Source organism: Klebsiella sp. G-Nf4, from assembly GCF_002810615.1.
GTDB lineage: Bacteria > Pseudomonadota > Gammaproteobacteria > Enterobacterales > Enterobacteriaceae > Klebsiella > Klebsiella variicola.
In genome coordinates, this window is record NZ_PION01000008.1 from 1 (window position 1) to 55,773 (window position 55,773).

The window sequence follows — 55,773 nt, forward strand, 5'->3', positions numbered from 1 at the left end:
TGATCAACATCGTGACCATCTTCCTCGGGCTGTCGGTGGGGGCCAAGCTGGTGGCGGACAAGTTCCTGCAGCCGCAGACGCTGGGCATTCTGCTGCTGGGGGTGATCGCCTTCTGCGTGGGGACCGCGGCCGGGGTGCTGATGGCGAAGCTGATGAACGTGTTCAGTAAACACAAAATCAACCCGCTGATTGGTTCCGCCGGGGTGTCGGCGGTGCCGATGGCGGCCAGGGTGTCGAACAAGGTGGGTCTGGAAGCGGACGGGCAGAACTTCCTGCTGATGCACGCCATGGGCCCGAACGTGGCGGGGGTGATCGGCTCGGCGATCGCCGCCGGGGTGATGCTCAAGTACGTGCTGGCGATGTAGGCCAGCCAGTTCCCGCGGCTGGCATACCGGCCGCGGAGATTTCTCATAAGGAGACGGTGATGAATGAAGCCATAGCATGCTGTCCGGAAAACCGGACATCAACACGGGAGGCGGTGGTTGACGCCATGCTGGCGTCAGGCGATGAACTTGCACAACTGCAGCCGGCGCTGAACCTGCTTTCGCCCCCGCTGAACGCCACGCCTGGTGAAGCGCTGCTGGCCAGCTGTTATGAGGCCGGAGCTGACCACAACGCTGACAAGGCGACACGGGCGGTGACTGCCTTACCGGCGGCGGTCGTGCGCTCTGCGACGCCCTCGCTGCAGCGCAGCGGTCTGCTGTGCATGGCGGCCGGGGCGCTCAGCGCCCGGCATCTTCCGCTGACGCACAACCGGCTGTGCGACGTGGCGGGGCAGTTCGCCCGCGCAATCCCTGAAGGCGATGAAGAGGCGGGCAGTGGATTTTATACCGTGCGCAGCGTGTCCCTGCCCGTCTACCGGCGGCTGCGGCGGGATAACCATTCTCACAGCGTCTGTCTGCAGCAGGCGCTGCTGCATTTGCTGGCCTGGAAGAGTGAGTCGCCCTGGGCGCGACAGCAGGCGCAGCGCCTGCTCTGGCAGGGTGGCGTGCTGGGTGAGAAGGGGGAGTTTGCGCTACTGACGCTGGATGATGAGCTTCGCGAGCGACAGATAGTCTGGCCCGCGCTGAGATCGCTGCTGGCGGTGACCGGGTTTCTGGTCAGATACCCGGCCGGTCCGGTATTTAGCGATTAACGAGACTCCCCAAACGGGGAGCCGTTTAGTTGGTGGCCGGGTATTCCTGGACGGCGATATGGAGCGTAATTTTCTTATCATCACGCATGATGACTACCGGAATTTCCGATCCCGGGCGGATCTCGGCCACCTGATCCATCGTCTCCAGTGCAGAGACCGCAGGTTTGTCATTCACGGAGATGATCACGTCGTTGGCGCGGATCCCGGCTTGTGCTGCGGGGCCATCAGGCGCCACATCGTTAACCACGATCCCCTGGATCTGATCGATCCCGCCACCCTGCGCGTGCAGCGGGGCGATCTCCCGGCCGCTAATGCCGATATAGCCGCGGATCACCCGGCCATCCCGGATCAGCTTATCCATAATTTTGGTCGCTAACTGGAACGGGATCGCAAAGCCAATGCCTTCCGGTGTTTCGCCGTCATTGCTTTTGTCAAAGGAGAGGGTGTTAATCCCCATCAGCTCGCCGAGAGAGTTCACCAGCGCCCCACCCGAGTTACCGTGGTTAATCGAGGCGTCAGTCTGCAGGAAGTTCTGGCGGCCGGTGGGGTTGAGGCCAATGCGCCCTGTGGCGCTGATGATCCCCTGAGTGATGGTCTGCCCCAGGTTATAGGGGTTGCCAATCGCCAGGACGACATCGCCAATATGCGGCGTGCGTTTCGGGTTGATCGGGATCACCGGCAGCCCGCCGGTGGCGTTGATCTTCAGCACGGCGAGGTCAGTCAGGGTGTCGGAGCCGACCAGCAGCGCTTCGAAGACGCGGCCGTCCTGCAGCGCGACAATGATCTGATCGGCATCGTTGATAACGTGCTTGTTGGTCAGGATATAGCCGCGCTGGTCCATGATCACCCCGGAGCCAAGCGTCAGCTGATTATGGCTGGTGCTGTTCAGAGCGCGGTTATAGACGTTCACCACGGCGGGCGCCGCGCGGCGTACGGCGGCGTTATAGCTCACAGGGGAGTCGTCTGCCGTATCGTTCTGGGTGGTCGGCGTCAGCTGCCACTGGCGCAGCGATGGCATCAGGGCCAGCAGCAGGCCCCCGACAATCAAACCGATGAGTATCGAACGTAATAACTTTCCAGGCATGATGCAAATATCGTTAATGAATGGTCAGACGCAGCATAGCATGAGTTGTCCGGACATCGCACATGGCGGCGATGTCCGGGAAGACAATCAGCGCAGCAGCAGATAAATGCTTTCGTTGCCGCGGATCACGTTCAGGGCGATGACCGGCGGTTTGCCTTCAAGCACTTTGCGCAGTTCGGCAATCGAGTGAATACGTTCCCGGTTAAGGCCAATGACAATGTCGTCTTTATGCAGGCCGACCTGGGCAGCGGCGCTGCCTTTATCGACATTGTCGATTACCACCCCTTTGGTTCCGTCCTTCATCTGACCATCGCTGAGCGAGGCTCCCTGCAGGGCAGGGATAATCAGCTCGGCGCTGGCGGTGGAGGAAGTGCTCTTATCCAGCGTCACTTCGACATCGACCGGTTTTCCGTCGCGCAGCAGGCCAAGTTTGACCTTGGTGCCCGGTTCGGTGGTGGCGATACGCGAGCGCAGTTCGGCAAAACTGTTCAGCGGCTTGCCGTTCAGACTGACGATGACGTCGCCGGATTTGATCCCCGCTTTGGCGGAACCGGAGTTTGGCAGCACTTCACTGACGAAGGCGCCGCGCTGAACGTCGAGATTCATCGCCTTGGCGATATCGGCGCTCATTTCCATGCCTTTAATGCCCAGCAGGCCGCGTTTGATTTCGCCAAACTGAATGAGCTGGTCGGCGAGGGTTTTCGCCATGTTGCTTGGAATGGCAAAGCCGATGCCGATGCTGCCGCCGCCCGGCGCCAGGATCGCGGTGTTGATCCCGATAAGCTCGCCATTGAGGTTCAGCAGCGCGCCGCCGGAGTTGCCGCGGTTAATCGAGGCATCGGTCTGGATGAAATTCTCCAGCCCTTCAAGATTCAGGCCGCTGCGGCCAAGGGCAGAGATAATGCCGGAGGTGGCAGTCTGGCCAAGGCCGAACGGGTTGCCGACGGCGACGGCGAAGTCGCCGACGCGGAGTTTATCGGAGTCAGCAATGGCGATTTGCGTCAGGTTCGCCGGCTTAACCAGCTGCAGCAGCGCAATGTCGCTCTGTTCATCGCTGCCGACCAGTTTGGCATCAAACTCACGGCCATCGTTCAGCTGGACGCTGATCTTCTGCGCCTGATTGATGACGTGGCTATTGGTCAAGACGTAGCCCTTCGCCGCGTCGATGATGACGCCGGAGCCGAGCCCTTCAAACGGCTGCGCCTGCTCTTGCGGGGCGTTATCGCCAAAATATTTTTTCAGCTCTTCCGGCATATTTTGCGTCGGCGAAGCGGTACCTTCCACCTGCACGCTAACCACCGCTGGCAGGACCTTTTCCAGCATCGGCGCCAGGCTTGGTAACGCGCCCTGGCCGGGCACCTGAGTCGGTAAGGATGCTGCTGCCGGAGGCAGGGCCGACAACGATAACCCAATGCTTAACGCTAACGCACTCAACAGCAAAGTCTGTTTCTTCATTAGATGCTGGCTCTCGTAACCTGAGGTGAATGGAAGAACGTCCTGAATAACCTGATGTTATTGAATTTTTGCACAGGTAACAATGTGGGTACTGGTTTAAATTGTAGCCGGGAAGTGGGGGAAGGAGCGGGCGCGGTGGGTGCGCCCGGAGATATTTTATCAGACGCGATCAATTAATCGCGTTTTGCGCCACCGCGCAGTAAACCGGATGCGCCTTCAGAGTAGTCGCGCGGCATCTGGACAGGGGCCTGATCGTTGCTGGCTTCTGACTCTTCCAGGCGGTTGCGGAACGGGTTGGCGTCTGCCATAGAGTCCGGCAGCAGGTTGTTAGAGCTTTTCGCCATATGCTGATACAGCTGACGATAGTCGTGCGCCATGTTATCCAGCAGTTCGGCGCTGCGCGCGAAGTGGCTGACCAGCTCTTCACGGTATTCTTCAAGCTCGGCTTTATTTTTTTCCAGTTCGAACTGCAGCGCCTGCTGCTGGCGCAGTTTGCGGTTGCCGAAACGCATGGCGACGGCACCAATAATGATACCGACGACTAATCCAATTAGCGCGTATTCCCAGGTCATGAACATCTCCCGTTGTTTTGTGGTTCCGTAGGGTGGCTGTTAGGCTCTCCGCCTGCGCCCGATAGTGCCACTATAACCGCTAATTCCACAGAAGTGGAATCCTGGCGTATCATCGCGTAGTGTAGAACGGCCTTTTTTTCGTCAATCGTGAGCTTCGGCATTACGGTTTTCAAGGAATAACAATTAGATCATGCAAAGCCTGTCTCCAACATCGCGTTACCTTTTAGCCCTGAAAGAGGGCAGCCATCAACCCGACGACGTCCAGCAAGAAGCGGTGAGCCGCCTTGATACCATTTACCAGGAACTGCAGACTCAGCCCGCGCCCGTCGTGTCAGGCGGCGGTTTGCGCGCGAAATTCGGCAAACTGCTGGGTAAGCGCGAACCGGCTGCCGAGGCGGCACCTGTCCGCGGCCTGTATATGTGGGGCGGCGTGGGGCGGGGGAAAACCTGGCTGATGGACCTGTTTTACCAGAGTCTGCCGGGCGAGCGTAAGCAGCGCCTGCATTTTCATCGCTTTATGCTGCGCGTGCACGAAGAGCTGACCACCCTGCAGGGACATAGCGACCCGCTGGAGATTGTCGCCGACCGTTTCAAGGCGGAAACGGATGTGCTCTGTTTCGACGAGTTTTTCGTCTCCGATATTACCGATGCCATGCTGTTGGGCGGGTTGATGAAAGCCCTGTTTGCCCGCGGCATCACCCTGGTCGCCACCTCCAATATTCCGCCGGATGAGCTCTATCGCAATGGCCTGCAGCGCGCTCGTTTTCTGCCTGCTATCGACGCCATCAAGCAGCATTGCGATATTATGAACGTCGATGCCGGCATCGATTATCGTCTGCGTACGCTGACGCAGGCGCACCTGTGGCTGTCGCCGCTGAACAGTGAAACTCGCGAACAGATGGATAAACTGTGGCTGGCGCTAGCCGGGGCGCCGCGCGCGGCTGTCGGCCCGACGCTGGAGATTAACCACCGCGAGCTGCCCACGCTTGGCGTCGAAAACCAGACGCTGGCGGCGTCGTTCGCCACGCTGTGTGTGGATGCCCGTAGCCAGCATGACTATATTGCTCTCTCCCGTCTGTTCCACACCGTGATGCTGCTCGACGTGCCGGTGATGACCGCGCAGCTGGAGAGCGAAGCGCGGCGCTTTATCGCTCTGGTGGATGAGTTCTATGAGCGCCACGTGAAGCTGGTGGTCAGCGCCGCGGTGCCGCTGTACGACATTTATCAGGGTGAGCGGCTGAAGTTTGAGTTTCAGCGCTGTCTGTCGCGTCTGCAGGAAATGCAGAGCGAAGAGTACCTCAAGCGCCCGCACATGCCCTGACAGGGCACTTTTTCCCGGCAGATTCCGGGCCGGAAGGCTGCCCCGGGACCTGCCTGAAAAATCTCATAAAGGGGTCGATCTTTGACCCCGACTTCTCTATAATCTTGCGACCCCACGTTACGAGAAGGTTTTTTTCCCGAAACTTTCTATGTGCCGGCATAGGCTATTCGAAGGGGTAGGTTTGCTGGACAATGTCGTGTGAACCTCAACTGACTAAACGTTTGGGTGTTCACCAACGTGTAACTTATTATTTGGGTAAGCTTTTAATGAAAACTTTTACAGCTAAACCAGAAACCGTAAAACGCGACTGGTATGTTGTTGACGCGACCGGTAAAACTCTGGGCCGTCTGGCTACTGAACTGGCTCGTCGCCTGCGCGGTAAGCATAAAGCGGAATACACTCCGCACGTTGATACCGGTGATTACATCATCGTTCTGAACGCAGAAAAAGTTGCTGTAACCGGCAACAAGCGCGAAGACAAAATGTACTACCACCACACCGGCCACATCGGTGGTATCAAAGAAGCGACCTTTGAAGAGATGATTGCCCGCCGTCCTGAGCGTGTGATTGAAATCGCGGTTAAAGGCATGCTGCCAAAAGGCCCGCTGGGTCGTGCTATGTACCGTAAACTGAAAGTTTACGCGGGTAACGAGCACAACCACGCGGCACAGCAACCGCAAGTTCTTGACATCTAATCGGGATTATAGGCAATGGCTGAAAATCAATACTACGGCACTGGTCGCCGCAAAAGTTCCGCAGCTCGCGTTTTCATCAAACCGGGCAACGGTAAAATCGTTATCAACCAGCGTTCTCTGGAACAGTACTTCGGTCGCGAAACTGCCCGCATGGTAGTTCGCCAGCCGCTGGAACTGGTCGACATGGTTGAGAAACTGGATCTGTACATCACTGTTAAAGGTGGTGGTATCTCTGGTCAGGCTGGTGCGATCCGTCACGGTATCACCCGCGCTCTGATGGAGTACGATGAGTCTCTGCGTGGCGAACTGCGTAAAGCAGGCTTCGTTACTCGTGATGCTCGTCAGGTTGAACGTAAGAAAGTCGGCCTGCGTAAAGCACGTCGTCGTCCGCAGTTCTCCAAACGTTAATTGTTTTCTGCTCACGCAGAACAATTTGCGAAAAAACCCGCTCCGGCGGGTTTTTTTATGGATAAAACGGCTGTTATCCACAATCATGTCGCCGCTTTTCGCCACTTTTTCAGCATTTCCAGAATCCCCTCACCACAACGTCTTCAAAATCTGGTAAACTATCATCCAATTTTCTGCCCAAATGCTGGTGATTGTTCATTTTTTGTTTTATTCGTGAACGAAGGTGACATCGCGCTACTGGGGTTTTTACATCTGGCCGGTCATGAGTGACTGGCAGCAGTACAAAATTCTGAATATACCTGGAGGTTTTCATGGCTGTCGCTGCCAACAAACGTTCGGTAATGACGCTGTTTTCTGGTCCTACTGACATCTATAGCCATCAGGTCCGCATTGTGCTGGCTGAGAAGGGTGTCAGTTTTGAGATAGAGCACGTGGAGAAGGACAACCCACCTCAGGATCTGATTGACCTCAACCCGAATCAAAGCGTACCGACGCTGGTGGATCGTGAGCTCACTCTGTGGGAATCTCGCATCATTATGGAGTATCTGGATGAGCGTTTCCCGCATCCGCCGTTAATGCCGGTTTATCCGGTGGCGCGTGGAGAAAGCCGCCTGTATATGCAACGTATCGAGAAGGACTGGTATTCGCTGATGAATACCATCCAGAGCGGTACCGCAGCACAAGCTGATGCTGCGCGTAAGCAGCTGCGTGAAGAACTGCTGGCTATCGCGCCGGTCTTCACCCAGAAACCTTACTTCCTGAGCGACGAGTTCAGCCTGGTAGATTGCTACCTGGCGCCGCTGCTGTGGCGTTTGCCGGTTCTGGGTGTGGAACTGGTTGGCGCAGGCGCGAAAGAGCTCAAAGGCTACATGACTCGCGTATTTGAGCGTGATTCCTTCCTCGCTTCTTTAACTGAAGCCGAGCGTGAAATGCGCCTCGGTCGGGGCTAAATAATGGATGTATCACAGCTGACGCCGCGTCGCCCGTATCTGTTACGGGCGTTTTATGAGTGGCTGCTGGATAACCAGCTGACGCCGCACCTGGTAGTGGATGTCACTCTGCCGGGCGTGCTCGTACCGATGGAGTATGCGCGCGACGGTCAAATCGTTCTCAATATTGCCCCGCGTGCGGTCGGCAATCTGGAGCTGGCGAATGACGAGGTGCGTTTTAACGCGCGCTTTGGCGGCGTTCCGCGCAACGTTTCCGTCCCGCTGGCTGCGGTACTCGCCATCTATGCCCGTGAGAACGGCGCTGGCACGATGTTCGAACCTGAGGCGGCCTATGACGAAGATGTCAGCAGCCTCAACGATGATGACGTCGCGCCTGAGAGCGAAAGCGAAACGGTGATGTCGGTGATTGATGGCGATAAGCCGGATAATCACGACGACGATCCTGACGACACGCCGCCGCCGCGCGGTGGTCGCCCGGCGCTCCGCGTTGTGAAGTAACGCCTGACAGGCCCTCCGGGGCCTGTTTTTTTTTGCCTGCCTGCTTTGTTAACCCCGCCACACATCACGCGTCCTGCGGCTGATACTGTTATTGCCACACTTATCTTTCAGGGAGCAGTTATGTCTTTACTTGCACAACTGGATCGGCGTATTCGCCATGACGGCGGGTTAATTGTCTCCTGTCAGCCGGTACCGGGCAGCCCGCTGGATAACCCCGCCATCGTCGCGGCGATGGCGCTGGCGGCAGAGCAGGCGGGGGCGGTGGCGCTGCGCATAGAAGGTCTGGCCAACCTGCATGCCGTTCGTCCGTTAGTGACGGTGCCCATTATCGCGCTGATTAAGCGCGATCTGCATGATAGCCCGGTGCGTATTACGCCGTGGCTTGAGGATGTGAATGCCCTGGCGCAGGCGGGGGCCGATATCATTGCGGTTGACGGCACGCGGCGTCAGCGTCCGGCCTCTGTCGCATCGTTGTTGGCGGCAATTCACCGCCAGGGGAAAAACGCGATGGCAGATTGTTCCTCTCTCGACGATGCCCTTGAATGCTGGCAATTGGGTTTCGATATGGTTGGCACCACCCTCTCAGGCTATACCGCAGAGGAGACACCGGACGAACCGGACCTGGCGCTGGTGAAAAGCCTGAGCGCCGCGGGCTGCAGAGTCATCGCCGAGGGGCGCTACAATACGCCTGCGCAGGCGGCTGAGGCGATGCGTTGCGGTGCGTGGGCGGTAACCGTCGGATCGGCGATCACCCGTTTAGAGCATATCTGCGGCTGGTATAATTCGGCGCTGAAAGCGGCGGTTTGCCCGGCGAATGAGCAATAAAAAAGCCCGATGGCGTTAACCATCGGGCTTTTATGCGCTGAGGCTCAGAGCCTAGTCAGACTTCAAGGTAGTTCAGGATCCCGTCCGCCGCTTTACGGCCTTCGGCAATCGCAGTGACCACCAGGTCGGAACCGCGAACGATATCGCCACCGGCGAAGATTTTCGGGTTGCTGGTCTGGAACGCGTTGTCGCTGCCTTCCGGCGCGATGATGCGGCCCTGAGAGTCCAGCTCGACGCTGTGCTTCGCCAGCCACTCCATGCTGTGCGGACGGAAGCCAAAGGCCATTACCACCGCATCAGCCGGCACCACGTGTTCAGAACCGGCGACGATCTCCGCGCGACGGCGGCCTTTCGCGTCCGGCTGGCCCATCTCGGTGCGCGCCATCTTCACGCCGCACACTTTGCCATTGGCATTCACTTCCACACCCAGCGGCTGGACGTTGAACTGGAACTCAACGCCTTCTTCACGCGCGTTTTTCACTTCGCGTTTTGAACCCGGCATGTTCTCTTCGTCACGACGATAGGCACAGATCACGTGCGCCGCATTCTGACGAATGGAGGTCCGCACGCAGTCCATCGCGGTGTCGCCACCGCCGAGCACGACCACGCGTTTGCCTTCCATGCTGACGTAGGGCTCATCAGCGGTTTCACCGAAGCCCATGATCTGCTTGGTGTTAGCGATCAGGAACGGCAGCGCGTCGTAGACGCCCGGGGCGTCTTCGTTGTCCAGTCCGCCGCGCATCGACTGATAGGTCCCGACGCCGAGGAACACGGCATCGTACTCCTTCAGCAGGTCGTCGAGCTGCACGTCGCGGCCCACTTCGATATTGAGTTTGAACTCAATACCCATGCCGGTGAAGATTTCACGGCGGCGGGTCATCACCTCTTTTTCCAGCTTGAACGCCGGGATACCGAACGTCAGCAGGCCACCGATTTCCGGATGGCGGTCAAACACCACCGCTTTGACGCCGTTGCGGGTCAGCACGTCGGCACAGGCGAGGCCCGCCGGGCCAGCACCGATGATAGCGACGGTTTTACCGGTCGGCTTCACGCCGGAGAGATCCGGGCGCCAGCCCATTTCAAACGCTTTGTCATTGATATAGCGTTCGATGTTGCCGATGGTCACCGCGCCGAACTCATCGTTCAGCGTACAGGAGCCTTCACACAGGCGGTCCTGTGGGCAAACGCGCCCGCAGACTTCCGGCAGGGTGTTGGTCTGATGCGACAGCTCAGCCGCCTCAAAAATACGCCCCTCGTTGGCCAGCTTCAGCCAGTTCGGGATGTAGTTATGCACCGGGCATTTCCATTCGCAGTACGGGTTGCCGCAGGAGAGGCAGCGATCTGCCTGCGCCTTGGCCTGGCCTTCTGAAAACGGCTCGTAAATTTCCACAAACTCAATTTTACGGATCTTCAGCGGTTTCTTTGGCGGATCAACGCGCTGCAGGTCGATAAATTGATAAACGTTCTGACTCATCTTAACCCCTTACTGCGCCTGCACCCGCAGCTCAGCTGCGGAACGACTACGGTGACCCAACAGTGCTTTAACATCGCTGGACTTCGGTTTAACCAGCGCAAACTTCGCGGAGAAGGCCGGCCAGTTGGCGAGGATCTCTTCGCCACGTTGCGAACCGGTAAGCTGCACGTGTTCGGTGATTAAACCGCGCAGGTGCTCTTCATGAATAGCCAGAGAATCAACGTCCAGCACTTCCACCAGTTCCGGGTTCACGCGTTTACGGAAGTCGCCATCTTCATCCAGGACATAAGCAAAGCCGCCGGTCATCCCTGCGCCAAAGTTGACGCCGGTTTTACCGAGCACGCAGACGATGCCGCCGGTCATATATTCACAGCCGTTGTCACCGATGCCTTCCACCACGGTAATGGCGCCGGAGTTACGCACGGCGAAACGCTCACCTGCGCGGCCTGCGGCGTACAGACGACCACCGGTCGCGCCGTACAGGCAGGTGTTGCCGATAATGCTGGCTTCGTGGCTGCGGAACGCAGAGCCGACCGGAGGACGAATGGCCAGCAGACCGCCCGCCATGCCTTTACCGACATAGTCGTTGGCATCGCCGGTCAGATGCAGCTCTACGCCACCGGCGTTCCACACGCCGAAGCTCTGGCCCGCGGTGCCGCTAAAGTGGGCGACGATCGGATCCCCGGCCAGTCCCTGGTCACCATGGGTCTGGGCAATATACCCGGACAGCGAGGCCCCCACGGAGCGGTCGGTATTGCGGATATCGAACCAGAACGTTTTGCTCTGCTTTTCATCCACGTACGGTTTCGCCTGCTGCAGCAGCTGCGCGTTGAGTACACCGTTATCGAACGGTGGGTTGTTCTCGGTGCAGTACAGCGCTTTGCCCGGATGCGGCTCTGCGGTCTCCAGCAGTTTACCCAGATCCAGTTTCTGCTGTTTGGCAGTAAACCCATCCAGCTCTTTGAGCAGATCGGTGCGGCCAATCAGATCCACCAGACGCTTGACGCCCAGCTGGGCCATCAGCTCGCGGGTCTCACGGGCGATAAATTCAAAGTAGTTGGTCACTTTGAACGGCAGACCGTGATAGTGGTTCTTACGCAGTTTGTCATCCTGAGTCGCCACGCCGGTCGCGCAGTTGTTCAGGTGGCAAATACGCAGGTATTTACAGCCCAGCGCGACCATCGGGCCGGTACCGAAACCGAAGCTCTCTGCGCCGAGGATCGCCGCTTTGATGATATCGAGGCCGGTTTTCAGGCCGCCGTCCACCTGCAGACGGATCTTATGACGCAGACCGTTAGCGACCAGCGCCTGCTGGGTTTCCACCAGGCCAAGCTCCCACGGACAGCCGGCATATTTCACCGATGAGAGCGGGCTCGCCCCGGTACCGCCGTCGTAGCCGGCGATGGTGATCAGATCGGCATAGGCTTTGGCCACGCCGGTGGCGATGGTGCCAACGCCCGGTTCAGAAACCAGTTTGACCGAAATCATCGCTTTCGGGTTGACCTGCTTGAGGTCGAAAATCAGCTGCGCCAAATCCTCGATAGAGTAGATATCGTGGTGCGGCGGCGGGGAAATCAGCGTCACGCCCGGTACGGAATAGCGCAGTTTGGCGATATACGGGGTGACTTTATCACCCGGCAACTGACCGCCTTCACCCGGTTTCGCCCCCTGGGCGACTTTGATCTGGATGACGTCGGCATTGACCAGATAGGCTGGCGTGACGCCGAAGCGGCCGGACGCGACCTGCTTGATGCGCGACACTTTATTGGTGCCGTAGCGCGCCGGGTCTTCACCGCCTTCACCGGAGTTAGAGAAACCGCCGATGCTGTTCATCGCTTCCGCCAGCGATTCGTGTGCTTCAGGGCTCAGCGCGCCGATCGACATCGCCGCGGTATCGAAGCGTTTGAACAGCTCTTTCGCCGGTTCTACGTCGTCGATACTGATAGCGTCTTCGCCTGGATTGAGCGCCAGCAGATCGCGCAGCGTGGCCGCCGGACGTTCGTTAACCAGTTTCGCGTATTGTTGATAGTCGCTGTATTCGCCGCTCTGCACGGCCTTCTGCAGGGTCTGAACCACGTCCGGGTTGTAGGCGTGATATTCACCGCCGTGCACGAACTTCAGCAGGCCGCCCTGAGCCAGTGGCTTACGTGCCAGCCAGGCGCGTTTCGACAGATTCAGCAGATCCTGCTGGAAATCGTCGAAGCCGGCGCCGCCGATGCGGCTGACCACGCCCTGGAAGCAGAGATCGGAAACCTCGCGATGCAGACCGACGGCTTCGAACAGCTTCGAGCAGCGGTAGGACGCGATGGTGGAGATCCCCATCTTCGACATGATTTTGTACAGACCTTTGTTGATACCGTTGCGATAGTTCAGCATCACCGCACGGTAGGCTTTATCGATAGCTTTGCTGTCGACCAGCTTCGCCAGCGTTTCATAGGCGAGGTACGGATAGATAGCGGTCGCGCCGAAGCCGAGCAGGACCGCAAAGTGATGCGGATCGCGGGCGCTGGCGGTTTCAACGATGATGTTGGCATCGCAGCGCAGACTTTTATCGACCAGACGGGTCTGGATCGCGCCAACGGCCATCGGCGCCGGTACCGGCAGACGGTCTTTGGCGATGTTGCGGTCGGACAGCACCAGCAGCACGGTACCCTCGCGCACCATTTGCTCTGCTTTGTCACACAGGGCTTTCACCGTCTCGCTGAGCGAGGCCTCTGCCGGGTTAAACGTGATGTCGAGGACGTCGGCACGATAGTGCTCTTCTTCCATCGTCGTCAGCTGTTTGAAATCGGAGTACAGCAGGATCGGCGATTTGAAGCTCAGGCGATGGGCCTGGCCTTCCGCTTCGCAGAAGACGTTCATTTCGCGACCGATGCTGGTGGCCAGCGACATGACGTGCGCTTCACGCAGCGGATCGATAGGCGGGTTAGTCACCTGGGCGAACTGTTGACGGAAGTAATCGTAGATAATGCGCGGCTGGCTGGAGAGCACGGCGAAAGGTGTGTCATCGCCCATCGAACCGACTGCTTCCTGGCCATTTTCGCCGAGCACGCGCAGGACGGAGTCCAGCTCTTCCGCGCTGTAGTTAAACTGTTTCTGGTAGCTGGCGAGCGTGTCGTCATCCAGTTGGCGGCTGCCGACTTCTTCTTCCGGCAGATCTTCGAACGGCACCAGGCGACGAACGTTTTTCTCCATCCACTCTTTGTACGGGTGGCGGCTCTTCAGATCGTCATCGGTTTCCGCCGAGTGCAGAATGCGTCCGGCGCGGGTATCGATAACCATCAGCTCGCCTGGGCCCACGCGGCCTTTCTCGACCACTTCGTCCGGCTGGTAGTCCCAGATACCGACTTCAGAGGCGCAGGTGATGAGCTTATCTTTGGTAATGACGTAGCGCGCCGGGCGCAGGCCATTACGATCGAGGTTACAGGCAGCGTAGCGGCCATCGGACATGACGATGCCCGCCGGGCCGTCCCACGGCTCCATATGCATGGAGTTAAAGTCGAAGAACGAACGCAGCTCCGGATCCATATCCGGGTTGTTCTGCCAGGCTGGCGGCACCAGCAGGCGCATGGCGCGCACGATATCCATCCCGCCGGCCAGCAGCAGCTCCAGCATGTTGTCCATTGAACTGGAGTCAGAGCCGGTTTCGTTAACGAACGGCGCGGCGTCGTGCAGATCCGGGATCAGCGGGGTCTGGAACTTATAGGTACGGGCGCGGGCCCACTGGCGGTTGCCGGTGATGGTGTTGATTTCACCGTTGTGCGCCAGGTAACGGAACGGCTGCGCCAGCGGCCAGCGCGGCACGGTGTTGGTGGAGAAGCGCTGGTGGAACAGGCAGATAGCCGACTCCAGGCGCAGGTCCGCGAGGTCCAGGTAGAAGCGCGGCAAATCCGCCGGCATACACAGACCTTTATAGATGTTGACCAGGTTGGACAGGCTACAAACGTAGAAATCTTTGTCTTCCTGCAGGCGTTTTTCAATGCGACGACGCGCAATAAACAGACGGCGCTCCATATCGCGCGGGCGCCAGCCAGCCGGGGCGTTCACAAAGATTTGCTCAATACGGGGCAGCGAGGAGAGGGCGATTTCACCGAGGACGCCTTCGTTGGTCGGCACATCGCGCCAGCCGACAATCGACAGGGTCTCAAGCTGAAGTTCTTCTTCAACGATGCGGCGCGCCGCTTTAGCCAGCTCAGGATCTTTATTCAGGAACAGCATCCCAACGGCGTAGTTTTTGGCTAAACGCCAGCCGCGCTCTTCAGCAACGATGCGGAAGAAACGATCGGGTTTTTGCAGCAGCAGACCGCAACCGTCGCCGGTTTTACCATCGGCAAGGATTGCGCCACGGTGCTGCATGCGGGCCAGTGCGTGTATCGCGGTTCGCACTACCTTGTGGCTAGGTTCGCCTTCTATGTGGGCGATCAGGCCGAAACCACAGTTATCCCTCTCAAGGGATTTGTCGTACAACATATCAGTGAACCTCCCCAGGCTCTGCGGACACCCTCCGATACCGATTGCGCACAGGCACAGAAAGAGTATGGCGACGGGGTTTGCACCTCGCATTCGCCCTCTTTAAATCCTTTTCGCATCGGTACACAAGTTTGAGGACTTGCTGTTAAGAGGGAATCTCAATTACTGCATAAATATGATGAGCAGAGTGCTCATCCAGAAAGCTTCCAGCGGATTCCCAACTTATCGGGAATCCACACTTACGTCAAATGGCAATCTTATTAATACAAAAATGTGCTATACAGGTGTTAACTTGTTGTTTTAAAAATAAATAGTGCCATTTTTCGTGCTATGAATACGCCTCAGGAAGGTCAGGCTAGTGTGATCTGTCTCACTGTGCACGCGGCTTTGCATTACCGTTATGCGCTGAAATGCATGTCATCATTAGCATATTTGACTGCCATATATTTTCTCAATGGATATTAATACTGTTTTTTACCGTGAAGAAGATTAGGGCTATCCGCAGGTGAAATATAAGGAAAACTCATCACCACAGAGGTGAATGAAATTGCAGTAATCATGATTGTTTATGCAATGAGGGTGGCCGCCGCGCTGACGATTGATCCAGGTCATCGCCGTCGGTGACAAAAAGTGGCAGGCTTGGCCCCCTTTGTTGAGGCCGGTCTATCAGATTATGCAGTTACAGAAATTAGTCAATATGTTTGGTGGGGATCTTATGCGCCGCTATGGCGAAAAGGTCCATAAGCTGACGCTGCACGGCGGTTTTAGCTGCCCGAACCGCGACGGCACGCTGGGCCGCGGCGGTTGCACTTTCTGTAATGTGGCTTCCTTTGCCGATGAGGCGCAGCAGCATCGCTCCATCGCCGAACAGCTCGCTCATCAGGCGCAGCTCGTCAACCGGGCAAAGCGCTATCTGGCCTATTTCCAGGCCTATACCAGCACCTTCGCTGAAGTGCAGGTGCTCCGCTCGATGTATCGTCAGGCCATCAGCCAGGCGAATATTGTCGGCCTCTGCGTCGGCACCCGCCCGGACTGCGTGCCGGAGGCAGTCCTCGATCTGCTGAGTGAATATCATGAGCAAGGATATGAGGTATGGCTGGAGCTGGGACTGCAAACCGCGCACGATAAAACCCTGCATCGGATTAACCGCGGGCATGATTTCGCTTGCTACCAGCGTACTGCGCGTCTGGCGCGAGCGCGAGGGCTGAAGGTCTGCGCACATCTGATCGTCGGCCTGCCCGGAGAGACCCAGGGCCATTGCCTGGAGACGCTGGAGCGGGTGGTGGCGACCGGCGTGGACGGCATCAAGCTGCACCCGCTGCACATTGTCAAAGGCAGTATTATGGCCAAAGCGTGGCAGGCCGGGCGTCTCAATGGCATTGAGCTGGAGGCGTATACCGTGACCGCCGGGGAGATGATTCGCCATACGCCGCCGGAGGTGATCTATCACCGGATATCGGCCAGCGCCCGTCGACCCACGCTATTGGCGCCGCTGTGGTGCGAAAATCGCTGGACCGGAATGGTTGAACTGGATCGCTATCTGAATGAGCAGGGCGCTCAGGGCTCGGCGCTAGGCCGCAGCTGGGCTGTGCCCCTGGCGGAGAAGTAGAAGCAGACGATGTCCGGGCCAAGGCCGGACATCGCTCTTCAGCCATTTATGCCTGACTGGCTTTCATCGTCATCCGTGGGGTTTTAATCACCAGCAGCACCAGCACGGCGCCAAGCGCGGCGATAGTGCCGGCGAGAATAAAGGCGCTGTCGAATTTGCCGGTGGACTGCACGATATAGCCCGTGACAATCGGCCCCACGATGCCGGAGACGCTGCCGATAAGATGGATAAAGCCGCTGGCGCCGCCGACGCGGGATTTATGCACCACGTCCTGAATAATCGCCCAGTAGATCGCCCCGGTCACATAGAGGAAAAAGATGGAGACCGACATCAGCAGAACGGCAGGAACGACACTGCTAACGGTACCGGCGAGCCCCACGCAGAGCGCGGCCATTAGCAGGCATACCACCAGCACGATTTTGCGCGACAGCAGCAGCCTTCCGGTAAGGTTAAATATTTTATCGGATATATAACCCCCCAGCGCCAGACCGACAAAACCGACGATCCACGGGATCATGGTGGTGAGACTCATCTGTTTAATATCCAGATGGTGCTGCTGGACCAGATAGGATGGGAACCAGCTGAGAAAGAAAAACAGAATATAGTTGTAGCAGAAGAACGCAAATGCCGTCACCAGAATAATAGGCTGCTTGAGATAATAACCCAATGAGTGAGCCGTTTGATTTTCTACGGTTTCGAGGGCGTCCTCCTCTTGCTTCATTTTATTAATGAGCATGAGCTCTTCCTGACTGACATGCTTATGTTTGTCAGGTGAGTTAGCCGCAATAAAAAACCACACGACCATCCACACAATACCGATGGCGAAAATAATCATAAACGCGGGACGCCAGCCGAAAGCCAAGGCCAGATAACCGACGATGGGACCGGCGACCGCGCCGCCCAGCGGAGAGCCGGCGCTGAGGAACCCCACTGCGGTTGCCGCTTGCTTTTTAGGAAACCAGCCGTTAATCATCTTGTTTGCTGAGGCGCAAATCGGGCCCTCTGCCATCCCGAAGAGCACCCGCAGCACCAGCATGGAATAAAAGCCGGTGGCAACCGCGGTTAAGCCGCAAAACAGCGACCATAACCCAACCGCCAGGCCCATCACTAATGTGGCGCCAAATTTATCGACGGCGAGGCCGCCAATAAAATTAAAGACCGCGTAGCCGAAGAAAAAACTGCCGAAAATCATACCAAATTGTTCAGCGTTAAGTGCAAGGTCCTTTTCAATCATCGGCACCGTAATGGATAACGCCACCCGGTCCAGATAATTTATCATATATACTAAAAATAATAACAGGACGATAATCCAGCGAATATTTTTTCCCATGATAACACCATGCTCATTATATGATTTATATCAGGCGCGGCGGATCTACAGATATCCGTCGGCCGTTATTTAAAAATGATGTCGGCTTAGCCTAGCTGCAGCAGCACTTTGCAGCAGGTCTTCCGATCGTTGGCGAAAATCTCCATGGCCTCTTTCACCTGCTCCAGCGGCATACAGTGGGTGATTAACGCCTCAGGATGAATAAGGCCTTTCTCCATCCAGTCGATGACCAGCGGAAAGCGCCCGCTGTTCAGCCGGGAGGAGAAAATGGAGATCTCTTTACTGGTGATGCTTTGCTGGGTCAGCGTGGACGCCTCGCCGGAGAAACCGAGTATGCCGATACGGGCGGCAGGGGAGGCGAGGAGGATTGCCTCCTGCAGAATGGCTGGGTGGCAGGCGGCATCAATGACCAGCGTGGGGGCTAGCTGCCGCTGCGCCAGCTGATCCGCCAGCGGCTGATGGGTGTTATCGAGCGTCAGATCGGCGCAGTTGTCCCGCGCCATCTGTAGACGCTCGGCAATGCGGTCCACGACGATCACCTGCTTAACGCCATACACCCCCTTCAGCGCCTGGATGATCGTCAGACCCATCGGGCCAGCGCCGTAGACCAGGGCGATATCCTGCGGCGTGGGCTGCAGCTGGGCGGTAATGTTTGCCGCAATAGTAAAAGGCTCAACCATTGTCGCCTGACGATCGCTGATGGCCTCCGGAATGCGCCAGGCATTTTTGGCCGGCACGCAGGCATAGTCGCTGAATCCCCCATCGCGGTGCACCCCGATGACCTGGAGCTGCGCGCAAACATTCGGCCGACCTACCGAGCAGGGATAACAATGGCCGCAGCTGACTACGGGGTCGACCGCGACGCGTTCGCCGATACGCGACGGAGAGACCTGCTCGCCGACGGCATCGATAGTGCCGAAGAATTCATGACCAATAACGCGGGGATATTTCGCGAAGGGGTTGTGGCCCTGATAGATGTGCACATCGGAACCGCAGATCCCGGCAAAGGCGATTTTCACCCGTACTTCATGGCTGCCCGGAACGGGAACCGGACGTGATTCAATGTTCAGCTGGCCTGGCTCTTTGACGACGACGCTTCTCATTTCTGTTCCTTCCATTGTCTGTTTTGCGAACGAATTTCGCCTGTTTTATTACCATACAAGTATGCATTTGATCATAAATAGCTCTGGATCACATTTGGAAGAGGTCGTCAGAAAAAGCCAGACTATTATTAATCTATTGAAATAAATTGAAAAAAAATATGAATACGCCGGGATGGGCTTGCCCGGTGCAGGAATGTGATCGTTATCACGACAGTGAAGGACAATTCGATTATGATTACTGGTATGGTAGTAGGGTAAAAATTCAAATTATGAAGCAGGTGATAACGATGCAGATGACAATGCGCTGGTTTGGGCCAGAGGAAGACAAGGTTTCATTAGAGCATATACGACAGGTGCCCGGCGTGGAGGGGGTCGTCGGCGCGCTCTATGACGTCGCGGTGGGTGAGGTATGGCCAGTCGATAAAATTGAGCGTCTGGTCAGCCAGGCCCATGCCGCGGGCCTGAAAATGGAGGTGATAGAGAGCGTCAACATTCATGATGACATTAAAATCGGCCTTCCTTCCCGTGACCGCTATATTGCCAACTATCAGCAGACCATTCGCCACCTTGCCCGCTTCGGCGTCAAAGTTATCTGTTATAACTTCATGCCGGTTTTCGACTGGATGAAAACGGATATGAACTACGTCCTGCCGGATGGCTCGCTGACGATGGCTTTTGAGAAGAAAGATATCGATAAGCGGCTGGAAGACGTGGTGAAAGAGGTACTGGAGAACTCAAACGGCTTCGCCTTGCCGGGCTGGGAGCCTGAACGGCTGGCGGAGGTGCAGACCCTGTTTGCCAAATATAGCGCGGTGGATGACCACAAGCTGCGGGAGAACCTGGTCTATTTTCTGCGGGCGGTGATCCCGGTCTGTGAAGAGGTCGGGGTGAAAATGGCGATCCATCCGGACGATCCGCCGTACTCGATTTTTGGCCTGCCGCGGGTGGTCAAAAACCGCGACGATCTGGACTGGATCTGCCGGGCCGTCGACTCGCCCGCCAACGGCATCACGCTCTGCACCGGCTCGATTGCCGAAGATCCGGATAACGATGTGTACGCTATCCTGGCAGAGTTTACCCGGCGCAAGCGGATCCATTTCGCCCACGTCCGCAATATTAAGCTGATGCAGGATAAAGACTTTTACGAGTGCGCGCATCCATCAGAGTACGGTTCGCTGGATATGTATAAGGTGATGCAAGCGCTGTATGACAACGGGTTCGACGGCTATATTCGCCCGGATCATGGCCGCTTTATCTGGGGAGAGACCGGACGGCCGGGCTATGGCTTGTACGACCGCGCCCTCGGCGTGACCTACCTGAAGGGGCTCTGGGAGGCGTTAAGCAAGCGCTAACCACTCTCCTGACCCTGCCTCTTTTTAGCGGCTGGTTCGCCTTGGCGACCAGCCGTCATATCAGCTCCTTCCCGCATTTTTTGCACAACTTACAGCGCATTGCTCAGAATTGAGTATTATTGTGCGGAGTTGTCGTGAAGGAATCCCCTATGAAGCAAATTCGTATGCTGGCGCAGTATTATGTCGACCTGATGATGAAGCTGGGTCTGGTCCGCTTTTCGATGCTGTTGGCTCTTGCGCTGGTGGTGCTGGCCATTGTGGTACAGATGGCGGTCACCATGGTGCTGCATGGCCAGGTTGAAAGTATCGACGTTATCCGCTCTATCTTCTTCGGTCTGCTGATCACCCCCTGGGCGGTCTACTTTCTCTCGGTGGTGGTGGAGCAGCTCGAAGAGTCCCGCCAGCGTCTTTCGCGGTTGGTGGACAAGCTGGAGGAGATGCGAGAGCGCGATCTGAAGCTGAACGTGCAGCTGAAAGATAACATCGCGCAGTTGAATCAGGAGATTGGCGAACGTGAAAAGGCGGAAGCCGAGCGCGAGACCACTCTCGAGCAGTTGAAGATCGAGATGAAAGAGCGTGAAGAGACGCAGATCCAGCTCGAACAGCAATCCTCCTTTCTGCGCTCTTTCCTCGACGCTTCGCCAGATCTGGTTTTCTACCGCAATGAGGATAAGGAGTTTTCAGGCTGTAACCGGGCGATGGAGCTGTTGACCGGCAAAAGTGAGAAACAGCTGATCCACCTCAAACCGCAGGACGTCTATAGCGAAGAGGCCGCGGAAAAAGTGCTGGAAACCGACGAGAAGGTGTTCCGCCACAATGTATCGCTGACCTATGAGCAGTGGCTGGACTATCCCGATGGCCGCAAAGCGTGCTTCGAAATCCGCAAGGTCCCGTACTACGATCGCGTCGGTAAGCGTCGCGGCTTGATGGGCTTCGGGCGTGATATCACCGAACGAAAACGCTATCAGGACGCCCTCGAGCGCGCCAGCCGGGATAAAACTACCTTTATTTCGACCATCAGCCATGAGCTGCGTACCCCGCTGAATGGGATCGTCGGGCTGAGCCGTATTTTGCTGGATACCGAACTGACCAGCGAGCAGGAGAAATACCTGAAGACCATCCATGTCTCGGCGGTGACGCTGGGGAATATCTTCAATGATATTATCGACATGGATAAAATGGAGCGCCGTAAGGTTCAGCTCGATAACCAGCCGGTAGACTTCACCAGCTTCCTTGCCGACCTTGAAAACCTTTCGGGTCTGCAGGCCCAGCAGAAAGGCCTGCGCTTTGTATTGGATCCCTCGCTACCGCTACCGCATAAAGTGATCACCGACGGTACGCGTCTGCGCCAGATCCTGTGGAACCTTATCAGCAACGCCGTGAAGTTTACCCCCCAGGGCGGCGGGGTGAATGTCCGCGTGCGCTATGACGAAGGCGATATCCTGCACTTCGAAGTGGAAGACTCCGGTATCGGTATTCCTGAGGCGGAACAAGACAAAATCTTCGCCATGTATTACCAGGTCAAAGACAGCCACGGCGGCAAACCAGCCACCGGCACCGGGATTGGCCTCGCCGTATCGCGTCGCCTGGCGCGCAATATGGGCGGCGATATCAGCGTAACCAGCCAGCCGGGTAAAGGGGCGACCTTTACGCTCACCGTCCATGCGCCTGCCATTGCGGAAGAAGTGGAAGATACGTTGGCGGAAGACGACATGCCATTACCCGCGCTTAACGTGCTGCTGGTGGAAGACATCGAGCTCAACGTCATTGTGGCCCGTTCGGTGCTGGAAAAGCTGGGCAACAGCGTGGATGTCGCCATGACCGGGAAAGCCGCGCTGGAGATGTTCGAGCCTGGCGAGTACGACCTGGTGCTATTGGATATTCAATTGCCGGATATGACGGGGCTGGATATCTCTCGCCAGCTAAAACAGAATTTTGCCGCTGATGAGCTGCCGCCGCTGGTCGCCCTGACCGCCAACGTGCTGAAGAATAAGAAAGAGTATCTTGATGCCGGGATGGACGATGTGCTGAGCAAGCCGTTGTCGGTGCCAGCGCTCACCGCCATGATCAAGAAATTCTGGGATGCGCCGGAAGAGGAAGCGCAGGAAGCGCCGGCGGCCGATGTGCATAAAGCCGACGCGGTGCTGGATACCGATATGCTGGAGCAATATATCGAACTGGTGGGACCGAAGCTTATCAACGATGGACTCGCGGTGTTTGAGAAGATGATGCCGGGCTATATGTCTGTCCTCGAGTCCAATCTCACCGCCCGCGATCAAAAAGGGATCGTCGAGGAGGGGCATAAGATCAAAGGGGCGGCCGGTTCTATTGGTCTGCGCCACATCCAGCAGTTGGGACAGCAGATCCAGACCCCGGATCTGCCTGCCTGGTCTGATAATGTCGCTGAATGGGTTGAAGAGATGAAATCTGAGTGGCAAAACGACGTGGCGGTACTGAAGGCGTGGGTGGCGAAGGCCGGGAAAAAATGACCCCGGACAGACCGGGGTGCGCGAATACTGCGCCAACACCAGGGAACTGGTGGTTGAGCCAGTGTTATTTGAGTGATGTTGTTACGTGGCGCAACCTGAGAAGTGGATTGCTCGCTCATTAAGATAGCAAAGCTTAACTAATTTGTTACATGAATCAGTAAAATATGTGAAGCATAGCGAGTAAATCGACATTTTTGACTGGTTTCAGCGAGTTGCATGGAGGAGCGAAAGCGATGAAAAAAATTGGTGTGGTACTGAGCGGCTGCGGCGTGTACGACGGCAGTGAAATTCATGAAGCGGTGATTACCCTGCTGGCGATCGCGCGCAACGGCGCGCAGGCGGTGTGCTTTGCACCCGATAAACCGCAGCGCGACGTCATCAACCATCTGACGGGTGAACCGCTGACGGAGCAACGCAACGTGCTGGTGGAAGCGGCGCGAATTGCCCGCGGCGACATCTTACCGCTGACGCAGGCGCGTGCGGAGACGCTGGACGCGCTGATCGTCCCCGGCGGCTTCGGCGCGGCTAAAAATTTAAGCAGCTTCGCCGCCGAAGGCAGCGAATGTCAGGTGGACCGCGATCTGCAGGCCCTGGCGCTGGCGATGCATCAGGCCGGCAAACCGCTGGGTTTCATGTGCATTGCCCCGGCGCTGCTGCCGAAGATCTTTGCGTTTCCGCTGCGGATAACCATCGGGACCGATCTCGATACTGCCGATGTGGTCGAAGAGATGGGGGCGGAGCACGTGCCTTGCCCGGTCGACGACATCGTGGTGGATGAAGACAACAAAGTGGTCACCACCCCGGCGTATATGCTGGCAGAGAATATTGCGCAAGCCGCCACCGGGATCGAAAAGCTGGTCGCCCGCGTGCTGGCGCTGAGCGCATGAGACTCCGCGTAGCGCCCTTTGCGCTGCTAAAACGACTGGCGCTGCGTCTGCTGCTGATCGCCGCCGTCTTCTGGGGCGGGGGGATCGCGCTGTTTAGCGTGCTGCCGGTGCCGTTTTCGGCGGTGATGCTCGAACGGCAGGTGAGCGCCTGGCTGTCCGGAGATGTCCACTATCTGGCGCACTCTGATTGGGTCGGCATGGATGAGATCTCTCCGTGGATGGGGCTGGCGGTGATTGCCGCCGAAGATCAGAAGTTCCCGGAACACTGGGGGTTCGACGTATCGGCGATAGAAAAAGCGCTGGCGCACAATGAGCGTCATGATACCCGCATCCGCGGCGCGTCAACGCTGTCGCAGCAGACGGCGAAAAACCTGTTTTTATGGGATGGCCGCAGCTGGTTGCGTAAGGGGCTGGAAGCCGGGCTGACGGTCGGTATAGAAACCGTCTGGAGTAAAAAGCGGATCCTGACCGTCTACCTGAATATTGCCGAGTTTGGCGATGGGATATTTGGTGTGGAAGCGGCCGCGCAGCGCTATTTTCATAAGCCTGCCAGCCAGCTGACGCCGGGGGAAGCGGCTCTGCTGGCCGCGGTACTGCCAAATCCGATCCGCTATCGCGCTGACGCGCCTTCGGGCTATGTGCGCAGCCGCCAGGCTTGGATCTTACGCCAGATGCGACAGCTGGGCGGGGAAGGGTTTATGCGCGAGCATAAGCTGTATTAGCGCGTTAATCCGGCGCCGGGGCTGGCACTGTCGCCAGTCGGCCGTCGCCGGGAAGCGTAACGCTTAGTCTTCATCAAATCCGGCATTAAACAGGGCTATCACCGCGGCGAGCGCCTCAACTTCCTGCGGACCGCTGGCTTCCACCTCTATCTGCCGCCCTTTCGCCGAGTCCAGCATCAGCAGGGCAATCACGCTGTTTGCTTCCGCCTCCGTGCCTTCATCGTTGCGCAGCAGTACTTCGGCATCGAAATTCTGCATCAGCTCAAACAGCTTCATCGCCGGGCGGGCGTGCATGCCCAGCTTATTGGTGATTTCAACGGTCTGCTTTACGGTCATGATTTACGTTTTTCCAGCGTCCGATGACGAGACTGTACGTTCTTGCCGCGCGAGCGGAAGTAGTCAGCCAGTTGTTCAGCAATATAAACCGAACGATGTTTACCGCCGGTGCAGCCAATGGCCACCGTCAGATAGCTGCGGTTGTTGGTCTCCAGCATCGGTAACCATAGCTCAAGATAGCTCCGGGTCTGGTAAATAAAGTTGTGCACTTCGGTGTGCCGGTCAAGGAAGGCGGCCACCGGTTTATCCAGACCGGTCATTGGACGCAGCTTCGGATCCCAGTGCGGGTTTGGCAGAAAGCGCACGTCAAAGACGTAATCGGCATCGATCGGAATACCGTGTTTGAAGCCGAAGGATTCGAAGACCATCGTCAGTTCGCGCTCGCGTTTACCTAACAGGCGAGTACGCAGCATCTCGGCCAGTTCATGCACCGACATTTCGGACGTATCGACGATCAGATCCGCACGGGAGCGCAGCGGCTCCAGTAGATCGCTCTCTTCGTCGATAGCGCTTTCGAGCGACAGATTCTTGCTGGAGAGCGGGTGTAAGCGACGCGTATCGCTGTAACGGCGGATCAGGGTATTACGGTCGGCATCAAGGAACAGCAGTTGCGGAGAAAAGCATTCCGGCAGGTTCTGCATCGCCTGTTCAAAGATTTCCGGTGATTCTGGCATGTTACGCACGTCGATGCTGACGGCCGCGGAGATATTGCGGTCAGCCAGCGACCGCGCCAGATCGGGCAGCAGCACGACCGGCAGGTTATCCACGCAGTAAAAGCCCATATCTTCCAGCGCTCGCAGAGCGACGGATTTCCCCGAGCCCGAGCGGCCGCTGACGATCATCAGTACCATGTACCGTTTCTCCTCAGTACGATAAAGGATAAGGTGCGACTGCCATTATGCGTCATCGCTGCTTCCTGCTTCGGTGATGATCTCATACAACTCTTCATCGCTCTGCGCCGCGCGCAGGCGACGGCAAATCGCTTTGTCCGCCAGCCGTTTGGCCACCAGGGAGAGCGTATGCAGGTGAGTCTTTGTCTGGTCGGCTGGCACCAGCAGCGCGAATAGCAGGTCGACAGGCTGATTGTCGATCGCGTCGAAGGCGATGGGGGTTTCCAGCTGGACAAAAACGCCGACAGCACGCAGCGTATCCTCTTCCAGTTTACCGTGAGGAATGGCGATACCATTGCCAATCCCGGTACTGCCCATTTTTTCGCGGGTGAGGATCGCTTCGAACACCACCTGCGGCGGCAAACTTAACTGTTTGGCGGCCAGTTCGCTAATGATTTCCAGAGCACGCTTCTTGCTCTGGCAGTGAACCTGGCTACGGGTACATTCCTGGTTCAGGACGTTGCTCAGTTGTAGAGCCGAATCGTTGTTCATCATAATTTCACCTGAGCGCCCCCACGCCCGCCGCCGATGTTAAACCACGACGGACGCAGAGGGGCCCGGACAATTAGTGTTGTTTTAGTTTATCTTTGTGCTTCGTTAACTGCCTTGCCAGCTTGTCGATAAGACCATCGACAGCTGCATACATATCCTGCCCTTCCGCACTGGCATGGATTTCGCCACCGTTGACATGCAGATTCGCGTCCGCAATTTGCGTCACTTTCTCTACTTTTAACACAATATAGACCTGATTGATCCGGTCGAAAAATTGCTCCAGTTTGCTGAACTTCGCCGTGACGAAGTCGCGCATCGCGGGGGTGATCTCGACGTTGTGTCCTGTAATGTTGAGCTGCATAGTGTCTTCCTTATCGGTTGTGTCAGACCAGTTGTTTACGCTGGTTTGACGGCGGAATGGATAAAGACTCTCTGTACTTCGCGACAGTGCGGCGCGCGACCATGATACCCTGCTCGGACAGCATGGAGGTGAGCTTACTGTCGCTCAACGGCTTCGCGGGGTTTTCCGCGGCGATTAACTTCTTCACCAGCGCACGAATGGCCGTCGACGAGGCTTCGCCGCCGCCTTCGGTATTCACATGGCTGGAGAAGAAATACTTCAGTTCAAAAATACCGCGCGGACTGTGCAGATATTTTTGCGTGGTGACACGGGAAATGGTGGATTCATGCATCTCGACAGCCTGGGCGATATCGGCCAGCACCATCGGCTTCATATACTCTTCACCCTGTTCGAAAAAAGCCTGCTGTTGTTCAACGATGCAGCGGCTGACGCGCAGTAGCGTATCGTTGCGGCTTTCCAGACTTTTAATCAGCCAGCGGGCTTCCTGCAGATTGCTGCGAATGAACTGGCCGTCGGCGTCATTACGGGTGCTGTTACCCATCGCCGCATACTGCTGATTAATTTTCAGCCGGGGAATGCTGTCGGCGTTGAGCTCCACGGTCCAGCGGCCGCTGACCTTGCGGACCAGTACGTCCGGAATGACATATTCTGGTTCACTGGTATGAATGGACTGCCCTGGGCGGGGATCCAGTGACTGGATCAGATTCACCGCCTCTTTCAGCACCTCTTCTTTCAGGCGCGTGACTCGCATCAGGGTACGGAAATCATGATTAGCCAGCAGATCGAGATGATCGCTGATAATCAACCGGGCCTCTTCCAGCCACGGCGTCTCTTTGGCGAATTGCGACAGCTGGATCAGCAGACAGTCGCGCAGATCTTTCGCCGCGACGCCAACCGGATCAAAGCGCTGGATGCGCTTCAGGACGGCTTCCACCTCTTCCAGGCCGATCTCGTCATCGCCGATGCTCTCAACGATGTCTTCAATCTGAATGGTGAGATAGCCCGTATCGTCGACGGCGTCGACGATAGAGGTGGCAATGGCGCGGTCGGTATCGGTGAAGGGCGTCAGCTCGACCTGCCACATCAGGTAATCCTGAAGCGTCTGGGTGGTCTCACCTTGATAGACGGGCAGCTCGTCGTCCTGATAGTCCACGCCGTTGCCTGAAGGCGTACCGGCGGTATAGATTTCATCCCAGCTGGCATCGAGAGGGAGCTCGTCCGGCATCTCTTTTTGCTCAAGCGCATCGACGGTATCGAGGGACTCGCGGTCCTCCACTTCTTTCGCTTCTACCTCTTCGTGAAGATCGGTTTGCTCAAGCAATGGGTTACTTTCCAGCGCTTGCTGGAGCTCTTGCTGGAGTTCTAACGTGGACAACTGCAGCAAACGAATCGCCTGCTGCAGCTGCGGCGTCATGGCAAGCTGTTGGCTAAGCCTTAATTGCAAACCTTGCTTCATGTTCAGGGTAAATATCTCCGGCTAAAACGTCTGTAACCTCTACCCTATCAGAGTCTGAAGTCTTCCCCAAGATACACGCGCTTAACCTGCTCATCTTCGAGGATCTGCTGCGGTGTGCCATGAGCAATAAGGTGTCCCTGACTGACAATATACGCGCGTTCGCAGACGGCGAGGGTCTCTCTGACGTTATGGTCGGTGATCAGTACGCCGAGGCCGCTGTCGCGCAGGTGCTCAATAATGCGTTTGATATCGATAACGGAGATCGGGTCAACACCGGCAAACGGTTCATCCAGAAGGATAAATTTTGGGTTCGCCGCCAGCGCGCGAGCGATTTCGACACGGCGGCGTTCACCACCGGAGAGCGCCTGACCGAGGCTGTCGCGCAGGTGCTCAATATGAAACTCTTCCATCAGCTCTTTGGCGCGATCTTCACGCTGTTCGCTGGTTAAATCGTCACGGATCTGCAGGACCGCCATCAGGTTGTCATAGACGCTCAGACGACGAAAAATAGAGGCTTCCTGCGGCAGATAGCCGATGCCCCGGCGCGCGCGCGCGTGCAGCGGCAGCAGGCTGATGTCTTCGTCATCGATAATAATATTGCCCGCATCGCGCGGCACAATGCCGACCACCATGTAGAAGGTGGTGGTTTTACCGGCGCCGTTAGGGCCGAGCAAGCCGACAATCTCTCCGGAGTTAACGGTGAGACTGACATCTTCCACCACGCGGCGGCCTTTATAAGCTTTGGCGAGATTCTTCGCAGTTAAGGTTGCCATAACGAATTAGTTACTCTTCTTTTGCTGGTTGCCGCTTTTATCCTGCAGCTCGGACGGCACCAGAACGGTGGTGACGCGTCGACCTTTGTCGCTGAAGGCCTGCATTTTTTGCTCTTTCACCAGATAGGTGATCTTATCGCCCTTGATATTGCTGTCGAGCTGCTCAAGGTAAGCGTTGCCGGTCAGCACGACGTAATCATTCTGCAGCTCGTAGCGCATTTTCGACGCCCGGCCTTTTACCGGTTTGCCGTTATCCTGCATTTGGAAGAAGGTGGCCGGGTTACCGAAGCCTTCGATCACCTCTTTGCCTTTCTCATTGCCCGGACGGGTGACCACCACTTTATCAGCGTTAATTTTGATCGTCCCCTGGGTGACGACCACGTTACCGGTGAAGGTGACGACGTTGCCCTGCATATCCAGCGACTGCTGATCGGACTCGATATGGATCGGCTGATCGGTATCGCCCGTCTTGGCCAATGCCGGCAGGCTGGCGGCCAGTAAAGCGCCGGCGAGCGCAATCTTAAGGCTGAGTTTGTTTGTTCTGAATTTCATAAGAGGTTCTCACCTTTTCAATCAGCTCGGCATTTTTGCTGCGAAGGTTTCCACGCATTTTCAGGCCGCTGGAATTAAATGTGGTGCCGTATAACGTCACCATGTCATCGGAGGTAACGTCCTGTGTAACCAGATTTATCTGGGCGTTATCCGTCGTAATTTTGCGCAGTTGAGAGTCAGGCGCGAGTGCATTCACCTCAACGTGCCCGTAAAGATAGAGCATACGGTCATTCGTCAGCTTCGCTTTATCTGCCCTGATTGACCAGGTTGGCACCTTATTGGTATCAAAGGTGGTCATCACCGGCTTGGTAAACCAGGAAACCTCCTGATCGGAAAAGTATTCCACGTGCTCGGCAATCAGCCGATAGCTCAGGGCGCCTTCCGGGCTGTACACGACGGTGTCGGTATGTTCGCTTTTATACGTCGGGTCGTTGGGATTGACCTCCGGCTGGGCCGTGTCGTCCGTATTCGCCAGATTCAGGCCGATGAGGATCAGCGCGAGCAGCGACAGTAAAATGATAACCCAACGTCTGGTTTTACTCATATTGATTGCCCTTTGGCCTCATCAAGCTTGCCCTGCGCCAATAGTAACAAATCGCAGACTTCGCGTACTGCGCCGCGTCCGCCGTTAATTCGCGTGACATAATTCGCCCGCGGCAGCAGCAGCGGATGCGCATCGGCGACGGCGACGCTTAAACCCACTTCCGCCATCACCGGCCAGTCGATCAGATCATCACCGATATAGGCCACTTCATCCGGGCGAACCGCCAGTTTGCTTAATAAATCACGAAACGCCAACAGCTTGTCCGACTGACCTTGATACAGATGCGTAATGCCCAGCGTCTGGCAGCGGTCTTCTACCAGTTTAGCTTTTCGCCCGGTAATAATCGCCACTTCGATGCCGGAGGTCAGCGCGCAGCGGATACCATAGCCATCGCGGACGTTGAACGCTTTCAGCTCCTCGCCGTGATTACCCATATAGATAAGTCCGTCGGATAATACACCGTCGACATCGAGGATCAGTAGACGGATCTTAGCCGCGCGATCGAGAAACGCCTGGCTTACCGGCCCGTAGCATGTCGCTAACTGAGCATCAGCATTATTCATTATTTTTTCCTTACTTACACTACGCCCGCGCGCAGGAGATCGTGCATATGTACCACACCCAGCAGATGGTCGCCATCGGCAACCAGCACGCAGGTGATATGACGGGATTGCATCAGGTTTAGGGCATCTACCGCCAGGGTGCCGGGACGGATACGGATCCCTCCCCGGGTCATGACGTCGGCAATACTGGCATTGCGCATATCGACGCCGGTATCAAAGACCCGGCGCAGGTCACCATCGGTGAAGATCCCGATAATATTCATCTGGTCATCACAGATGGCAGTCATGCCTAAATTTTTACGCGTAATTTCCAGCAGCGCATCGCGCAGGGTGGCCTGCAGGCCGACGTGCGGGATTTCATCACCGGTATGCATAATATCATTGACGCGCAGCAACAGCTTACGACCAAGTGCGCCGCCCGGATGGGACAGGGCGAAATCTTCAGCAGTAAAGCCGCGGGCTTCCAGCAGGGCGACGGCGAGGGCATCACCCATCACCAGCGCCGCGGTGGTGCTGGAGGTGGGCGCCAGTCCTAACGGGCAGGCCTCTTTGGGCACTTTCACGCACAGATGGATATCCGCCGCGCGCGCCATGCTGCTGTCTGGCCGGCTGGTCATGCAAATAAGCTTCACCTGCTGGCGTTTCAGGACCGGGATCAGCGCCAGGATTTCATTCGATTCGCCGGAGTTCGATAGCGCAATCACCACATCCTGTGGAGTGACCATTCCTAAATCGCCGTGCGCCGCTTCGCCGGGGTGGACAAAAAAAGCCGAGGTGCCGGTACTGGCGAAGGTCGCTGCTATTTTGCGGCCGATGTGGCCCGACTTGCCCATCCCCATCACCACGACTTTCCCGCCGCAGCGGAAAATCGTTTCGCAAGCATGGGTAAAGTCTTCATTTATATATTGATCGAGCTGGGCCAGACCTTCACGTTCAATTTCCAGCACCTGACGGCCTGCCTGTTGAAAGTCAAAATCCGTGGGCAAATCTATTTGCGACATGATGTTATCCCGAGTCATTCAACGAAGAGCGGCGCTGTCCAGAACAGCATCGCCAACCAAACCACAAAGCCGCCGACCAGCAGTGCGCCAACCAGTCGTCCCGGCTGCTGCTGGCGGCGCCAGCACAGCACCGCGAAGATCAGGCTGACCAGCAGCATCACGCCATAATCGCGAGTAAAGGCTTCGCTCGCAAAGCTCCCCGGCGCGATCAGCGCCGGTAAACCCAGCACCAGCGCAATATTGAGGATATTGGCGCCGATGATATTGCCGATAGCAATGTCATCTTCCCCTTTCCGCGCCCCGGCGATAGCGGTGGCCAGCTCTGGCAGGCTGGTGCCTATCGCTACCACCGTCAGACCGACGGTCAGCTCGCTAATGGCAAAAAAGTTTGCCAATACCGTGGTGTTATCCACCACCATACGGGTAGCCATCGGCATGACAATCATCGCCACCCCTAACCAGAGCAGAGCGACCGGCAGCGATCCTTCTCGCGGCAGCTCCGCCAACTGTTCGCGGGTCAGACTATCGCTGCCCTGGCGCTCCGCCAGACGGGCAATTTTGATGGTAAACAGCAGCCACAGAAACGCCAGCGCCAGTAAAAACAGCCCGTCGAGACGGGACAACTGTCCATCGTAGAGCACCAGCCCGGCCAGCACACTGACCAGCAACATTAGCGGTAATTCGCGGCGCAGAATATCAGAATGCACGGTAAATGGCCTGAGTAAGGCGGCGAGACCGAGGATCAGAAGAATATTGGTAATGTTGGAGCCGAGCGCGGTGCCGACCGCCAGATCGATCTGCCCATGCAGCGAGGCCGTGGTGGAAACCATGATCTCGGGCAGGCTGGTGCCGATACTCACCACCGTCATACCGATGATCAGCGGCGGGATCCCCAACATACGACACAGGATGGAAGCGGCATAGACCAGACGATCGGCGCTGTAGACAACCAGCAGTAAACCAATAATTAACAGAGCCGTCGCTAAGAGCATCTAAAGTCCTTTCTTCAGGTATAATCGTCGCCTCGCTGGGTTATCCCTACGCAGCGTAACGAATTCTTAATTTTGACTTTATGTGTGCCAAAAGTAAAACAAATGCCAGCTTTCGCTAACCTGTGCAGGTAAGATTCTGTAAAAATGTTGTGATTGTGGCGCAAGAAAGGGCCATGCTTGCCCGTCAGGTGTTTAGTAAGGATGATTTTATGAGCCAAACTCAGGCGAATTTAGTTGAAGTGCGCGGTATCCGCTTTTCACGCGGCGATCGTGTGATCTTCGACGACATCTCGCTGTCGGTGCCGCGCGGTAAAATTACTGCGATCATGGGACCTTCGGGGATCGGCAAGACTACCCTGTTACGCCTGATCGGCGGCCAGATCCCGCCGGACAGGGGAGAGATCATGTTTGATGGCGAGAACGTACCACAGATGACGCGATCGCGTCTTTATACGGTGCGTAAGCGGATGAGCATGCTGTTCCAGTCCGGCGCGCTGTTCACCGATCTCAATGTCTTTGATAACGTTGCCTATCCGCTGCGCGAGCATACGCAGCTGCCGCCTGCGCTGCTGCATACGACGGTGATGATGAAGCTGGAAGCGGTGGGGTTGCGTGGGGCGGCGAAGTTAATGCCCTCCGAGCTTTCCGGCGGGATGGCGCGCCGCGCCGCCCTGGCGAGAGCGATTGCCCTTGAGCCGGATCTGATTATGTTCGACGAACCGTTTGTCGGGCAGGATCCCATCACCATGGGCGTGCTGGTGAAGTTGATTTCTGAACTCAACAACACGTTGGGTGTCACTTGCATCGTGGTTTCGCACGATGTGCCTGAGGTGCTTAGCATCGCAGACTACGCGTATATCGTGGCGGATAAAAAGATTATCGCCCACGGTAGCGCCCAGTCGCTGCGGGAAAATGCCGACGCTCGGGTTCGTCAGTTCATTGATGGTATTGCCGACGGCCCGGTGCCGTTCCGTTATCCGGCTGGCGACTATCACCATGATTTATTAGGCATAGGGAGTTGAGCGACTCATGCTGTTTAATGCGCTGGCCGCGCTAGGGCATCGCGGGATTAAAACCACCGCGACGTTTGGACGCGCCGGATTAATGCTTTTCAACGCCGTTGTGGGCAAACCAGAGTTTCGCAAGCACGCGCCGCTGCTGGTTCGTCAGCTCTATAACGTTGGCGTTCTGTCGATGCTGATTATCATTGTATCGGGCTTGTTTATCGGTATGGTGCTCGGCCTGCAGGGGTATCTGGTCTTAACCACCTACAGCGCAGAGACCAGTCTTGGCATGCTGGTGGCGCTGTCGCTGCTGCGCGAGCTGGGACCGGTGGTTGCTGCGCTATTGTTTGCCGGCCGCGCCGGATCGGCGCTGACCGCCGAGATTGGCCTGATGCGGGCCACGGAACAGCTCTCCAGTATGGAGATGATGGCGGTGGACCCGCTGCGCCGCGTGATTTCCCCCCGCTTCTGGGCTGGCGTCATTTCGCTGCCGCTGTTGACGATTATCTTCGTGGCGGTGGGGATCTGGGGCGGTGCGCTGGTAGGCGTGAGCTGGAAGGGTATTGATGGTGGCTTTTTCTGGACCGCGATGCAAAATGCCGTCGACTGGCGAATGGATCTGGTGAACTGCCTGATTAAGAGCCTGGTATTCGCTATTACGGTAACCTGGATTGCGTTATTTAACGGTTATGACGCTATCCCCACTTCCGCCGGGATTAGCCGGGCGACAACGCGCACCGTGGTGCATGCGTCGCTGGCGGTTCTGGGGCTGGATTTTGTGCTGACTGCGCTGATGTTTGGGAATTGAGTTCATGCAAACGAAAAAAAATGAAATCTGGGTAGGGGTGTTCTTACTGGTGGCGCTGCTGGCGGCGCTGTTTGTCTGCCTGAAGGCGGCGAACGTTACCTCGCTACGTACCGAGCCGACTTACCGCCTGTACGCGACCTTCGATAACATCGGCGGCCTGAAGGCGCGTTCGCCGGTACGCATCGGCGGTGTGGTTGTGGGGCGGGTAGCGGACATCACTCTCGACCCGAAAACCTATCTGCCACGCGTGGAGCTCGATATTGATGAGCGCTACAACCATATCCCGGATACCAGTTCGCTGGCGATCCGCACCTCGGGTCTGCTGGGCGAGCAGTATCTGGCGCTGAACGTCGGTTTTGAAGACCCGGACCTCGGGACGGCTATCCTTAAAGACGGCGGCACGATCCAGGACACCAAGTCCGCCATGGTGCTGGAAGATCTGATTGGTCAGTTCCTTTATAACAGCAAGGGCAGCGACAATCAGAATTCTGGTAATGATAAGGCCGCGGCAGAAGGTCATACTGACGCGACGCCGGCAGCCGGCACGACGCATTAATTTCAGGAGAAACACGATATGTTTAAACGCTTACTCATGGTCGCCATGCTGGTGATTGCCCCGCTGACCGCCGCCCAGGCGGCAGACCAGTCCAACCCGTATAAGCTGATGAATGAAGCGGCGCAGAAAACCTTCGATCGCCTGAAGAATGAACAGCCGAAGATTAAAGCCAACCCTAACTATCTGCGCGACATCGTCGACCAGGAGCTGCTGCCGTATGTGCAGGTGAAATATGCCGGCGCGCTGGTGCTGGGCCGCTACTACAAAGAAGCGACCCCGGCGCAGCGTGAAGCCTACTTTGCCGCCTTCCGCGAATATCTGAAGCAGGCCTACGGCCAGGCGCTGGCGATGTACCATGGTCAGACTTACCAGATTGCTCCAGAGCAGCCGCTGGGGGATGCCACCATCGTGCCTATTCGCGTGACCATCGTCGACCCGAATGGCCGTCCGCCAGTGCGTCTGGACTTCCAGTGGCGTAAAAATACGCAGACCGGCCACTGGCAGGCTTACGATATGATCGCCGAAGGGGTCAGCATGATCACCACCAAACAGAATGAGTGGAGCGATCTGCTGCGTACCAAAGGCGTCGACGGGCTGACTGCGCAGTTGAAAGCGATCTCCGCTCAGCCGATCACGCTGGATCAGAAAAAATAATGACCGGGCAACTGAGCTGGACTCGCGAGGGCGAGACGCTGGCGCTGCACGGGGAGCTGGACCAGGATCTGCTGGTTCCGCTCTGGGAAGCACGCGCCAGGGCGACGGAGGGAGCGACGATCATCGATCTCAGCCAGACTACGCGCGTGGACACGGCGGGCCTGGCGCTGTTAGTGCATTTTGTGGCACTGATTCGCCGTCAGGGGCGGGAAGCGCAACTGATCGCGAAGAGCGAAAATCTGCAAACGCTGATCGGTCTTTACAACCTGCCTGTCGATATGATCCCATAATCTTTTCAGTGTCTTAGCGTTGAAGCTATTCCGAAAGCCCCGGCAATCTTTTCGTCGGGGCTTTTTGCTTGTTTAAGACCGCGCCACTTTCCTCTAAGATGTTGGGCTGTTTTCACTATCAGATAAATTTGAGCCCATGGAAAATCATGAAATTCAGACCGTGCTGATGAACGCACTCCCCCTCCAGGAAGTCCACGTCTCTGGCGATGGCAGCCACTTTCAGGTTATTGCTGTGGGTGAGATGTTCGATGGCATGAGCCGGGTTAAAAAGCAGCAGAGCGTCTACGCGCCGCTGATGGAATATATTGCTGACAACCGTATCCATGCGCTGTCGATCAAGGCCTTCACTCCGCAGGAGTGGGCGCGAGACCGCAAACTAAATGGCTTCTAAGCTGTGGGGGGTCCCCTGCAGCGTATGTGAATTTTTAATAGAGAACAGAATCAATGGATAAATTCCGTGTTCAGGGGCCGACTCGCCTTCAGGGCGAAGTCACCATTTCTGGTGCAAAAAACGCCGCCCTGCCAATCCTCTTTTCCGCGCTGCTTGCCGAAGAGCCGGTAGAGATCCAGAACGTACCCAAGCTGAAAGATATCGATACCACCATGAAGCTGCTGAGCCAGCTGGGCGCGAAGGTTGAGCGCAATGGTTCGGTATGGATTGACGCCGGCCCGGTTGATGTATTCTGTGCTCCATACGACCTGGTGAAAACCATGCGTGCCTCCATCTGGGCACTGGGCCCGCTGGTCGCGCGTTTTGGTCAGGGACAAGTTTCTCTGCCAGGCGGCTGTGCTATCGGCGCACGTCCGGTCGACCTGCACATTACCGGTCTGGAACAGCTGGGCGCCGAAATCAAACTGGAAGAAGGTTATGTGAAGGCGTCAGTCAACGGGCGACTGAAAGGCGCGCACATTGTGATGGATAAGGTCAGCGTAGGCGCGACCGTGACTATCATGAGCGCGGCGACGCTGGCTGAAGGTACCACCGTTATCGAAAACGCCGCGCGCGAGCCGGAAATTGTCGATACCGCCAACTTCCTTAACGCGCTGGGCGCGAAAATCAAAGGTCAGGGCACCGATCGCATTACCATCGAAGGCGTGCAGCGCCTGGGTGGCGGCGTATATCGTGTACTGCCGGACCGTATCGAAACGGGTACCTTCCTGGTGGCCGCGGCGATTTCCGGCGGCAAGATCCTCTGCCGTAACGCGCAGCCAGATACCCTCGATGCCGTTCTGGCGAAACTGCGTGACGCCGGGGCTGACATCGAAACGGGCGAAGACTGGATTAGCCTCGATATGCACGGCAACCGTCCGAAAGCGGTTAACGTGCGTACCGCGCCGCACCCGGGCTTCCCGACCGATATGCAGGCCCAGTTCACGCTGCTCAACCTGGTGGCGGAAGGGACCGGTGTGATCACCGAAACGATCTTTGAAAACCGCTTCATGCACATTCCTGAGCTGATCCGTATGGGTGCGCATGCGGAAATCGAGAGCAATACCGCTATCTGTCACGGCGTGAAGCAGCTTTCAGGCGCACAAGTGATGGCGACCGATTTGCGTGCGTCGGCGAGCCTCGTACTGGCAGGCTGCATCGCTGAAGGGACCACCATCGTCGATCGCATCTACCACATCGATCGTGGCTATGAGCGTATCGAGGATAAACTGCAGGCGCTGGGTGCCAATATTCAGCGCGTGAAAGGCGAGTAATAGCATCATGGCAGTGACCCCATGGGGGTCACTGCCAGTCAATCACATCACTTGTCTGTCTTCTTTTGACGCATCATCTGCGTTCTGTCGATAAACTCATGAGTCACCGGGTCGTGGTAGCGTGACGGCCAGATGACCCACGGCTGCGTTTCCAGCGCCGAGGCGATAATCAACTCGCCTTTCGGCCAGGGGCGAGTCAGGGCGTTCGCCAGCGTTGAAGAACTCAGGCCATGCCGTCGCGACTCTGCCGCCAGCGATGTTCCACGTTTACGTAATCCGGCAACAATATCTGCGGGATGCCAGTCGATGAACTTATCCATAAATTCTCCTGGTGATAAAGATCCAGATCGTCCCACATGGGCGATAAGGACACTATACCCGCGTACTATGTAAGGTTCTAACAAGTTCTGTTAAAGCGCCGGAATATTCAGAATGTATCAAGATAGCTGGAAGTTAGGGTGGAAAATGGACTTTTACTGGAACTTTCCCGCGCATCGCGCGGGAAAGGAGAGGGGATTAATGATCGCGCTGGACCGCGATATGTGCCAGCCCAATCAAGGCTTCGCGCCACGGGGTGTCCGGGAGGATCTGCAGGGCAGCAATCGCTTTGTCGGCTTCTTCTTCAGCACGTTTCTGCGTCCATTCCAGCGAGCCACAGGTGGCCATCGTTTCCAGAACAGCATCCAGCAGATGGCGACCATTGCCTTGCTCGATCGCCCCGCGGATCATCGCCGCCTGATCGGGGGTACCGTGATGCATAGCATGCAACAACGGTAGCGTCGGTTTGCCTTCGTTCAGGTCATCACCGACGTTTTTACCGAGTCGCTCTCCGTCGGAGCTGTAGTCGAGTAAATCGTCGATCAGCTGGAAAGCGGTGCCGAGATAGCGACCATAATCCTGCAACGCGCGCTCTTCTTCCGCGGAGCAGTCGGCCAGCATTCCCGCACACTGCGAGGCCGCCTCAAACAGGCGCGCCGTCTTGCTGTAGATGACGCGCATATAGTTCTCTTCCGTGATATCCGGATCGTTGACGTTCATCAACTGCAGCACTTCGCCTTCGGCAATGACGTTCACCGCCTCCGACATGACCTCGAGGATCTTCAGTGAGCCTAGCTGGGTCATCATCTGGAAGGCGCGGGTATAGATGAAATCGCCAACCAGCACGCTGGCGGCATTGCCGAACGCCGCATTGGCCGTGGCTTTGCCGCGACGCATGTCAGACTCATCGACGACGTCGTCATGCAGTAGCGTGGCGGTATGAATAAATTCAATCAGCGCAGCAATAGTGACATGCGCGCTCCCTTGATAGCCCACCGCGCGCGCGGCAAGCACAGCAATCATCGGGCGAATGCGTTTGCCGCCGCCGCTGACGATGTAATAGCCTAACTGATTGATAAGCTGAACATCGGAGTTGAGTTGCTCAAGAATCGTCGCATTGACACCCGCCATATCTTGCGCGGTTAACTCATTGATTTTTTCTAAATTCATCGCAAAAGCCGGGCCAAATGTCCTGTTACCATGAATCCAGGTGGGATCACAGAAGGATTAAGACAGAATTAAAAGAAGATATGATTGTACTGAAAAATTGCCGTAGATAAACGTTGTCGTGAAAGTTGTGTTTTTTTTCTGCATTGATCGCTAATCGCTCTTGTCAAAGGCTCGCGTTTTGCGTAATATTCGCGCCCTATTGTGAATATTTATAGCGCACTCTGAATCACATAAAGAGGTGCGCGGAAGCGGAGTTTTATATGTACGCGGTTTTCCAAAGTGGTGGTAAACAACACCGAGTAAGCGAAGGTCAGACCGTTCGCCTGGAAAAGCTGGACATCGCAACTGGCGAAGCTGTTGAATTCGCTGAAGTGCTGATGATCGCAAACGGTGAAGAAATCAAGATCGGCGTTCCTTTCGTTGAGGGCGGCGTAATCAAAGCTGAAGTTGTTGCTCACGGTCGTGGCGAGAAAGTTAAAATCGTTAAGTTTCGTCGTCGTAAACACTATCGTAAGCAGCAGGGCCATCGTCAGTGGTTCACTGATGTGAAAATCACTGGCATCAGCGCCTAAGACCTGAGGAGTAGATTTAAATGGCACATAAAAAGGCTGGCGGCTCGACTCGTAACGGTCGCGATTCAGAAGCTAAACGTCTGGGCGTAAAACGTTTCGGCGGTGAAGCAGTTCTGGCAGGTAGCATCATCGTTCGTCAACGTGGTACCAAATTCCACGCTGGCACCAACGTTGGTTGCGGCCGTGACCACACTCTGTTCGCTTTGACTGACGGTAAAGTCAAGTTCGAAGTTAAAGGCCCGAAAAACCGTAAATTCATCAGCATCGTTGCTGAATAAGTTTTTCGCGTCCCGGTAACGGATGAAAGCCCCGCAACACGTTGCGGGGCTTTTTACATTCGTCTACTGGAAAATTTTGCAGGGAAACAGGCATGAAGCAGCAGGCTGGGATTGGCATTATTCTGGCGCTTACCACCGCGATGTGCTGGGGAGCGCTGCCGATTGCAATGAAGCAGGTTCTCGAGGTGATGGCGCCGCCTACGGTGGTGTTTTATCGCTTTCTGATGGCAAGTATTGGGCTTGGCGCGATCCTCGCGATCAAAGGCAAACTGCCGCCGCTGCGAATTTTTCGTAAGCCGCGCTGGCTGGTCTTATTAGCCATTGCCACCGGTGGCCTGTTCGGTAACTTCATTCTGTTCAGTTCTTCCCTGCAATATCTCAGCCCCACAGCTTCTCAGGTCATCGGCCAGCTATCGCCGGTGGGCATGATGGTGGCAAGCGTCGTGATACTGAAAGAGCGCATGCGCGGCACCCAGGTGGTGGGCGCGTTGATGTTGCTCAGCGGGTTGGTGATGTTCTTCAATACCAGCCTGATTGAAATCTTTACCCGCCTGACGGATTACACATGGGGGGTAATTTTCGGCGTTGCTGCTGCAACGGTGTGGGTAAGCTATGGCGTCGCGCAAAAGGTGTTATTGCGCCGTCTGGCATCACAGCAGATACTATTTTTGCTGTACACTTTATGTACGATTGCATTACTGCCGCTCGCTAAGCCCGGGGTGATATCCCAGTTAAGCGACTGGCAATTGGCATGCCTGATTTTTTGCGGGCTGAATACTCTGGTCGGCTACGGGGCGCTGGCGGAAGCCATGGCGCGCTGGCAGGCGGCGCAGGTCAGCGCGTTAATCACCTTGACGCCACTGTTTACGCTACTGTTTTCTGATTTATTATCAATGGCCTGGCCCGATTTTTTCGCCAGACCGATGTTAAACCTGATTGGTTATCTCGGTGCGTTTGTCGTGGTTGCGGGCGCGATGTATTCCGCCATCGGCCATCGTCTTTGGGGGCGTTGGCGTAAGCGAGAGGCGGTTGTACCGCTGCCCCGCTCAGGCGAATGATTTACGGAGAGTAAAATGAAGTTTGTAGATGAAGCAACGATCCTGGTCGTAGCAGGTGACGGCGGCAATGGTTGCGTAAGCTTCCGCCGCGAAAAATATATTCCACGTGGCGGCCCGGACGGCGGCGATGGCGGTGACGGCGGCGATGTCTGGCTGGAAGCGGACGAGAACCTGAACACCCTGATCGACTACCGTTTTGAAAAATCGTTCCGCGCCGAACGCGGGCAGAACGGTCAGAGCCGCGACTGTACCGGTAAACGCGGTAAAGACGTGACGGTGAAAGTGCCGGTAGGGACGCGGGTTATCGATCAGGGGACCGGCGAGACCATGGGCGATATGACCAAACACGGTCAGCGTCTGATGGTGGCGAAAGGCGGCTGGCACGGTCTGGGCAACACCCGTTTCAAATCATCCGTTAACCGTACCCCGCGTCAGAAGACCATGGGTACGCCGGGCGATAAGCGCGACCTGCAGCTTGAGCTGATGCTGTTGGCCGACGTCGGGATGCTGGGGATGCCGAATGCCGGTAAATCCACCTTTATCCGCGCGGTCTCCGCTGCCAAGCCGAAAGTGGCTGACTATCCGTTTACCACCCTGGTGCCGAGCCTGGGCGTGGTGCGTATGGATAACGAGAAGAGCTTCGTGGTTGCTGATATCCCGGGGCTGATTGAAGGGGCAGCGGAAGGCGCAGGCCTTGGTATCCGCTTCCTCAAGCACCTTGAGCGCTGCCGTGTGCTGCTGCATCTCATCGACATCGAGCCAATCGACGGTTCCGATCCGGTTGAGAATGCGCGCATTATCATTGGCGAGCTGGAGAAATACAGCGAGAAGCTGGCCTCTAAGCCACGTTGGTTAGTCTTTAACAAGATTGACCTGATGGACAAAGCGGAAGCCGAAGCCAAAGCGAAGGCGATTGCCGAAGCGCTGGGTTGGGAAGAGAAATTCTACCTGATCTCTGCTGCCAGCCAGCAGGGCGTGAAAGATCTGTGCTGGGACGTGATGACCTTTATCATCGAAAACCCGATCGTGCACGCGGAAGAAGAGCAGAAGCCGGAGAAAGTCGAGTTCATGTGGGACGACTATCACCGTCAGCAGCTTGAAGAAGCCGAAGTCGAAGTGGAAGATGACGAAGACTGGGATGACGACTGGGACGAAGACGACGAAGAAGGCGTCGAATTCATCTACAAACGTTAATCCTGACTTCTCTGGATCAAAAAGGGCCGCATCTCTCATGCGGCCCTTTTGTTTTAGTTGCTCTGGTACAGATCTTTATACAGGCGGCTTTCAAAGCGGACCAGCGGGATGCGGCGATTACGCTGGTCGGCGGGTTCCACGGCGTAGCCGGAGAGATACTGCACGAAGGCCACCTTTTGTCCGCTGGCGGTAGTGATAAAGCCAGCAAGGTTATAAACCCCCTGCAACGAACCTGTTTTCGCTGAGACTTTACCATCCACGCCCGCCTGGTGGAGACCGGCGCGGTATTGCAGCGACCCGTCGTGGCCCGCCAGCGGCAGCATGGAGATGAAGTTGAGCTCGGTATCGTGCTGGGCGATATACTGCAGCACCTGCATCATGGTCGCCGGGGCGATCAGGTTGTGGCGCGACAAGCCAGAGCCGTCGGCGATGATCGTGTTGCCGAGATCGACCCCAGCCTGTTGCCGCAGGATCTGGCGTACGGCATCGGATCCTGCCCGCCAGGTGCCTGGTACGCCGAAACGGGCGTGGCCGATGGTGCGAAAGACCGTATCCGCAATCATGTTGTCTGATTTCTTCAGCATGATCCTCAGCAGATCGTGCAGAGGAGCCGACTGGGTGGTGGCTAATACCGTTCCGGGGTCATTGGCCAGCGTCTGGCGCAGCAGCGTGCCGCTATAGGTGATCCCTGCCTGGGTCAGTTCAGCTTTGAGGATCGCCCCGGCGTAGCTGGCGCCATCCTGAATGGCGAAGGCCAGCGGCAGTGGTTCGCTACGCTGCGGCAGGCAGCCGGTGAGGGTATAGCGGTTGAGATCGCCCGGCACCACGTCGAGTTCGCAGTACTGCGCTTCTGCTGAGCCGCGCGCCAGCGTTCGCACCTGGCTGAACATGGTGACCGGATAATAGGACGCAACGCGAATGAAGGCGAGATCGCCCGGTTTCTGCGCGCTATACAGCGAGACAGAGAAGCAGTTACGGTCGACAATCGCCGCCGCCGGCGGAGCGCTGAAGCACTGCGTCAGGTCGTTCCACGGCCAGCCCGGCGCTTTGTCATGGCTGGCGAAGACCGAGGTATCGATAAGCACATTGCCTTCGATACGCTGCACGCCGGCTTTTTTCAGCGTCGCCACCATATTGCGAATATCCTGCCGTTTGAGCGTCGGATCGCCGCCGAAGCGGGCAATCAGGTCGCCTTTCAGCACGCCGCCGTCAAGGGAGCCTTTGGTTTCCAGCGTGGTGGTAAAGCGGAAATCGGGCCCCAGCTGCAGCAGAGCCGCCAGCGCGGTGATAACCTTTTGCGTACTGGCCGGGAGCGCCATTTGCTGGCTGTGATAGTCGATTTCCGGCGTCGATGCGCCGACCTTTTGCGCCATAAAGGCAAGGTTCGCACCGGCGGGAAGCTGGTTGATGTACTCGTCAATATTCGCCGCCTGAGCGCTAAGCGCTATACCGGCAGTCAATCCGATGATAAATCTGGGAAATCGCATAATCTCGCGCTAACAACCTGAAGCCAGGCCGTCATACTACGGTGCAACGCCCAGTAAAGTAAACGATGACCCATAATGAACTTCGGGGTAAAATACCTATCAAATGAAAAATTGCTGCTGACCTGGGGAGTGTTTCCCGGGTCGGTTTCTTTTTGCTCGTGTCCTGCCTGTGGGCAGGACAGGTGGCGGGGCGGGACTATCCGTTCCCTGAAGGAATGATAAAGAGGTATAACTAATGCAAGCGATTCCGATGACCTTACGTGGCGCTGAGAAACTGCGCGAAGAACTGGATTATCTGAAGTCTGTGCGTCGTCCTGAAATCATTGCCGCTATTGCTGACGCTCGTGAGCACGGCGATCTGAAAGAGAATGCTGAGTATCATGCCGCGCGTGAGCAGCAGGGCTTCTGCGAAGGGCGAATCAAAGATATCGAAGCGAAGCTGTCCAATGCCCAGGTGATTGATATCACCAAAATGCCGAACAATGGCCGGGTGATTTTTGGTTCAACCGTCAGCGTGCTGAACCTCGATACCGACGAGGAACAGACCTACCGCATCGTGGGCGATGATGAAGCGGATTTTAAGCAGAATCTGATCTCCGTGAACTCACCGATCGCGCGTGGTCTGATCGGCAAAGAGCAGGATGATGTCGTGACTATCCGTACCCCGGGTGGTGAAGTGGAATACGAAATTACTAAGGTTGAATACCTGTAAGGCGTATTTCCCGCTACGATGTTTATAGATTGTAAAGAAAGGAAAAAGGCCGCATAGCGGCCTTTTATCAACGTCAGGAGCATGGCATTTTGCTCGCCTGGCCGCAGAAATCCCTCGTTTTACACAAAGTTGTGTCGAGATTCAGGATATTCTTAGCGTGGCAGCGAGATCTTACGCTCTGGCGTTGGGCGGTACAGAACCAGCGTTTTACCGATGACCTGTACATTACAGGCGCCGGTTTCACGCACGATGGCTTCCACGATCAAGGCTTTAGTTTCGCGATCTTCTGAGGCGATCTTCACCTTGATGAGCTCATGGTGCCCTAACGCTTGTTCGATCTCGGCCAGTACCCCTTCGGTCAAACCATTATTGCCAAGCATAACTACTGGCTTGAGCGGATGTGCCAGACCTTTCAGGTGCTGTTTTTGTTTAGTACTCAGATTCATCGTATTTTTTTGCTTACGTTGGGATTGAAAACGGGTCATTCTACCGCCATCTCCCATATATCGCCAAACTACCGCGTCGATTTTTACGCAGTAAAGTACGATGAACCCGAACGGGAATGTTAAATGACAGGTAAAAAGCGTTCTGCCAGCTCAAGCCGCTGGCTTCAGGAACACTTTAGCGATAAATATGTTCAACAGGCACAGAAAAAGGGGTTACGTTCCCGTGCCTGGTTTAAACTTGATGAAATACAGCAAAGTGACAAAATTTTTAAGCCGGGGATGACGATAGTTGACCTCGGTGCTGCTCCCGGTGGCTGGTCGCAGTATGCGGTCACGCAGATCGGCAACAGCGGCCGCATCATTGCTTGCGATCTTTTACCAATGGATCCAATCGTTGGTGTGGACTTCCTTCAGGGCGATTTTCGTGATGAATTAGTCCTGAAAGCGTTACTTGAGCGAGTGGGCGACAGTAAAGTCCAAGTTGTCATGTCCGATATGGCGCCGAATATGTGCGGAACACCGGCGGTGGATATTCCCCGGGCTATGTATCTGGTAGAACTGGCGCTTGAAATGTCTCGTGATGTATTAGCGCCAGGTGGTAGTTTTGTAGTGAAGGTGTTCCAGGGCGAAGGCTTCGATGAGTATCTTCGAGAAATTCGCTCCCTGTTTACGAAGGTCAAAGTTCGTAAGCCGGACTCTTCCCGCGCTCGTTCGCGTGAAGTGTATATTGTAGCGACCGGGCGTAAACCATAACCGGCAGATTTCAAACGAAAGTTTGAATGAAACTGGATATAGAGTATCCTGACGCTGTTTTTAACACAGTTGTAATAAGAGGTTAATCCCTTGAGTGACATGGCGAAAAACCTAATACTCTGGCTGGTCATTGCCGTTGTGCTGATGTCAGTATTCCAGAGCTTTGGGCCCAGCGAGTCGAATGGCCGCAAGGTGGATTATTCTACCTTCCTGCAAGAGGTCAATCAGGACCAGGTTCGCGAAGCGCGTATCAACGGACGTGAGATCAACGTTACCAAGAAAGATAGTAACCGTTACACGACTTACATTCCGGTTAACGATCCGAAGCTGCTCGATAACCTGTTGACTAAAAACGTCAAAGTTATTGGCGAACCACCAGAAGAGCCAAGCCTGCTGGCTTCCATCTTCATCTCCTGGTTCCCAATGCTGCTGTTGATCGGCGTCTGGATCTTCTTTATGCGGCAAATGCAGGGCGGCGGCGGAAAGGGCGCGATGTCCTTCGGCAAAAGCAAAGCCCGTATGCTGACGGAAGACCAGATCAAAACGACTTTTGCCGACGTTGCCGGGTGTGACGAAGCGAAAGAGGAAGTCGGTGAGCTGGTGGAATACCTGCGTGAGCCGAGCCGCTTCCAGAAACTGGGCGGTAAGATCCCGAAAGGCGTCCTGATGGTCGGCCCTCCGGGTACCGGTAAAACGCTGCTGGCGAAAGCGATCGCTGGCGAAGCGAAGGTGCCGTTCTTCACAATTTCCGGTTCTGATTTCGTCGAAATGTTCGTCGGTGTCGGTGCATCTCGTGTGCGTGACATGTTCGAACAGGCCAAGAAAGCAGCGCCTTGCATCATCTTCATCGATGAAATCGACGCCGTCGGCCGCCAGCGTGGCGCGGGCCTTGGTGGTGGTCACGATGAACGTGAGCAGACCCTGAACCAGATGCTGGTTGAAATGGACGGCTTCGAAGGTAACGAAGGTATCATTGTTATCGCGGCGACTAACCGTCCGGACGTTCTTGACCCGGCGCTGCTGCGTCCAGGCCGTTTCGACCGCCAGGTTGTTGTTGGTCTGCCGGATGTTCGCGGTCGTGAACAGATCCTGAAAGTGCATATGCGTCGCGTACCGCTGGCGCCGGATATCGACGCGGCGATCATTGCGCGCGGTACCCCGGGCTTCTCCGGTGCGGACCTGGCGAACCTGGTCAACGAAGCGGCGCTGTTTGCTGCTCGCGGCAACAAACGCGTTGTGTCGATGGTTGAGTTCGAAAAAGCGAAAGACAAAATCATGATGGGTGCGGAACGTCGCTCCATGGTGATGACGGAAGCGCAGAAAGAATCGACCGCTTACCACGAAGCGGGCCACGCCATTATCGGCCGTCTGGTACCGGAACACGATCCGGTCCATAAAGTGACGATTATCCCGCGCGGTCGTGCGCTGGGTGTGACCTTCTTCCTGCCGGAAGGCGATGCGATCAGCGCCAGCCGTCAGAAACTGGAAAGCCAGATCTCCACGCTGTACGGCGGTCGTCTGGCGGAAGAGATTATCTACGGTCCGGAACATGTTTCTACCGGTGCGTCCAACGATATTAAAGTGGCGACAAACCTGGCGCGTAACATGGTGACTCAGTGGGGCTTCTCTGACAAACTCGGTCCGCTGCTGTATGCGGAAGAAGAGGGCGAAGTCTTCCTCGGCCGTAGCGTAGCGAAAGCGAAGCATATGTCTGATGAAACCGCGCGTATCATCGACCAGGAAGTGAAATCGCTGATTGAGCGTAACTACGGTCGTGCTCGTCAGCTGCTGAACGACAACATGGACATCCTGCACGCGATGAAAGATGCGCTCATGAAATATGAGACCATCGATGCGCCGCAGATTGACGACCTGATGGCTCGTCGCGATGTTCGTCCGCCAGCGGGTTGGGAAGAATCCGGTTCTTCGAACAACTCTGACAACAATGGTACGCCTCGTGCGCCGCGCCCGGTTGATGAACCGCGTACGCCGAACCCGGGCAACACCATGTCAGAGCAGCTGGGCGACAAGTAAGCTACCGCTGTTGATGTCTTGTTTTAACCTTAAAACCCCGGGGCGCCCGCTCCGGGGTTTTTCTTTTTTAACCTCTTCAGTCTCAGGGATTTTGTGATGAAACTTGTAGCCCAGGGCTCAACCCTCGATCTCTCTCATCCCCATGTGATGGGCATTCTTAATGTGACGCCCGACTCTTTCTCCGATGGCGGTGCCCACAACTCGCTGGTTGAGGCGGTGAAGCATGCCAACCTGATGATTAACGCCGGGGCGACCATCATTGATATCGGCGGTGAATCGACGCGGCCAGGGGCGGCTGAGGTGAGCGTAGAAGAGGAACTCGCACGGGTGATCCCGGTCGTCGAAGCGATCGCTCAGCGCTTTGAAGTGTGGATCTCGGTGGATACCTCCAAACCGGAGGTTATCCTCGAATCGGCCCGGGCAGGGGCGCATATCATTAACGATATTCGCTCTCTGACCGAACCTGGCGCGCTGCAGGCCGCCGCGGAAACCGGGCTGCCGGTGTGTCTGATGCATATGCAGGGTCAGCCGAAAACCATGCAGGAGGCGCCGAAATATGAGGATGTCTTCGCCGATGTCGAGCGCTTTTTTACAGAACATATTGTGCGCTGCGAGCAGGCGGGGATCGCAAAAGAAAAATTGCTGCTCGACCCAGGATTCGGTTTCGGTAAAAATCTCTCCCATAATTATCAACTGCTGGCCAGACTGGGGGAGTTTCACCACTTTGGGCTGCCTCTGCTGGTCGGTATGTCGCGTAAGTCGATGGTAGGTCAGTTGCTGAACGTCGGGCCGTCAGAACGGCTGAACGGCAGCCTGGCGTGTGCCGTCATTGCAGCAATGCAGGGCGCGCAGATAATCCGCGTCCATGATGTCAAAGAAACGGTAGAAGCGCTGCGCGTGGTGGAAGCCACCCTCGCCGCTAAGGGAAAAAAACGTTATGAGTAACCGCAAGTATTTTGGCACCGATGGTATTCGTGGCCGCGTCGGCGATGCGCCGATCACTCCGGAGTTTGTGCTTAAGCTGGGCTGGGCGGCAGGGAAAGTGTTAGCGCGCCACGGCTCGCGTAAAATTATCATCGGCAAGGATACCCGTATTTCGGGCTACATGTTGGAGTCGGCGCTGGAAGCTGGGCTGGCGGCAGCGGGGCTCTCTGCGTCGTTCACCGGACCCATGCCGACACCGGCTATCGCCTACCTGACGCGCGCATTCCGCGCCGAGGCGGGGATCGTTATCTCGGCTTCGCATAACCCTTTCTACGACAACGGTATTAAATTCTTCTCCATTGAGGGCACCAAGCTGCCAGACGATGTGGAAGAGGCGATTGAAGCCGAAATGGAGAAGGAGCTTACCTGCGTGGATTCGGCAGAACTGGGCAAAGCCAGCCGTATCGTCGATGCCGCCGGGCGCTACATTGAATTTTGTAAAGGCACCTTTCCCAACGAACTGAGCCTCTCCACGCTGAAAGTGGTGGTGGATTGCGCGCACGGCGCGACCTATCACATTGCCCCCAATGTCTTCCGCGAGCTGGGAGCCCAGGTTATCGCGATGGGCTGCGAGCCAGACGGCCTCAACATCAACGAAGAGGTCGGCGCCACCGACGTGCGTGCGCTGCAGGCGCGCGTGCTGGCGGAGAAAGCCGATCTGGGCATTGCCTACGATGGCGATGGCGATCGGGTGATCATGGTTGACCATGAAGGTAATAAAGTCGATGGCGACCAGATCCTCTACATCATCGCCCGGGAAGGACTGCGTCAGGGGCAGCTGCGCGGCGGCGCCGTCGGCACGCTGATGAGCAATATGGGACTGGAGCTGGCGCTCAAGCAGTTAGGTATTCCATTTGCCCGCGCGAAGGTCGGTGACCGCTATGTGCTCGAGATGCTGCAGGAAAAAGGCTGGCGCATTGGTGCGGAAAACTCCGGCCACGTGATCCTGCTGGATAAAACCACCACCGGCGATGGCATCGTCGCCAGTCTGCAGGTGGTCGCGGCGATGGTACGCAACCATATGAGCCTGCATGACCTCTGCAGCGGTATGAAGATGTTCCCTCAACTGCTGGTGAATGTGCGGTTTACCGAAGGCAGCGGTAACCCACTGGAGAACGAGCATGTCAAAGCGGTGACCGCAGAAGTGGAAGCGGCGTTAGGGAAACGCGGCCGTGTCCTGCTGCGTAAATCCGGAACGGAGCCGCTGATCCGCGTCATGGTGGAAGGCGAGCATGAAGATCAGGTGCACGAGTTCGCGCATCGCATCGCCGAAGCGGTAAAAAGCGTCTAAGCTTTCCGGCTAAGTGGTTAAAAAGGCGGCGCTTGCCGCCTTTTTTATGATAGAAAACCGACTTTTTGCTGTTTTTTTCTGCAGTTGATACAATGTGTCGAAATTGCCCTTGCGAAGGTCATTCGCTTTGGTTAGTATTCACACCCGCTTCAGTGGGAAACGTTAAAACGTCCCGCTTTATTGGTCGAAGCACTTGGTATGCGGCAAATCCGCAAGGAACAGGTTGATTATGTACGAAGCTCTTTTGGTAGTTTTCCTTATTGTAGCGATTGGCCTTGTTGGTCTGGTTATGCTGCAGCAAGGTAAAGGCGCTGATATGGGAGCCTCCTTCGGTGCAGGCGCTTCCGGCACACTGTTTGGGTCCAGCGGTTCTGGTAACTTCATGACCCGTATGACCGGCATCCTGGCTGCGCTGTTCTTCATCATCAGTCTGGCGCTGGGTAATATCAACAGCAACAAGACCAGTAAAGGAAGTGAGTGGGATAACCTGAGCGCGCCGAAAACGGAGCAAACTCAGCCAACTGCACCGGCTCAGCCGAGCAGCGACATCCCGCACTAAGTATTCTGTACCGAGGTGGTGGAATTGGTAGACACGCTACCTTGAGGTGGTAGTGCCCTAACGGGCTTGTGGGTTCGAGTCCCATCCTCGGTACCAATATTCCAGAAAAAAGACGCTGAAAAGCGTCTTTTTTTGTTTTTGTCCCCACCGGCCATTTATTTATAAACATCTCTTTGCTGGTTCCCTCCTTTTACTGTCGTTAAAGTCGCCTCGTCAAATTAACAGAGGTGAAGTGACATAATGAACAAGATCGGGTTGCTTATCGTCGCCGGCGTGCTCGGTTTAGCAGGGTGCAGTTCAACATCGCCCTCCCAAACGGTGGAGACGATTAATGCGCTAACGGTACCGGTATCGCACAGTGAGCCTGGGGCTACAGCGAATAATGCCCAGGCGGTGACGCGCTATTTCCAGGACAATACGGCACTGATTGGTCGCCTTAACCATTCGTTGAAAAATCATTATTTGCAGGATGTGGAGCGCCGCGATGTGTTTGACAGACATAGTGAGGCGTACCAGGTGTATGGCGCCCTGACCCGTCTGGAGCAGATGGCGTCCATGAATGACGTTTACCGGAAAGAGAATAATGTTGCTGGTCTGCAGGAGATCAACCGCGTGCTGAAAAGCGTGCCGTTGGCCAGCTGAGAGAAGGCAGGGACTGCCGGACGGCAATCCCTGTGTAAGGATTAAAAGCGGAAGTTAACCCCGGCATAGGCCCCGTCGGCCAGGGTGTTGTCACGATGGCCATCTTTCCCGGCGATATCGATATAACGATAGCCTGCTTCGATATTCAGAGACGGGAGCACGTTAATACGTAATCCGGCATTGGCCTCCACATAATCATCGACGCCGCTGGACATTGAGTCGGGTGAGTAATAGCCCTCACCGAAGAGCGTGAAGTACTGGCCGAGGGGGAGTTCTGCTCCGCCACCTGCAGCAATGGCGTAACCTTCATCCCCATCGTTGGGGTTCAGATAGACACCTTTACCGCCCAGCGTCATTAGAAAAGGCCCAAGGTTAAAGTTGTAGCCCATTCCCAGTCCTACGCTATCCCCGTCGTTGTCGCTGTGGACCCACTGGGTATTGAACGTCATACCCGGTTCCCCGGCGCCAAAGCTGGCGGAGAGATTGGTGAACTCGGCACCGGCTTCACCATGCAGGTTAACGGATGCGCAGACGGCGCTGCTGGCCCCCAGGGCGATCATCACGGCAACCAATTTTGGAGTAATAGACTTCATTGTGGAATTCCTTCAGATAAAAAAAAGCCCGATACGGGCGTTCGGGCAAAATTAACGGGTTCTTGGATCTCATCGTTATGGTCGCTGCAGACGACAGGCGAGGGGGTCAACTCCCGCTACCGCTGCTAACGCCTGGCCGATTTCCGGTGGCATATCCTGAGCCGGTGCAGGCCCGGCGGTTAACGCCGTGAGTGGCTGCCTGCTGGTCGAGCCCAGGGACATGTTGTCCGCCGGTAAATTCAGATGCTCAGCATAAAATTTTTCTATTTTTACCGTTAGCGTTTATTGATTTAAATTTAAACATTTTCAACAGTGAGGTGAATAACAACAAATAAAGGTGACTGGCACGGTCAAAATTTTTCAGGAAGTGAGGCGATGCTTTGCAAATAACCGCCGCGGGCAAAGGCAATATAACCGCCTTTCTTTAATGCTGACAAGACATTGAGAATACTGCTGCGCGACAGATGGGTCCTGTCCTGAATATATTCAAGAATAGACACGCGCTGTCGGGTCTCTTCGGTTAATAGCATCATTTCCAGTAGATGGTTACGTATGACCGAATAGGTTCGCTGTTGCAGGACCAGATCGTCACGATATACCAGGTACGAAGTATGATAGGCCAGCAGGCTGGTCACCTCCTCCCACAGGTTATGCTGGCGAAATAGTGCGGAGGCCAGGTCAGAGTCGATCCGTAGCAGCTCGGAAGAGACCTCCGCCCGCAGACTATGGCTACGGCTGGGCTGTAGCATTTCCGCCACGCCGAAAAGGTGCGGCTCATAGACGGTTACCATCAATAGCTTGTCGGAATTACGGATAATCGACAGTTCGCCTTTTTTAAAAATAAAGAGCTGAGTTTTGCCTTTATATTCCCATGTCAGTCTTTTTCTGGCGATCGCGTTAACGGGCGTGGCGTGCGGCTCAAGCACATCGATCAGTCGGTCAATGGCCTTTTGCGGCCTGATCGGTGGTTTAATATTCATGATGCTTATCACCAGATATGAATTAATCAATTGAGGTTATTATAGTCAACAATTTTGCTGGTCGGGCGATAAGGAAAAAATGCGTCCTGGCGATTTTTTTGATGTTGGTGGGTAACAAAAAATAAAAAGCCGGCGGAAAGCCGCCGGCGGAGAGCAAACATCGTCAGGCGATTATTTGCCTTTGTTTTCCAGATTCTCAACCTGCGGTAAACCGGTTGCTGAGGAGGCGCTCAGCAGGCCAGACTGGGCATAGCCAAACAGCTTCTCGCGGGTATCGGTGATATCCAGATTACGCATGGTCAGCTGACCGATACGGTCTTCGGCGGTAAACATAGAATCGCCTTTTTCCATGGTCAGACGCTCTGCTTTATAGGTCAGGTTGTCTGAAACGGTATTGAGGATCGAGTAGTCGTTACCGCGACGCAGTTCGAGGGTGACTTCACCGGTGATCTGGCTGGCAACCCAGCGTTGCAGTGAATCACGCAGCATCAGCGCCTGGGAATCGAACCAGCGTCCCTGATACAGCAGGCGGCCCAGCTGACGACCGTGGGCGTGGTATTGCTCGATAGTATCTTCGTTATGGATACCGGTCAGCAGACGCTCATAGGCGATATGCAGCAGCGCCATCCCCGGGGCTTCATAAATGCCGCGGCTTTTCGCTTCGATAATGCGGTTTTCAATCTGATCGCTCATGCCCAGACCGTGGCGACCACCGATACGGTTGGCTTCCAGCATCATCTCGACGTCATCGGCGAAGGTTTTGCCATTCAGCGCCACCGGATGGCCTTGCTCAAAGCGTACAGTCACCTCTTCCGCAGGGATCTTCACGGTTTCGTCCCAGAACTTCACGCCCATAATCGGGTTGACGATCTTGACGCTGGAGTTCAGGAATTCGAGGTCTTTCGCTTCGTGGGTCGCGCCGAGCATGTTGGAGTCGGTGGAATAGGCTTTTTCGACTGACATCTTGTAGTCAAAGCCGCAGGCGATCATAAATTCGGACATTTCGTGACGGCCGCCGAGTTCATCAATAAAGTCGCTGTCCAGCCACGGCTTGTAAATCTGCAGTTCAGCATTGGTCAGCAGGCCGTAACGATAGAAACGTTCGATATCGTTGCCTTTATAGGTGCTGCCATCGCCCCAGATGTTGACGCCATCTTCTTTCATTGCCGCCACCAGCATGGTGCCGGTGACCGCGCGGCCCAGCGGCGTGGTGTTGAAGTAGGTCAACCCACCGGTGGTGTTATGGAATGCGCCACACTGAATCGCCGCGATCCCTTCTGCGACCAGCTGTTTGCGGCAGTCGATCAGACGGGCACCTTCGGCGCCATACTCTTTCGCGCGGCGCGGAATAGCATCGTAGTCGTCTTCGTCCGGTTGACCCAGGTTAGCGGTATATGCATAAGGCACGGCGCCTTTTTTGCGCATCCATAACAGCGCGGCGCTGGTATCCAGTCCACCAGAGAAAGCGATACCAATACGTTGACCAACCGGGAGATGCTTGAGAATCGTCGTCATAAAATAAAACCCTGCTCGATAGACTGTGGTGAGTTCGACTCAACAACCTTAACTGCATTTTTATGCATTAATTGTGAGTATTCATTTAACCATCTTTTACTGGCGACAGGAAGGGCTTCATCATCTTTTTGCTAAAAAAGCCTGAAATACCAGCACAAACGGCAATCGGGGGCGATAAAATGCATGTTGACAAAATATACTAATTGCCGATACAATTCACCCCGATTTTATGTCCCGTCTTCGGTACCAAATCCCAGCAGTATTTGCGTCTTTTACTCAATAAGAGTAAAATATGCCACGTTTCAGGCGCGGGGTGGAGCAGCCTGGTAGCTCGTCGGGCTCATAACCCGAAGGTCGTCGGTTCAAATCCGGCCCCCGCAACCACTTTCCCATTAAGTACTTTTTCAAATATACTGTGAGGACTAAGTGTCCTTCGTAGCCGAATTTGAAAGAATTCTTGCGGAAGGTGTTCCAGATCGCCATGGCGATCTCAGGGTTCAGTTATCTAAAGCCCCGATTTATCGGGGTTTTTTGTTATCTGACTTCAGAATAACTGGGCTATACGCCCTTTTTTTATGTCTTGGGGGTGGGTTTGTCCACATTAGAGCAAAAATTAACAGAGATGCTCACTGCGCCGGTTGAAGCGCTTGGCTTTGAGCTGGTCGGCATCGAATTTATTCGCGGTCGCACATCCACACTGCGCATCTATATTGATAGTGAAGATGGCATCAACGTTGATGATTGTGCTGATGTGAGCCACCAGGTAAGCGCCGTCATGGATGTTGAAGACCCGATCACTGTCGCTTACAACCTGGAAGTCTCTTCGCCTGGTCTCGACCGTCCGATGTTCACCGCCGAACACTATCAACGTTTCACTGGCGAAGAAGTTGCGCTGGTGCTGCGCATGGCGGTTCAGAACCGTCGCAAATGGCAGGGCATTATCAAAGCGGTAGACGGTGAAATGATCACGGTAACCGTCGAAGGCAAAGATGAAGTGTTCGCGCTGAGTAACATCCAGAAGGCGAACCTGGTTCCCCACTTTTAACAGTCTGGATTGAGGTGAAAGGCCCCGATGAACAAAGAAATTTTGGCTGTTGTTGAAGCCGTTTCCAACGAAAAAGCGCTGCCGCGCGAGAAAATTTTCGAAGCGCTGGAAAGCGCGCTGGCAACGGCCACCAAGAAAAAATACGAACAAGAGATCGACGTTCGCGTAGAAATCGACCGTAAGAGCGGTGATTTTGACACCTTCCGTCGCTGGCTGGTTGTGGAAGAGGTGACTCAGCCGACGCGCGAGATCACGCTGGAAGCGGCGCGTTACGAAGATGAAAGCATGAACGTCGGCGATTATGTCGAAGATCAGATTGAGTCTGTCACCTTCGACCGTATCACCACGCAGACCGCTAAGCAGGTTATCGTGCAGAAAGTCCGCGAAGCCGAGCGCGCGATGGTGGTCGATCAGTTCCGCGAGCACGAAGGTGAGATCATCACCGGCGTGGTGAAAAAAGTGAACCGCGACAATATCACCCTGGATCTGGGCAACAACGCTGAAGCCGTGATCCTGCGTGAAGATATGCTGCCGCGTGAAAACTTCCGTCCGGGCGACCGCATCCGCGGTGTACTGTACGCTGTCCGTCCGGAAGCGCGTGGCGCCCAGCTGTTCGTGACCCGTTCCAAACCTGAGATGCTGATCGAACTGTTCCGCATCGAAGTGCCGGAAATCGGGGAAGAAGTGCTGGAGATCAAAGCGGCAGCTCGCGATCCGGGCTCTCGTGCGAAAATCGCGGTAAAAACCAACGACAAGCGTATCGACCCGGTTGGCGCTTGCGTTGGTA

59 protein-coding genes and 2 tRNA genes (1 of these 61 only partly in view) are annotated in these 55,773 nt (G+C 56.0%); 36 read left to right on the plus strand and 25 right to left on the minus strand.

The window, feature by feature from the left end; all coding sequences use genetic code 11:
- Positions 1–365: sodium ion-translocating decarboxylase subunit beta (locus tag CWM57_RS16700; protein WP_133122280.1), on the plus strand; the 365-nt coding region annotated here is incomplete at its 5' end.
- A 59-nt stretch (positions 366–424) separates the two neighbouring features.
- Complete coding sequence (locus tag CWM57_RS16705; protein WP_100676244.1) at positions 425–1,135, plus strand: hypothetical protein; 711 nt, start codon at positions 425–427, stop codon at positions 1,133–1,135.
- A 25-nt stretch (positions 1,136–1,160) separates the two neighbouring features.
- Here CWM57_RS16705 and degS read toward each other — a convergent pair whose 3' ends face one another.
- The 3 genes from degS to zapG form a co-directional block, all read right to left on the minus strand.
- A complete protein-coding gene (degS, locus tag CWM57_RS16710; RefSeq protein WP_008806667.1) occupies positions 1,161–2,219 on the minus strand; it encodes an outer membrane-stress sensor serine endopeptidase DegS in 1,059 nt (352 codons plus the stop codon).
- Between the two features lie 87 nt (positions 2,220–2,306).
- Complete coding sequence (gene degQ / locus CWM57_RS16715) at positions 2,307–3,674, minus strand: serine endoprotease DegQ (RefSeq protein WP_074387482.1); 1,368 nt, start codon at positions 3,672–3,674, stop codon at positions 2,307–2,309.
- A gap of 173 nt (positions 3,675–3,847) precedes the next feature.
- Positions 3,848–4,246, minus strand: a complete 399-nt coding sequence (zapG, locus tag CWM57_RS16720; protein WP_012540461.1) for a Z-ring associated protein ZapG — start codon at positions 4,244–4,246, stop codon at positions 3,848–3,850.
- A gap of 190 nt (positions 4,247–4,436) precedes the next feature.
- On the opposite strand from zapG, the gene zapE reads away from it, so the two are divergent.
- From zapE to CWM57_RS16755, 7 genes are all read left to right on the plus strand, one after another.
- Positions 4,437–5,567 (plus strand): cell division protein ZapE, encoded by a 1,131-nt coding sequence (gene zapE, locus CWM57_RS16725; protein WP_074387483.1) that lies wholly within the window; start codon positions 4,437–4,439, stop codon positions 5,565–5,567.
- 266 nt (positions 5,568–5,833) lie between these two features.
- Positions 5,834–6,262 carry a 50S ribosomal protein L13 gene (rplM, locus tag CWM57_RS16730; protein WP_002918559.1) on the plus strand — a complete coding sequence of 143 codons (429 nt, stop codon included), beginning with the start codon at positions 5,834–5,836 and terminating at the stop codon, positions 6,260–6,262.
- A gap of 15 nt (positions 6,263–6,277) precedes the next feature.
- Entirely contained in the window at positions 6,278–6,670 is a 393-nt protein-coding gene (gene rpsI, locus CWM57_RS16735; protein ID WP_000829815.1) for a 30S ribosomal protein S9, read from the plus strand.
- Between the two features lie 57 nt (positions 6,671–6,727).
- Positions 6,728–6,940 carry a hypothetical protein gene (locus CWM57_RS27775; protein WP_141669864.1) on the plus strand — a complete coding sequence of 71 codons (213 nt, stop codon included), beginning with the start codon at positions 6,728–6,730 and terminating at the stop codon, positions 6,938–6,940.
- Between the two features lie 41 nt (positions 6,941–6,981).
- The gene (gene sspA / locus CWM57_RS16745; RefSeq protein ID WP_002918467.1) at positions 6,982–7,620 is read left to right on the plus strand and encodes a stringent starvation protein SspA; all 639 of its coding nucleotides are present in this window, start codon (positions 6,982–6,984) and stop codon (positions 7,618–7,620) included.
- A 3-nt stretch (positions 7,621–7,623) separates the two neighbouring features.
- Positions 7,624–8,118, plus strand: coding sequence for a ClpXP protease specificity-enhancing factor (sspB, locus tag CWM57_RS16750; RefSeq protein ID WP_008806663.1), 495 nt, complete (start codon positions 7,624–7,626; stop codon positions 8,116–8,118).
- Positions 8,119–8,238: 120 nt separating this feature from the next.
- Complete coding sequence (locus tag CWM57_RS16755) at positions 8,239–8,943, plus strand: N-acetylmannosamine-6-phosphate 2-epimerase (RefSeq protein WP_100676245.1); 705 nt, start codon at positions 8,239–8,241, stop codon at positions 8,941–8,943.
- Between the two features lie 55 nt (positions 8,944–8,998).
- On the opposite strand, the gene gltD is transcribed toward CWM57_RS16755, so the two are convergent.
- Both gltD and gltB read right to left on the minus strand, forming a co-directional pair.
- Complete coding sequence (gene gltD, locus CWM57_RS16760; protein ID WP_074387485.1) at positions 8,999–10,417, minus strand: glutamate synthase subunit GltD; 1,419 nt, start codon at positions 10,415–10,417, stop codon at positions 8,999–9,001.
- Positions 10,418–10,426: 9 nt separating this feature from the next.
- A complete protein-coding gene (gene gltB, locus CWM57_RS16765; protein ID WP_008806660.1) occupies positions 10,427–14,887 on the minus strand; it encodes a glutamate synthase large subunit in 4,461 nt (1,486 codons plus the stop codon).
- A gap of 673 nt (positions 14,888–15,560) precedes the next feature.
- Here gltB and CWM57_RS16775 point away from each other — a divergent pair.
- Complete coding sequence (locus CWM57_RS16775; RefSeq protein WP_008806659.1) at positions 15,561–16,496, plus strand: TIGR01212 family radical SAM protein; 936 nt, start codon at positions 15,561–15,563, stop codon at positions 16,494–16,496.
- 46 nt (positions 16,497–16,542) lie between these two features.
- Here the strand turns inward: CWM57_RS16775 and CWM57_RS16780 are convergent, their stop codons facing one another.
- Together CWM57_RS16780 and CWM57_RS16785 are read right to left on the minus strand one after the other, a co-directional pair.
- Positions 16,543–17,826 (minus strand): MFS transporter, encoded by a 1,284-nt coding sequence (locus CWM57_RS16780; RefSeq protein ID WP_008806658.1) that lies wholly within the window; start codon positions 17,824–17,826, stop codon positions 16,543–16,545.
- Positions 17,827–17,912: 86 nt separating this feature from the next.
- Complete coding sequence (locus tag CWM57_RS16785) at positions 17,913–18,929, minus strand: Zn-dependent oxidoreductase (protein WP_100676246.1); 1,017 nt, start codon at positions 18,927–18,929, stop codon at positions 17,913–17,915.
- Positions 18,930–19,216: 287 nt separating this feature from the next.
- Here CWM57_RS16785 and uxuA point away from each other — a divergent pair, with 287 nt between their 5' ends.
- From uxuA to mtgA, 4 genes are all read left to right on the plus strand, one after another.
- Positions 19,217–20,281, plus strand: a complete 1,065-nt coding sequence (gene uxuA, locus CWM57_RS16790) for a mannonate dehydratase (protein ID WP_047667027.1) — start codon at positions 19,217–19,219, stop codon at positions 20,279–20,281.
- A gap of 149 nt (positions 20,282–20,430) precedes the next feature.
- Complete coding sequence (arcB, locus tag CWM57_RS16795) at positions 20,431–22,770, plus strand: aerobic respiration two-component sensor histidine kinase ArcB (RefSeq protein ID WP_047667026.1); 2,340 nt, start codon at positions 20,431–20,433, stop codon at positions 22,768–22,770.
- A 233-nt stretch (positions 22,771–23,003) separates the two neighbouring features.
- Positions 23,004–23,657, plus strand: coding sequence for an isoprenoid biosynthesis glyoxalase ElbB (gene elbB, locus CWM57_RS16800; protein WP_047667025.1), 654 nt, complete (start codon positions 23,004–23,006; stop codon positions 23,655–23,657).
- Positions 23,654–24,379 (plus strand): monofunctional biosynthetic peptidoglycan transglycosylase, encoded by a 726-nt coding sequence (gene mtgA / locus CWM57_RS16805; RefSeq protein ID WP_008806653.1) that lies wholly within the window; start codon positions 23,654–23,656, stop codon positions 24,377–24,379. Before elbB ends, mtgA begins: the two co-directional genes overlap by 4 nt.
- 63 nt (positions 24,380–24,442) lie before the next feature.
- Here the strand turns inward: mtgA and npr are convergent, their stop codons facing one another.
- From npr to CWM57_RS16860, 11 genes are all read right to left on the minus strand, one after another.
- Positions 24,443–24,715 carry a PTS phosphocarrier protein NPr gene (gene npr, locus CWM57_RS16810; protein WP_002918431.1) on the minus strand — a complete coding sequence of 91 codons (273 nt, stop codon included), beginning with the start codon at positions 24,713–24,715 and terminating at the stop codon, positions 24,443–24,445.
- Positions 24,712–25,566, minus strand: a complete 855-nt coding sequence (rapZ, locus tag CWM57_RS16815) for an RNase adapter RapZ (RefSeq protein WP_002918428.1) — start codon at positions 25,564–25,566, stop codon at positions 24,712–24,714. Before rapZ ends, npr begins: the two co-directional genes overlap by 4 nt.
- Positions 25,567–25,611: 45 nt before the next feature.
- Positions 25,612–26,100: a PTS IIA-like nitrogen regulatory protein PtsN gene (gene ptsN, locus CWM57_RS16820; RefSeq protein ID WP_004144926.1), complete on the minus strand. Its 489-nt coding sequence runs from the start codon at positions 26,098–26,100 to the stop codon at positions 25,612–25,614.
- A gap of 70 nt (positions 26,101–26,170) precedes the next feature.
- Positions 26,171–26,458 (minus strand): ribosome hibernation promoting factor, encoded by a 288-nt coding sequence (hpf, locus tag CWM57_RS16825; protein WP_004206206.1) that lies wholly within the window; start codon positions 26,456–26,458, stop codon positions 26,171–26,173.
- A 22-nt stretch (positions 26,459–26,480) separates the two neighbouring features.
- Positions 26,481–27,914, minus strand: a complete 1,434-nt coding sequence (rpoN, locus tag CWM57_RS16830; RefSeq protein ID WP_061153187.1) for an RNA polymerase factor sigma-54 — start codon at positions 27,912–27,914, stop codon at positions 26,481–26,483.
- Positions 27,915–27,961: 47 nt separating this feature from the next.
- Positions 27,962–28,687, minus strand: coding sequence for an LPS export ABC transporter ATP-binding protein (gene lptB, locus CWM57_RS16835; protein WP_002918417.1), 726 nt, complete (start codon positions 28,685–28,687; stop codon positions 27,962–27,964).
- A gap of 6 nt (positions 28,688–28,693) precedes the next feature.
- Entirely contained in the window at positions 28,694–29,239 is a 546-nt protein-coding gene (gene lptA / locus CWM57_RS16840) for a lipopolysaccharide ABC transporter substrate-binding protein LptA (protein WP_061153188.1), read from the minus strand.
- Positions 29,208–29,783 carry an LPS export ABC transporter periplasmic protein LptC gene (lptC, locus tag CWM57_RS16845; protein ID WP_008806651.1) on the minus strand — a complete coding sequence of 192 codons (576 nt, stop codon included), beginning with the start codon at positions 29,781–29,783 and terminating at the stop codon, positions 29,208–29,210. The genes lptA and lptC overlap by 32 nt, the downstream gene beginning before the upstream one ends.
- Positions 29,780–30,346, minus strand: a complete 567-nt coding sequence (gene kdsC, locus CWM57_RS16850; RefSeq protein WP_061153189.1) for a 3-deoxy-manno-octulosonate-8-phosphatase KdsC — start codon at positions 30,344–30,346, stop codon at positions 29,780–29,782. Before kdsC ends, lptC begins: the two co-directional genes overlap by 4 nt.
- Before the next feature lie 14 nt (positions 30,347–30,360).
- Positions 30,361–31,365, minus strand: coding sequence for an arabinose-5-phosphate isomerase KdsD (gene kdsD, locus CWM57_RS16855; RefSeq protein ID WP_165784215.1), 1,005 nt, complete (start codon positions 31,363–31,365; stop codon positions 30,361–30,363).
- A complete protein-coding gene (locus CWM57_RS16860) occupies positions 31,362–32,339 on the minus strand; it encodes a calcium/sodium antiporter (protein ID WP_074387490.1) in 978 nt (325 codons plus the stop codon). The genes kdsD and CWM57_RS16860 overlap by 4 nt, the downstream gene beginning before the upstream one ends.
- Positions 32,340–32,548: 209 nt before the next feature.
- Here CWM57_RS16860 and mlaF point away from each other — a divergent pair, with 209 nt between their 5' ends.
- The 7 genes from mlaF (at position 32,549) to murA (ending at position 37,355) form a co-directional block, all read left to right on the plus strand.
- Positions 32,549–33,361, plus strand: coding sequence for a phospholipid ABC transporter ATP-binding protein MlaF (gene mlaF / locus CWM57_RS16870; protein WP_100676247.1), 813 nt, complete (start codon positions 32,549–32,551; stop codon positions 33,359–33,361).
- A gap of 7 nt (positions 33,362–33,368) precedes the next feature.
- Positions 33,369–34,151, plus strand: a complete 783-nt coding sequence (mlaE, locus tag CWM57_RS16875; RefSeq protein ID WP_004150949.1) for a lipid asymmetry maintenance ABC transporter permease subunit MlaE — start codon at positions 33,369–33,371, stop codon at positions 34,149–34,151.
- 4 nt (positions 34,152–34,155) lie between these two features.
- Positions 34,156–34,707, plus strand: a complete 552-nt coding sequence (gene mlaD / locus CWM57_RS16880) for an outer membrane lipid asymmetry maintenance protein MlaD (protein WP_061153191.1) — start codon at positions 34,156–34,158, stop codon at positions 34,705–34,707.
- 18 nt (positions 34,708–34,725) lie between these two features.
- Positions 34,726–35,361 carry a phospholipid-binding protein MlaC gene (gene mlaC / locus CWM57_RS16885; protein WP_061153192.1) on the plus strand — a complete coding sequence of 212 codons (636 nt, stop codon included), beginning with the start codon at positions 34,726–34,728 and terminating at the stop codon, positions 35,359–35,361.
- Positions 35,361–35,651, plus strand: coding sequence for a lipid asymmetry maintenance protein MlaB (gene mlaB, locus CWM57_RS16890; protein WP_008806646.1), 291 nt, complete (start codon positions 35,361–35,363; stop codon positions 35,649–35,651). The genes mlaC and mlaB overlap by 1 nt, the downstream gene beginning before the upstream one ends.
- A 136-nt stretch (positions 35,652–35,787) precedes the next feature.
- Positions 35,788–36,042: a BolA family iron metabolism protein IbaG gene (ibaG, locus tag CWM57_RS16895; protein WP_004144910.1), complete on the plus strand. Its 255-nt coding sequence runs from the start codon at positions 35,788–35,790 to the stop codon at positions 36,040–36,042.
- A 53-nt stretch (positions 36,043–36,095) separates the two neighbouring features.
- Positions 36,096–37,355, plus strand: coding sequence for a UDP-N-acetylglucosamine 1-carboxyvinyltransferase (murA, locus tag CWM57_RS16900; RefSeq protein WP_061153193.1), 1,260 nt, complete (start codon positions 36,096–36,098; stop codon positions 37,353–37,355).
- A gap of 47 nt (positions 37,356–37,402) precedes the next feature.
- On the opposite strand, the gene sfsB is transcribed toward murA, so the two are convergent.
- On the minus strand, positions 37,403–37,675 hold the full coding sequence (gene sfsB, locus CWM57_RS16905; protein WP_074387491.1) for a DNA-binding transcriptional regulator SfsB: 273 nt from the start codon (positions 37,673–37,675) through the stop codon (positions 37,403–37,405).
- Positions 37,676–37,871: 196 nt separating this feature from the next.
- On the minus strand, positions 37,872–38,843 hold the full coding sequence (gene ispB, locus CWM57_RS16910; RefSeq protein ID WP_008806643.1) for an octaprenyl diphosphate synthase: 972 nt from the start codon (positions 38,841–38,843) through the stop codon (positions 37,872–37,874).
- Positions 38,844–39,103: 260 nt separating this feature from the next.
- Between ispB and rplU the strand changes: the two genes are divergently transcribed.
- From rplU to cgtA, 4 genes are all read left to right on the plus strand, one after another.
- On the plus strand, positions 39,104–39,415 hold the full coding sequence (gene rplU, locus CWM57_RS16915; protein WP_002918379.1) for a 50S ribosomal protein L21: 312 nt from the start codon (positions 39,104–39,106) through the stop codon (positions 39,413–39,415).
- Positions 39,416–39,435: 20 nt separating this feature from the next.
- The gene (rpmA, locus tag CWM57_RS16920) at positions 39,436–39,693 is read left to right on the plus strand and encodes a 50S ribosomal protein L27 (RefSeq protein ID WP_002434222.1); all 258 of its coding nucleotides are present in this window, start codon (positions 39,436–39,438) and stop codon (positions 39,691–39,693) included.
- Positions 39,694–39,785: 92 nt separating this feature from the next.
- Positions 39,786–40,751, plus strand: a complete 966-nt coding sequence (locus CWM57_RS16925; RefSeq protein ID WP_061153195.1) for a DMT family transporter — start codon at positions 39,786–39,788, stop codon at positions 40,749–40,751.
- 15 nt (positions 40,752–40,766) lie between these two features.
- Positions 40,767–41,945 carry an Obg family GTPase CgtA gene (gene cgtA / locus CWM57_RS16930; RefSeq protein WP_100676248.1) on the plus strand — a complete coding sequence of 393 codons (1,179 nt, stop codon included), beginning with the start codon at positions 40,767–40,769 and terminating at the stop codon, positions 41,943–41,945.
- 53 nt (positions 41,946–41,998) lie between these two features.
- Here the strand turns inward: cgtA and dacB are convergent, their stop codons facing one another.
- A complete protein-coding gene (gene dacB / locus CWM57_RS16935; protein ID WP_100676249.1) occupies positions 41,999–43,432 on the minus strand; it encodes a serine-type D-Ala-D-Ala carboxypeptidase in 1,434 nt (477 codons plus the stop codon).
- A gap of 235 nt (positions 43,433–43,667) precedes the next feature.
- Here dacB and greA point away from each other — a divergent pair, with 235 nt between their 5' ends.
- On the plus strand, positions 43,668–44,144 hold the full coding sequence (greA, locus tag CWM57_RS16940; RefSeq protein ID WP_008806639.1) for a transcription elongation factor GreA: 477 nt from the start codon (positions 43,668–43,670) through the stop codon (positions 44,142–44,144).
- Between the two features lie 152 nt (positions 44,145–44,296).
- Here the strand turns inward: greA and yhbY are convergent, their stop codons facing one another.
- Positions 44,297–44,590: a ribosome assembly RNA-binding protein YhbY gene (gene yhbY / locus CWM57_RS16945; RefSeq protein WP_002918374.1), complete on the minus strand. Its 294-nt coding sequence runs from the start codon at positions 44,588–44,590 to the stop codon at positions 44,297–44,299.
- Between the two features lie 123 nt (positions 44,591–44,713).
- Here yhbY and rlmE point away from each other — a divergent pair, with 123 nt between their 5' ends.
- The 7 genes from rlmE (at position 44,714) to CWM57_RS27785 (ending at position 50,853) form a co-directional block, all read left to right on the plus strand.
- Complete coding sequence (gene rlmE / locus CWM57_RS16950; protein WP_008806638.1) at positions 44,714–45,343, plus strand: 23S rRNA (uridine(2552)-2'-O)-methyltransferase RlmE; 630 nt, start codon at positions 44,714–44,716, stop codon at positions 45,341–45,343.
- A 99-nt stretch (positions 45,344–45,442) separates the two neighbouring features.
- Complete coding sequence (ftsH, locus tag CWM57_RS16955; RefSeq protein WP_061153198.1) at positions 45,443–47,377, plus strand: ATP-dependent zinc metalloprotease FtsH; 1,935 nt, start codon at positions 45,443–45,445, stop codon at positions 47,375–47,377.
- Positions 47,378–47,473: 96 nt separating this feature from the next.
- On the plus strand, positions 47,474–48,322 hold the full coding sequence (gene folP / locus CWM57_RS16960) for a dihydropteroate synthase (protein WP_100632184.1): 849 nt from the start codon (positions 47,474–47,476) through the stop codon (positions 48,320–48,322).
- Entirely contained in the window at positions 48,315–49,652 is a 1,338-nt protein-coding gene (gene glmM, locus CWM57_RS16965) for a phosphoglucosamine mutase (RefSeq protein WP_004206179.1), read from the plus strand. Before folP ends, glmM begins: the two co-directional genes overlap by 8 nt.
- Before the next feature lie 229 nt (positions 49,653–49,881).
- Positions 49,882–50,211, plus strand: coding sequence for a preprotein translocase subunit SecG (gene secG / locus CWM57_RS16970; RefSeq protein ID WP_061153201.1), 330 nt, complete (start codon positions 49,882–49,884; stop codon positions 50,209–50,211).
- Positions 50,212–50,220: 9 nt separating this feature from the next.
- A tRNA-Leu gene (locus tag CWM57_RS16975) sits at positions 50,221–50,307 on the plus strand.
- A gap of 297 nt (positions 50,308–50,604) precedes the next feature.
- Positions 50,605–50,853, plus strand: coding sequence for a hypothetical protein (locus CWM57_RS27785; protein ID WP_162493299.1), 249 nt, complete (start codon positions 50,605–50,607; stop codon positions 50,851–50,853).
- 41 nt (positions 50,854–50,894) lie between these two features.
- Here the strand turns inward: CWM57_RS27785 and CWM57_RS16985 are convergent, their stop codons facing one another.
- From CWM57_RS16985 to argG, 3 genes are all read right to left on the minus strand, one after another.
- Positions 50,895–51,446: a YfaZ family outer membrane protein gene (locus CWM57_RS16985; RefSeq protein WP_061153202.1), complete on the minus strand. Its 552-nt coding sequence runs from the start codon at positions 51,444–51,446 to the stop codon at positions 50,895–50,897.
- A 350-nt stretch (positions 51,447–51,796) separates the two neighbouring features.
- Positions 51,797–52,426 (minus strand): winged helix-turn-helix transcriptional regulator, encoded by a 630-nt coding sequence (locus CWM57_RS16990; RefSeq protein WP_074387699.1) that lies wholly within the window; start codon positions 52,424–52,426, stop codon positions 51,797–51,799.
- A gap of 171 nt (positions 52,427–52,597) precedes the next feature.
- Complete coding sequence (gene argG / locus CWM57_RS16995; protein ID WP_061153203.1) at positions 52,598–53,941, minus strand: argininosuccinate synthase; 1,344 nt, start codon at positions 53,939–53,941, stop codon at positions 52,598–52,600.
- Between the two features lie 307 nt (positions 53,942–54,248).
- Between argG and CWM57_RS17000 the strand changes: the two genes are divergently transcribed.
- The 3 genes from CWM57_RS17000 to nusA form a co-directional block, all read left to right on the plus strand.
- Positions 54,249–54,325 (plus strand) — tRNA-Met (locus tag CWM57_RS17000).
- Between the two features lie 208 nt (positions 54,326–54,533).
- Positions 54,534–54,986 carry a ribosome maturation factor RimP gene (gene rimP, locus CWM57_RS17005; protein WP_002918364.1) on the plus strand — a complete coding sequence of 151 codons (453 nt, stop codon included), beginning with the start codon at positions 54,534–54,536 and terminating at the stop codon, positions 54,984–54,986.
- A gap of 27 nt (positions 54,987–55,013) precedes the next feature.
- Positions 55,014–55,773 carry the 5' portion of a transcription termination factor NusA gene (gene nusA / locus CWM57_RS17010; RefSeq protein ID WP_008806630.1) on the plus strand. Its footprint extends 728 nt past the window's final position, so 760 of the gene's 1,488 nt are visible here — the first part of the coding sequence; the start codon lies at positions 55,014–55,016; the stop codon falls past the right edge of the window.

What these genes read in the sequence shown, in the direction of transcription:
- CWM57_RS16705 (WP_100676244.1), top strand. Translation starts at nt 425, where the DNA reads ATGAATGAAGCCATAGCATGCTGTCCGGAAAACCGGACATCAACACGG.
- degS (WP_008806667.1), bottom strand. Translation starts at nt 2,219, where the DNA reads ATGCCTGGAAAGTTATTACGTTCGATACTCATCGGTTTGATTGTCGGG.
- degQ (WP_074387482.1), bottom strand. Translation starts at nt 3,674, where the DNA reads ATGAAGAAACAGACTTTGCTGTTGAGTGCGTTAGCGTTAAGCATTGGG.
- zapG (WP_012540461.1), bottom strand. Translation starts at nt 4,246, where the DNA reads ATGACCTGGGAATACGCGCTAATTGGATTAGTCGTCGGTATCATTATT.
- zapE (WP_074387483.1), top strand. Translation starts at nt 4,437, where the DNA reads ATGCAAAGCCTGTCTCCAACATCGCGTTACCTTTTAGCCCTGAAAGAG.
- rplM (WP_002918559.1), top strand. Translation starts at nt 5,834, where the DNA reads ATGAAAACTTTTACAGCTAAACCAGAAACCGTAAAACGCGACTGGTAT.
- rpsI (WP_000829815.1), top strand. Translation starts at nt 6,278, where the DNA reads ATGGCTGAAAATCAATACTACGGCACTGGTCGCCGCAAAAGTTCCGCA.
- CWM57_RS27775 (WP_141669864.1), top strand. Translation starts at nt 6,728, where the DNA reads ATGGATAAAACGGCTGTTATCCACAATCATGTCGCCGCTTTTCGCCAC.
- sspA (WP_002918467.1), top strand. Translation starts at nt 6,982, where the DNA reads ATGGCTGTCGCTGCCAACAAACGTTCGGTAATGACGCTGTTTTCTGGT.
- sspB (WP_008806663.1), top strand. Translation starts at nt 7,624, where the DNA reads ATGGATGTATCACAGCTGACGCCGCGTCGCCCGTATCTGTTACGGGCG.
- CWM57_RS16755 (WP_100676245.1), top strand. Translation starts at nt 8,239, where the DNA reads ATGTCTTTACTTGCACAACTGGATCGGCGTATTCGCCATGACGGCGGG.
- gltD (WP_074387485.1), bottom strand. Translation starts at nt 10,417, where the DNA reads ATGAGTCAGAACGTTTATCAATTTATCGACCTGCAGCGCGTTGATCCG.
- gltB (WP_008806660.1), bottom strand. Translation starts at nt 14,887, where the DNA reads ATGTTGTACGACAAATCCCTTGAGAGGGATAACTGTGGTTTCGGCCTG.
- CWM57_RS16775 (WP_008806659.1), top strand. Translation starts at nt 15,561, where the DNA reads ATGCAGTTACAGAAATTAGTCAATATGTTTGGTGGGGATCTTATGCGC.
- CWM57_RS16780 (WP_008806658.1), bottom strand. Translation starts at nt 17,826, where the DNA reads ATGGGAAAAAATATTCGCTGGATTATCGTCCTGTTATTATTTTTAGTA.
- CWM57_RS16785 (WP_100676246.1), bottom strand. Translation starts at nt 18,929, where the DNA reads ATGAGAAGCGTCGTCGTCAAAGAGCCAGGCCAGCTGAACATTGAATCA.
- uxuA (WP_047667027.1), top strand. Translation starts at nt 19,217, where the DNA reads ATGCAGATGACAATGCGCTGGTTTGGGCCAGAGGAAGACAAGGTTTCA.
- arcB (WP_047667026.1), top strand. Translation starts at nt 20,431, where the DNA reads ATGAAGCAAATTCGTATGCTGGCGCAGTATTATGTCGACCTGATGATG.
- elbB (WP_047667025.1), top strand. Translation starts at nt 23,004, where the DNA reads ATGAAAAAAATTGGTGTGGTACTGAGCGGCTGCGGCGTGTACGACGGC.
- mtgA (WP_008806653.1), top strand. Translation starts at nt 23,654, where the DNA reads ATGAGACTCCGCGTAGCGCCCTTTGCGCTGCTAAAACGACTGGCGCTG.
- npr (WP_002918431.1), bottom strand. Translation starts at nt 24,715, where the DNA reads ATGACCGTAAAGCAGACCGTTGAAATCACCAATAAGCTGGGCATGCAC.
- rapZ (WP_002918428.1), bottom strand. Translation starts at nt 25,566, where the DNA reads ATGGTACTGATGATCGTCAGCGGCCGCTCGGGCTCGGGGAAATCCGTC.
- ptsN (WP_004144926.1), bottom strand. Translation starts at nt 26,100, where the DNA reads ATGATGAACAACGATTCGGCTCTACAACTGAGCAACGTCCTGAACCAG.
- hpf (WP_004206206.1), bottom strand. Translation starts at nt 26,458, where the DNA reads ATGCAGCTCAACATTACAGGACACAACGTCGAGATCACCCCCGCGATG.
- rpoN (WP_061153187.1), bottom strand. Translation starts at nt 27,914, where the DNA reads ATGAAGCAAGGTTTGCAATTAAGGCTTAGCCAACAGCTTGCCATGACG.
- lptB (WP_002918417.1), bottom strand. Translation starts at nt 28,687, where the DNA reads ATGGCAACCTTAACTGCGAAGAATCTCGCCAAAGCTTATAAAGGCCGC.
- lptA (WP_061153188.1), bottom strand. Translation starts at nt 29,239, where the DNA reads ATGAAATTCAGAACAAACAAACTCAGCCTTAAGATTGCGCTCGCCGGC.
- lptC (WP_008806651.1), bottom strand. Translation starts at nt 29,783, where the DNA reads ATGAGTAAAACCAGACGTTGGGTTATCATTTTACTGTCGCTGCTCGCG.
- kdsC (WP_061153189.1), bottom strand. Translation starts at nt 30,346, where the DNA reads ATGAATAATGCTGATGCTCAGTTAGCGACATGCTACGGGCCGGTAAGC.
- kdsD (WP_165784215.1), bottom strand. Translation starts at nt 31,365, where the DNA reads ATGACTCGGGATAACATCATGTCGCAAATAGATTTGCCCACGGATTTT.
- CWM57_RS16860 (WP_074387490.1), bottom strand. Translation starts at nt 32,339, where the DNA reads ATGCTCTTAGCGACGGCTCTGTTAATTATTGGTTTACTGCTGGTTGTC.
- mlaF (WP_100676247.1), top strand. Translation starts at nt 32,549, where the DNA reads ATGAGCCAAACTCAGGCGAATTTAGTTGAAGTGCGCGGTATCCGCTTT.
- mlaE (WP_004150949.1), top strand. Translation starts at nt 33,369, where the DNA reads ATGCTGTTTAATGCGCTGGCCGCGCTAGGGCATCGCGGGATTAAAACC.
- mlaD (WP_061153191.1), top strand. Translation starts at nt 34,156, where the DNA reads ATGCAAACGAAAAAAAATGAAATCTGGGTAGGGGTGTTCTTACTGGTG.
- mlaC (WP_061153192.1), top strand. Translation starts at nt 34,726, where the DNA reads ATGTTTAAACGCTTACTCATGGTCGCCATGCTGGTGATTGCCCCGCTG.
- mlaB (WP_008806646.1), top strand. Translation starts at nt 35,361, where the DNA reads ATGACCGGGCAACTGAGCTGGACTCGCGAGGGCGAGACGCTGGCGCTG.
- ibaG (WP_004144910.1), top strand. Translation starts at nt 35,788, where the DNA reads ATGGAAAATCATGAAATTCAGACCGTGCTGATGAACGCACTCCCCCTC.
- murA (WP_061153193.1), top strand. Translation starts at nt 36,096, where the DNA reads ATGGATAAATTCCGTGTTCAGGGGCCGACTCGCCTTCAGGGCGAAGTC.
- sfsB (WP_074387491.1), bottom strand. Translation starts at nt 37,675, where the DNA reads ATGGATAAGTTCATCGACTGGCATCCCGCAGATATTGTTGCCGGATTA.
- ispB (WP_008806643.1), bottom strand. Translation starts at nt 38,843, where the DNA reads ATGAATTTAGAAAAAATCAATGAGTTAACCGCGCAAGATATGGCGGGT.
- rplU (WP_002918379.1), top strand. Translation starts at nt 39,104, where the DNA reads ATGTACGCGGTTTTCCAAAGTGGTGGTAAACAACACCGAGTAAGCGAA.
- rpmA (WP_002434222.1), top strand. Translation starts at nt 39,436, where the DNA reads ATGGCACATAAAAAGGCTGGCGGCTCGACTCGTAACGGTCGCGATTCA.
- CWM57_RS16925 (WP_061153195.1), top strand. Translation starts at nt 39,786, where the DNA reads ATGAAGCAGCAGGCTGGGATTGGCATTATTCTGGCGCTTACCACCGCG.
- cgtA (WP_100676248.1), top strand. Translation starts at nt 40,767, where the DNA reads ATGAAGTTTGTAGATGAAGCAACGATCCTGGTCGTAGCAGGTGACGGC.
- dacB (WP_100676249.1), bottom strand. Translation starts at nt 43,432, where the DNA reads ATGCGATTTCCCAGATTTATCATCGGATTGACTGCCGGTATAGCGCTT.
- greA (WP_008806639.1), top strand. Translation starts at nt 43,668, where the DNA reads ATGCAAGCGATTCCGATGACCTTACGTGGCGCTGAGAAACTGCGCGAA.
- yhbY (WP_002918374.1), bottom strand. Translation starts at nt 44,590, where the DNA reads ATGAATCTGAGTACTAAACAAAAACAGCACCTGAAAGGTCTGGCACAT.
- rlmE (WP_008806638.1), top strand. Translation starts at nt 44,714, where the DNA reads ATGACAGGTAAAAAGCGTTCTGCCAGCTCAAGCCGCTGGCTTCAGGAA.
- ftsH (WP_061153198.1), top strand. Translation starts at nt 45,443, where the DNA reads ATGGCGAAAAACCTAATACTCTGGCTGGTCATTGCCGTTGTGCTGATG.
- folP (WP_100632184.1), top strand. Translation starts at nt 47,474, where the DNA reads ATGAAACTTGTAGCCCAGGGCTCAACCCTCGATCTCTCTCATCCCCAT.
- glmM (WP_004206179.1), top strand. Translation starts at nt 48,315, where the DNA reads ATGAGTAACCGCAAGTATTTTGGCACCGATGGTATTCGTGGCCGCGTC.
- secG (WP_061153201.1), top strand. Translation starts at nt 49,882, where the DNA reads ATGTACGAAGCTCTTTTGGTAGTTTTCCTTATTGTAGCGATTGGCCTT.
- CWM57_RS16985 (WP_061153202.1), bottom strand. Translation starts at nt 51,446, where the DNA reads ATGAAGTCTATTACTCCAAAATTGGTTGCCGTGATGATCGCCCTGGGG.
- CWM57_RS16990 (WP_074387699.1), bottom strand. Translation starts at nt 52,426, where the DNA reads ATGAATATTAAACCACCGATCAGGCCGCAAAAGGCCATTGACCGACTG.
- argG (WP_061153203.1), bottom strand. Translation starts at nt 53,941, where the DNA reads ATGACGACGATTCTCAAGCATCTCCCGGTTGGTCAACGTATTGGTATC.